Genomic DNA, 46873 nt, shown 5'->3' on the forward strand with positions numbered 1-46873 from the left:
GCGCTCGTCATCGGCCCAGCCGCTCTTGACCTTGACCCACACCTCGAGAAACACCTTGCCATCGAACAGTTGCTCGAGTTCGGCCCGGGCCTCGCTCGCAATCCGTTTGAGCTGCTCTCCACCCTTGCCGATCACAATTCCCTTGTGACTTGCACGATCCACCACGACCGCAGCGAAAATGCGTCGCAAATTCCCTTCGGTCTCGAATTTCTCGATCTCTACCGCAATGCCGTATGGCAACTCGTCGCCGAGAAGGCGGAACAGCTTCTCGCGCAGGAATTCCGCGGCAAGGAAACGCTCGCTGCGATCGGTGACCTCATCGGCGCCATACATTGGCGCCCCCTCGGGCAGCAGGGGCGTGACCGCCTTCAGCAACTCGTCAACGTTCGTCCCGCGTTCCGCACTCAGAGGCACGATCTCGGTAAAGGGGAAAACCTCGTTCATCCGGGCAATGAAGGGCAGCAAGGCGCTCTTGTCCGCCAAGCGGTCGACTTTGTTGATGATGAGCACGACCTTCGCGCCCTGCGGCAAGACGTCGACGACCTTACGGTCATCCTCGCCAAAACGCCCCGCTTCGATTACGAAGAAGACGAGGTCGACATCCCCAAGCACCTGCGAAACCGTCCGATTCATCGAACGATTCAAGGCGTTGCGGTGTTTCGTCTGAAATCCCGGTGTATCGACGAACACGAACTGAGCGTCGTCGTTCGTCAGGATTCCCGTCACGCGGTGCCGGGTCGTCTGCGCCTTGCGCGATACGATGCTGATCTTTTGCCCGATCAGACGATTCAGAAGCGTCGACTTACCGACGTTCGGACGCCCGACGATCGCGACGAAGCCAGTCCGAAAACCGTTCGAAGACTCTTCGCTTGGGGAAATATTGTCCGGATTCATGCCTTTCTCAATTGTGCCAACGCCCCTTCCGCTGCCTGCTGCTCCGCAGCCCGACGACTCGGCCCTCGGCCGGTAGTCTGCAGTTTCAATGCGTTGACCTGACAAACCACTTCGAATTCCTGTGCATGGGCTTCGCCGTGCACTTTCACTGTCGTATAAGTCGGAACCGGCAGCTTCCGCCCCTGCAGCAACTCTTGCAAGGCGGTCTTCGGATCCTTCGACGCCCGTTGTGGATCGATCTCCGCAATTCCCGGTGCATAGAGGCAATCGATCACCGACTTCGCGGCGTCGAAACCCTTGTCGAGATACACCGCGGCAAACACCGCCTCCAGCGCGTCGGCAAGGATGGACGGCCTCCGGTGCCCTCCGCTCTTGAGTTCCCCTTCGCCTAGACGAAGGTATTCCCCGAGTTCGAGTTCCCGAGCGATCCGATGCAATCCATCCTGACAAACGAGCGAAGCCCGAAGACGCGACAACTCCCCTTCGCGCAGGTCGCCAAACCGTTCGAACAGCGCAATTGCTACGACGCAATTGAGGACGCTGTCCCCGAGAAACTCGAAACGCTCGTTGTTGGGCTGACCGTAGCTACGATGCGTCAGTGCTCGCTGAAGCAGCGCAAGATCCTGGAACTGATGTCCGATGGCCCGCTGAAGGCGCGCTAGATCGCCATTCACCCTATTTTCCGAGCGATGTCGCGTGGAAGTCGATCAGCAAGCTGACGTTCGCAACGATGGGCACTTTACGGGCATATTGCGCATCGATTACAACTTTCCCGGCATCCTTCCTGATGTCGAGGTCAGTCCCATTTATTGTCGAAACGTCATCGATCTGTGCTCGGCGATCAAAACTCCGGCGCAAATCGTTGATGGATGCACCGCTGTCGCCCTCACTTGCCACGACCTTGATGATCTTCTGAATCGCAAAGTATTCGTTGACCGCCGGAACCGTCCGAAAGCCGATCAGCAGCACGGACGCCAGCAACGCCCCGACAATCAATACACCGACCGGGCTCAAACCTTGTTGTTTTTTCTTCAGCCGCATGACTTCTCCCTTCACCGGAAACTGCCAATCCGCTTCATATCACTGAAATTGAACCAGATGAAGAACGCCTTGCCGACGATGTTGGCATCGGGCACGAATCCCCAGACCCGGCTGTCGCTGCTCGAATCGCGATTGTCGCCCATGACGAAGTAATGTCCCTGCGGAACCACGCAGCTGACGCCCGAGCTAGTATAGGTGCAGTTTTCGCGAAACGGATAATCGAGCACTTGAGGAACATAGGCCGGGGCCTCACGCTCGATCAGGATCGAATGATCCACGCCCCCCAGCTTCTCCGAGAAGCGCGGGGAATAGTAGAGCCGATCCGGATGCAGGTAATCGTCCTGCGGGCTCACAGCCACGACTTCCCCGTTGATTCGCAGCCGCTTGTCGATGTACTCGACGCGATCTCCCGGCAACCCCACGACGCGCTTGATGTAGTCCATCGACGGGTCCGCCGGATAGCGGAACACCATCACGTCGCCCCGCGCCGGGTCGTTGACGGAAAGCACTTTCTTATTGATGACCGGCAAGCGAATCCCATAGGTCCACTTGTTGACAAGGATGAAATCACCGACGAGTAGCGTCGGGATCATCGATCCGGACGGAATTTTGAACGGCTCGACGATGAACGAGCGCAGCCCGAAGACGATCAGGATGACCGGAAAGAAGCTGGCACCATATTCGACCCACCAGGGCGAAGGGCTGCCGGGGGCGCGACGTTTGCGCGCAAAGAAACGGTCAGCAGCCCAAAGCACTCCCGTCGCTACCAGCAGCAGGAACAATACCAACGCAAAATTCACGAAATCTCCCAATCCACGCAGTCGTCTTCGTAGAACACGAGGACTTACTTGCCGTCATCGACCCGCAAGACCGACAGGAATGCCTCCTGCGGAATCTCGACGTTCCCGACCTGCTTCATTCGCTTCTTGCCTTCCTTCTGCTTTTCGAGCAGTTTCTTCTTCCGCGTGATGTCACCGCCGTAGCACTTCGCCAGCACGTTCTTGCGCAAAGCCTTGATGGTCTCGCGGGCAATGATGTGCGACCCGATCGCGGCCTGGACCGCCACGTCGAACATCTGCCGCGGAATCAGGCCGCGGAGCTTTGCCGCAACCTCGCGTCCCCGATACTGAGCCGAAGCGCGGTGCACGATCACGGACAACGCGTCGACTTTTTCGCCACCGACCAGCAAATCCAGCTTCACGAGGTCAGCGGCACGGTATTCCTTGAACTCGTAGTCGAGCGACGCATAGCCGCGCGACACCGACTTCAGCTTGTCAAAGAAGTCCATCACGACTTCGTTCATCGGCAGTTCGTAGATCAACTGCACTTGGCGGCCGTGGTAGCGCATATCCACTTGCACGCCGCGCTTCTGGTTGCAGAGCGTGATGACCGGACCGACGTAATCCTGCGGCAGGAAGATCGTCGCGGTGATGATCGGTTCGCGGATTTCCGCCATCTTCGAAGCATCCGGCAACTTTGCCGGGTTTTCCACGTGGATCACTTCGCCGCTATTCATCATCACCTCATACACGACCGTCGGAGCAGTCGTGATGAGGTTCATGTCGAACTCGCGCTCGAGACGCTCTTGGACGATGTCCATGTGGAGCAGACCGAGGAAACCGCAGCGGAAGCCGAAACCTAGGGCCTGAGAAACCTCAGGTTCAAACTGTAGCGACGCGTCGTTCAGGCGCAGCTTTTCAAGCGAATCGCGAAGCTGATCGTATTCGCTCGACTCGACGGGATAGAGCCCGGCAAACACCTGCGGTTTGATCTCCTTGAATCCCGGGAGCGGTTCCACAGCGGGGCGCGTGGCGGAAGTCACCGTATCGCCGACCTTTGCCGCCTGCAGTTCCTTGATGCCCGCGATGATGAAACCGACCTGCCCTGCAGAGAGTTCTTCACGCGGCAACGAGCGCGGAGTGAATACCCCCACCTGGTCGCAAAGGTATTGCGCGCCGGTCGCCATCAACTGCACGCGGTCCCGCGGACGCAGCACGCCGTCGACCACACGGACCAGCATGACCACGCCGACGTAGTTATCGAACCAGGAGTCGATGATCAACGCTTTGAGCGGCGCATCAGGATTGCCTTTAGGCGCCGGGACGCGCCGCACGACCATCTCGAGCACCTCTTCGATGCCGAGTCCGGTTTTCGCCGAGCACAGCACCGCATCGGACGCATCGACGCCAATCACGTCCTCGATTTCCGTGCGCGCGTTGTCCGGATCCGCCGCCGGCAGATCGATCTTGTTCAAGACGGGAACGACTTCGACGTTCTGCTCGATCGCCGTGTAGCAGTTTGCCACGGTCTGCGCCTCGACCCCTTGCGACGCGTCGACGACGAGCAGCGCGCCTTCGCAGGCGGACAGGGAACGGCTGACTTCGTACGAGAAGTCCACGTGCCCTGGCGTGTCGATCAGGTTCAAGTTGTAGACTTGCCCGTCCTTTGCCCGATATTGCAGCGCGGCGGTCTGAGCCTTGATGGTGATGCCGCGCTCCCGCTCCAAGTCCATGGAGTCGAGCACCTGCTCTTCCATTTCACGTTCGGACAGGCCCCCACAATACTGGATCAGCCGGTCCGCCAAGGTGGACTTGCCGTGATCGATGTGGGCAATGATGGAGAAATTTCGAATATGTTGCATGCGACAACAAAAGAAAGGTGCCATACGGCACCTTGAATGGATCGATTGAATCAGCTAAGCGGCGGATTCTAGCGGAAAACCGCCGCAATAGGCGCGAATGGCCGCTTCATCCAGGTGGTAATGACAAAGAACCTTATCGCCCGCCACCACTACCGGAACCAACTCGTCCCAGCGAGCCTCGAGTTCTGGATCGGCATCGACGTCGAGTATTCGTACCGACCAGCCCAACTCAGCAGCGAGCGGCCCCAGCCTGTCCAGCAGGTCATGACAGAGATGACACCACTCGCGGCTCATCACCGTGAATTCCCGAACGACGGTCACTCGCCCGCCCGCAAACTCACGTAGCTCGCCCCCTCGCTACGTTGCACCAGCAAGGTGACGGTCTGGCCATCCTTCAGATCGGCCACCTGCCGGTTGTACGCTTCGAGCGTCTTCAACGGAATCTGCCGCCCGCCGACCACCATCGCAAGAATCAGATCCCCCACCTGGAGATCGGCACGCGCGGCTGCACCTTGGACTCGCTCGACCAATAGACCGTGATCGACGTTACGCTCGCGACGCTGAGTCGTGTTCGGAACAGCAAGTGCAAGTCCGAGCTTGTTTGGCGTCGGAGAAGCGCGCTCAGCACGTCGCGCCCGACGCGCGGCGTCATCCTGCCATTCGCCGACGACAACCTGCATCTCGCGCAAGGAACCCGCACGATAAAGGCTCAACATCGCCGACGCGCCCGGACGGCTTGCGGACACGATTCTAGGCAAGTCACTGGAGTTCTCCACCGCCTTGCCGCCGAAACGAACGATCACATCGCCCTGCTCGATACCGGCTTTCGCTGCCGGTCCATTCTGTTCGACCGCACTGACCAACGCGCCCTCTGGACGCGGCAAGCTGAAGCTGTCAGCAAGCGAACGTGTCACTTCCTGGATCGCAATGCCGATCCTGCCGCGCTGAACTCGGCCGGTCGCACGCAACTGGGCCTGCACATCCATGGCAAGATCGATGGGAATTGCGAACGACAACCCCATGAAACCGCCCGTCTGGCTGAATATCTGTGAATTGATCCCGACTACCTCACCCTTCAGGTTGAAAAGGGGACCGCCGGAATTTCCGGGATTGATGGCGACGTCAGTCTGAATGAACGAGACGAAATTTTCATCCGGAAGGCTACGCCCCTTGGCACTGACGATGCCTGCCGTGACGGAATGGTCGAAGCCGAAAGGCGACCCGATCGCGACGACCCATTCGCCGACCTGCAACTTCGCCGGGTCACCGATGGTCAGTCGCGGTAGCTCGGTCGCATCGATTTTTATCAGTGCTACGTCACTGCGCGCGTCGGCCCCGATGACGCGTGCTCTGAACTCGCGCTTATCGACCAAACGCACAAGGATCTCGTCCGCATCCTCGACGACATGCGCGTTCGTCAGAATGTAGCCGTCGCCGCTGACGATGAAACCGGAGCCAAGGGAACGATTGTCGGGGTCGGATCGAGGATGACCAGGCTTCTTCGGGATAAACCGACGAAAGAAGTCGAACATCGGATCGTCATGATCCAGCCCGGGAAACGCTTGCCCGCCCGACTTCCCGGACTGCGCCGCGCTGATGTTCACCACCGCCGCTCCGTGCCGTTGCACGAGCTGAGTAAAATCGGGTAGTACCGCGGCGCCTCCTGCGCCGTGCGCGAGCGGCATCAGAGCCAACAGCGAGACCAGGAACACTCGCCGAACCCAACCAAAAACCATCATCCGAACCTGCTCCGCTGCTCTTCTGCGCATTCACTCGCCGTCGTCATCTCGACACCGAGCCCCCCCCAAACACCCGGCCGCTGCACCAGCCAGCGACTCAACCCGAATCCGGGCAACAACCCAATCATCGCCCCGACCGATGCAGCGAAATCTTCATTCCCCGCGGGAGCGAACAAGGTCCCGAGGGCTGCACCGACAAGTAAAAACACCACCGGAAGGGCATATCCCAATAGTGCACCGCGCAAGGGCGCGCGTCCGTCCACGCGGAGACTGACGACTTCTCCGACTTTGGCCCCCAGGCCGTTACGCGTCCGAAACAGATCGGTTGGCGCTTTGAAAGGATAGGCGATTCCCGAAGATCGACACCCGCCGGGTTCATCGCAGCGACCGCAGCCGCCCGTCCGATTGCCCACCCTCACCCAAGCATCGTCTCCGTCGACAGATTCGACCATCGCTGCGATTTCAATCATCGTGCGACGGGTTCCATCGCGTCTGCGAGACGCTGCACAGTTCGCAAGGGAACCTCGCCGAGAGCGGTGACGAGATGCGGACCGACCATCCGCTTGTAGATATTGATCGCGCCGGTCGACAACTGACCCGCCGCCAATCGTCCATTCGCCTGGCTAGCGGGCTCGATGAAAACCGAGATGGCCGCAAGGCCGTCGCTATATACCAGATGCAGGGCATCGCCGTGATCGCGCCCCAAGGGCCGACGGACTATGGACATCAGCGAGAAGCCGGCGATCGGTGCCTGCACGCCCCACCCACTCTCCTCGCGACGAATCTCGACACCATTGGTGTGGACAACCTTCCAGTCCCCCTCCCGCGCTAGGCGAGGCCGCACCGCCTCCATCGCGATGTCGCCGCCGATCTTGACATCGCTGAATGCGAATTGTTCGATGATCTCGCCACGGTCATCCAGGGTACGCGACTTGAGCAGAAGCCCTGACTGGATTTCAGCCCACAACTGGTAGCCGAATCGATATTCGTCCTTCGGCTCCAGGATGATCTGCTGCGCCTCCATTCCAGCAATTCGCCCGACCTCTCCTTTTCGAATCCGATAATTCTCGGCAATCCCGCCGAAGGACGACGGCAGGCGCGCCGGGAAAGCCCGGCGACCACCGGCTCGATCGATAATCACGGTGCGCTGGTCCGGCAATATGCAGCGAACCTCGCTGCTGCTCCTGACGACCTCCCGCGGACTTCCGTCGAGCACCTCGACGCGCTCATGCTCACCGGCTGCGTCCATCATATGGACCACCCGCGAGGTCTCGAAGCTCTTGCCCGACTGGTAGATAAAAGTGCCCGAGTAATTCAGGCGCTGGCCGGCGGCGGCCATGCGCCCCAGCCACGACAGCGCATCTCCCGGGGTCTGCGCCATCGCCTGCGGCTGAATAAGCGTGAAGCAGAACCCCAGCGCGACGAGAAGCCACTTCATCGGACGCCGTCCTGACCGACTTCGGATATCGACCTGACGTGTTGGATCGCCCCGGAGATCGGCCCACCTCCGGTCATCGATTGATGAGCAAAAACGTATTCTTGATGCGGATCGACGGCGGTCGACGTAACGGAGACAGGACGAACGCCTGACGCCTGCGATTCGACCAACTGCAATCGCGGCGAAACCTCAGCGACGTGACTCGCCCCGGCAGGCTCGGCGTACAGCGTGTGGGCCACCCAGCCCACTGCCGCGACGCCCATCACCGAAGCCGCCAGCGGCATCAGCGAACGCCAGCCTGCGGATGCCGCGGATTCCGCGCGTTTCGCGATTGGCGCCAGCAATGTCGGCGCGGTGTCGATTTCCGCCATCACTCGGTCAACGAAGTCATGCGACACACATTCGTCGCCGCGCAACACATCGCCTATCAGGCAATATGTCTCCCACTCGTTGCGCAGAATCGGCTCGCACCGGATCTCTTCGAGAACCGTCCGTACACACTGATCGTCCAGTTCGCCGTCAAGAAATGCCGACAGTTTGTCCTTCATGAATACCACCTACCAACGTTTGTCAGGAGCCGTATCCAGCAGCGGCCTCAACTTTTCAGCAATTGCTTCGCGTGCCCGAAAGATCCGCGAACGCACCGTCCCGATAGGACAATCCATGATGCTAGCAATCTCCTCATAGCTCAGACCTTCGAGCTCCCTGAGCATGATTGCGGTCCGCAACTCCTCCGGCAGCGCCTCCATCGCCTTGTTCACCGTGTCACCTATCTGCTGCGTCATTAGCAGCCGTTCCGGCGTGTTGATATCCCGCAACTGATCGCCTTCCTCGAAGGTTTCAGCCTCCTCAGAGTCGAAGCCGGTGGACGTCGGGGCGCGCCGGCCCTGTGACACCAGATAGTTTTTTGCCGTGTTGATTCCGATCCGATAAAGCCAAGTGTAAAAAGCGCTATCTCCCCGGAACGACCCCAAAGCCCGATAGGCTTTGATGAACGTCTCCTGGGCCACATCCTCCACTTCGGCGGAATCGCGGATCAGCCGCGAAAGCAGCCTATGCAGCTTCCGCTGGTACTTCGCAACCAGCAAGCCAAAAGCCTGCTTGTCGCCGCGCTGTACGCGTTCGACAAGTTGCTGATCTATCTCGCGATCGCTCATGAGCGGGCCGTTTCCCTACGTTGGGCAAAATCCGCGCCAGTATAGCGACCCCCTATGAGTACAGCAAAGCCGGAGTTATCCAACAGACACGGACCGTTTCAAATAGTTCATACGTGGGTGTGGTCTTGCACTTGATACAGGGTGCGGCGGTCCGCGATCTGGGGAAGATCGCGCTCAGACGTGCTATATTGCCGCGCGCCCGTCCTTTGGTTTTCACGACCTTGTCAAAACAATACGACGTACTCATCATTGGCAGCGGCACCGCTGGCCAGTCACTCGCCCTCAGACTTGCTGATCATCTGCGAGTCGGGATTGTCACGAAGCGTTCGGTGGCCGACAGCGCCAGCGCGTGGGCGCAGGGCGGCATCGCCGCCGTGCTCGACAACACGGACAGCATCGCCGCCCACATTCAAGACACCTTCACTGCCGGGGCGGGGCTGTGCGACGCGGACGCAACGCGCTTCGTCGTAGAGCACGGCAAACAGGCGATCGAGTGGCTGATCGGACGAGGAGTGCCCTTCACCCGGGAGGACGAATCCACCGTCGGCTACCATCTCACGCGCGAGGGTGGCCATTCGCACCGCCGGATCATCCACGCCGCCGACGCGACCGGAGCCGCCGTACAGGAAACGCTGAGCCAACAGGTTTGCTCGCATCCGAACATCGAAATTCTCGAAAATCACATCGCTGTCGATCTGATTCTGGGAAACAAGATCGGCCTTCCGGCGGAAGGCTGCCTCGGCGCATACGTCCTCGACATTGCAAAAGATCGAGTCGTCACGGTTGGAGCCCGCAGCACGGTGCTCGCGACAGGAGGGGCCGGCAAGGTCTACCTGTACACCACGAACCCGGACGTGGCCACCGGAGACGGGATTGCCATGGCTTGGCGTGCCGGCTGCCGCGTCGCAAACATGGAATTCATCCAGTTCCACCCGACCTGCCTCTACCATCCGCAAGCCAAGTCCTTCCTGATTTCGGAAGCCGTCCGAGGTGAAGGGGGCCTGCTGAAACTGCCGGACGGGACGCGTTTCATGCCAGAGCACGACGAACGTGCCGAATTGGCCCCGCGCGACGTGGTAGCGAGGGCTATCGACTTCGAAATGAAGAAGCACGGCCTCGACTGCGTGTTTCTCGATATCAGCCACAAACCCGCAGACTGGCTGCGCAGCCATTTTCCGAATATTTACGCGCGATGCCTCGAACTCGGGATCGACATCACCCGTGAAGGCATTCCTGTCGTTCCGGCGGCTCACTATACTTGCGGCGGCATCGTCACCGACCTGGCGGCACGAACCGACGTCGGCGACCTCTACTCAGTTGGTGAATCGGCGTGTACGGGCCTTCATGGAGCGAACCGGCTGGCGAGTAATTCGCTGCTCGAGTGCCTGGTCTTCGGCGAAGCCGCAGCACGCGACATTCTCGCCCGCTCGCGCAGTCCGCTGCCGCCCCTGCCCGACTGGGATGAAAGCCGAGTCACGGATGCGGACGAAGAGGTTGTGATCTCGCACAACTGGGCCGAATTGCGCCGCTTCATGTGGGACTATGTCGGCATCGTCCGCACCACTAAGCGACTGCAGCGCGCGCAGCACCGCATTCGCCTCCTCGCCCGCGAGATTGACGAGTTCTATTCGAACTTCCGAGTCAGCAACGACCTGATCGAACTACGAAATCTCGTCGTCACCGCAGACCTGATCGTGCGTTGCGCCCTGCGCCGCAAGGAAAGCCGCGGCCTTCATTTTTCCCGCGATTTTCCCGACATGCTACCCAATCCTAAGGATACGGTCTTGCGGCCGGGCAAGGATTGATCACCGCAGGCCGGGGTGAGCCCTCGGCATTTTGGTTTAGCCTCTTTCCTCTTCCTCTTTCGCGACTTCGGCCTTCGCGCTGAGCGCAGGTTTCGCCACGTGCCGGAACCAGATTCGAAGCTCGCGCCACGCGTCCGCATCCACGCCATCCGGCATGAGCATCATGGCGCCCCGGAGTACCTGCTGGCGCGCAGCACGATGCTGACTCCCTTCCCAGTGCAGCCACAATCCCCACCCGAAGTCAGTACTCGCTGCCTGCGGCAGGGCGTGAAGTTCTCCACCAGGAACCGTCAGCTTCAGGCTCCCATCGGGCTGCAGCGTCAGAGCCATGCCCTGCTTGCGGCGTTCAGCCGCCATCACGAACCGCTGCGACAGCGCCGCGATCACGACAACGACAACCACTGCAAACGAAGGGAACGAGGAGCGCAGAAATGCAAACGCCGCGATCATGTGGATCGCGGCGCTCAGTCCGAGCGATAGCCTGGAAGGCTTCAGCCGGATTTCGTACGGGAAGCGCACAGAGCGGCGCTCCCGCAGCATCATCAAACGCGTCGGAAGGCCAACGTGCCGTTCGTGCCGCCGAATCCGAACGAGTTCGACAACGCAGCGCGGATTTCCATCGGCCGTGCCTTATTGGCCACGTAATCCAGATCGCACTGCTCGTCCTGCTCGAAGATATTGATCGTCGGCGGGGCGATCTGATTGTGAAGCGCGAGCGTGGTGAAGACAGCCTCGACCCCGCCCGCGGCGCCGAGCAAGTGGCCCGTCATCGACTTGGTCGAATTCACTGCGATCGACTTCGCCCGGTCGCCGAAACAACGCTTGACCGCCGTCGTCTCAGCCAGGTCTCCCAACGGAGTGGACGTGCCGTGCGCGTTGATGTAGTCGACTTCATCGAGCGACATACCGGCGTCGCGCATGGCGTTTGTCATGCAGCGCGCCGCTCCGCTACCGTCTTCGCATGGAGCGGTCATGTGATAAGCATCCGCACTCATGCCGTAACCGACGACCTCGGCGTAGATCTTCGCACCGCGCGCCTTGGCATGCTCGTACTCTTCGAGGACCAGAACACCGGCACCTTCGCCAAGTACGAAGCCGTCGCGCCCCTTATCCCAGGGACGGCTGGCGGTCGCCGGGTCTTCGTTGCGAGTCGACAAGGCACGCGCCGAAGCGAAACCGCCGACGGCAAGCGGAGTGACCGTGGATTCGGCGCCTCCGGCGACCATCACGTCCACGTCGCCATACTGAATCAGCCGCGCGGCCTCGCCGATGCAATGGGTGGCCGTGGTGCACGCCGTGACCATCGCGAGACACGGCCCCTTGAGACCGAACATGATCGACAGGTGACCCGCGATCATGTTGATGATCGTGCCCGGGATGAAGAACGGAGAAATCTTCCTCGCGCCGCCTTTCAAGTAATCGTCGTGAGTCGACTCGATCATCGGCAGACCGCCGATGCCCGAACCGATATTCACGCCGATCCGTTCGGCGTTGCCTTCGTTAACCTCGATTCCGGCATCCTTGAACGCCTGGATGCCTGCCGCCAGGCCGTAATGGATGAACACATCCATGCGGCGGGCGTCCTTGGGTGAGAGATAGGCACCGATATCGAAGCCTTTCACCTCGCCGGCGATTTTGACCGGGAAGTTGGAGGTATCGAAACGGGTGATCTCACCGATACCGGAGCGGCCGTTGACAATGTTGTCCCAAGCCTCCGGAACGGTATTCCCGACCGGGGAGATAATGCCCAGACCGGTAATGACGACTCTACGACGGGTCAATGTTCGCTCCGGTGATCAGGTATTACTTCTTCAGATGAGCGTTGACGTAGTCAATCGCTTGCTGAACCGTGGTGATTTTCTCGGCTTCTTCGTCCGGAATTTCGCACTCGAATTCTTCTTCGAGCGCCATGACCAGTTCCACGGTATCCAGCGAATCCGCGCCCAGATCGTCGACGAACGAGGATTCGGTCTTGATTTCCGACTCGTTAACACCAAGTTGCTCGGCGACAATCTTCTTGACGCGCTGTTCGATGTTATCCATGAACTAACTCCTTCCCTGAAATGATCCAGATATAAAAAAAGCCGGCGTATTCTACCAAAAAGGATGGCAACCGCTATCGCAGCCGGCGATTACGACATGTACATACCACCGTTCACATGCAAAGTGGTCCCCGTGACGTAGGCGGCAGCAGGCGACGCAAGGAATACCACCGCACCGGCAACCTCTTCCGGCCGACCCAGTCGGCCGAGCGCGATATTACCGAGCAACGCATCCCGAGCGGATTCGGGCAGTGCCCGAGTCATATCGGTATCGATGAATCCGGGCGCAACGCAATTGACGGTGATATTGCGGCTTCCGAGCTCGCGCGCAAGCGCACGGCTCATACCCGCAACGCCGGCCTTGGCGGCCGCATAGTTTGCCTGCCCGGGGTTGCCGGCACTGCCGACAACGGAGGTCACGTTGATGATGCGTCCGCCCCGCGCCTTCATCATGCCTCGCATGACGAGGCGGGACATCCGGAAGACGGCCTTGAGGTTGGTATCAAGCACCGCATCCCACTCTTCGTCCTTCATCCGCATCGCGAGGTTATCGCGGGTGATGCCGGCGTTATTGACGAGGATGCCGACAGCACCGAAACGCTTTTCCACTTCTGCCACGAGAGCTTCGCAGGCGCCCGCATCAGTGACGTTCAACGCCAGCCCGCAGCCTTTGACACCCGCTTCTTGAAGCCCTTTCTCGATATCGGCTGCACCGCCCTCGGACGTTGCCGTGCCGACGACGGTCGCCCCGAGCTTGCCGAGCTCCAGCGCGATCGCGCGCCCGATACCCCGCGACGCGCCCGTGACGAGCGCAACCTGTCCTTCCAGCGAAAAACTCATCCTGCTTACCTCACCGCCGCAATCGACTGTTCCAGACTGGCGGCGTCGTGAAGCGAGCCACCCTGCACTTCACCGGCAATGCGCTTGGTCATACCCGCAAGCACTTTACCCGGACCGCATTCCAGAACGTGGCTCATGCCACGTCGGGCAAGTTCCTGCACGAGTTCAATCCAACGAACCGGCGAAAAAGCCTGCCGGACCAAGGCATCGCGGATCCGATCAGGATCATCGTAAGCCGCGACGTCCACGTTATTGATGACGGCGATTTCCGGTCGGCGCATCTCGACGGACGCAAGACGCTCCGCAAGACGCTCGGCGGCCGGCCGCATGAGCGCACAATGGAATGGTGCACTCACCGGCAGCATCACCGCGCGTTTGGCACCACGCGCCTTCGCAGCCTCGATCGCACGTTCGACAGCGGCGCGGGCGCCGGCAATCACGATTTGGCCTGGGGCGTTGAGGTTCGCCGCTTCGACCACTTGGCCTTGAGCTGCCTCGGCACACGCCTCGCGAACAGCATCGACCTCGAGTCCGAGCAGCGCAGCCATCCCGCCTTCGCCCTCAGGCACCGCCTCCTGCATTGCCTGCGCGCGGAAACGCACCAGCGGCACCGCGTCGGCGAAGCTCAGCGCGCCGGCGGCCACCAGGGCCGAATATTCGCCGAGGCTGTGACCGGCAACGACCGCCGGTCGCGGGCCGCCCGCGGCGAGCCATGCGCGATACGCCGCAACCCCCGCGGTGAGCATCAGCGGCTGCGTATTGACCGTGAGCGCGAGCCGTTCGGCCGGTCCTTCACAGACCATCTGCCAGAGATCCTCGCCCAGGGCCTCCGAAGCTTCGGCGAACGTGTCACGAATTTCGGCGCGATCGCCGTAGGCGCCCATCATACCGACAGACTGGGACCCCTGTCCGGGAAAAACCAGTGCAAATGCCATTTGATTGATCTGCCTTGTTTCAGAATTGGAGCAAAACGGCGCCCCACGTGAAGCCGCCGCCCACACCTTCAACGATCAGCCGCTGCCCCGCCCGAATACGCCCGTCCCGCACGGCGAGATCGAGGGCGAGCGGGATAGACGCCGCCGAGGTATTGCCGTGACGATCGACGGTCGTGATCACTTTCTCCATCGGCACGCCAAGGCGCTTGGCTGTCGCTTGAATGATGCGTACGTTTGCCTGATGGGGGATCAGCCAGTCGACAGCGTCGGCACGCAAGCCGGCCTGCGCGAGAACCTCGAGTGCGACATCACCCAGAACCTTCACAGCAAACTTGAAGACTGCTTGTCCGTCCATGCGCAGGAAAGGATCGCCGATCACTTGGCCCGCGGAGACATTACCTGGCACGCACAGGATCGGATGGTGGCTGCCATCTGCATGCAATGCACCTGCCAGGATGCCCGGGGTATCGGAAGCCTCCAGCACCACCGCACCCGCTCCGTCGCCGAAAAGAACGCAAGTGCCGCGATCCGTCCAATCGAGAATGCGGGAAAACACTTCCGCACCGACGACGAGCGCGCGCTTGTGGCTACCAGAACGGATGAATTTTTCCGCAATGGTGAGTCCGTACACGAAGCCCGAGCACACGGCCTGAACGTCGAACGCCGCAGCACCGTTGCGAATCCCGAGCTTGGACTGCAGCAATGCAGCCGTGCTGGGGAAAATGCAGTCGGGCGTGGAGGTCGCAACGATGATCAGATCGATGTCATCGGGCGCGAGACCCGCGGCCTCGATCGCGCGTACGCTCGCCTCGCAAGCCAGATCGCTCGACGCCATCTCCGGCGGAGCCAGGTAGCGCGTGCGAATCCCGGTTCGGTCGACGATCCACTGGTCTGAGGTTTCGATTCCGCGAGCCACCAGATCGTCGTTGGTCACCGGCTCGCCGGGCAGAAAACTGCCGGTACCCGCAATGCGTGCGTAAATCATGCTGCAGCCACTCCCGTCGACGCCATGCGATCGGAAATGCGCTCGATCAGACGGTTCGATGCCGCCTCCGCAGCGCGGCATATCGCCTGCTCGAATGCAAAGGCGTCAGCCGATCCATGGCTCTTTACCACTACCCCACGCAACCCGAGCAGCGCCGCGCCGTTGTAGCGGCGATGGTCGACGCGCTGCTTGAAGCGCTTGAGTGCAGGCATCGCAATCACAGCCATCACTTTCGTGAGAAGGCTGCGGCCGAATTCCTCGCGCAGGAACGCCGAAAGCATCTGGGCCAGCCCTTCGGACGTCTTGAGAGCGACGTTGCCTACAAAGCCGTCACAGACCACGACATCGGTCGTTCCCTTGTAGATGTCGTCACCCTCGACGTTTCCGTAAAAATTGAGCCCGCTGCCCTTCAGCAGCTCGCCTGCGCGCTTGACAACCTCATTCCCCTTGATCGCCTCCTCGCCGATGTTGAGCAGACCGACCAGGGGACGTTCGACGTGCTCGACCGCGGATACCAGCATCGCCCCCATGATTCCAAACTGGAGGAGGTGCTCGGGCGTGCAGTCCACATTGGCGCCGAGGTCGAGGACATATACCTGCCCCTTTCGCGTCGGCAACACACTGGCGATTGCCGGTCTGTCGATCCCCTCGAGCGTCTTCAGGACGAAGCGGGAGATGGCCATGAGAGCACCGGTATTACCGGCCGACACGGCAGCATGCGCCCGCCCCGCCTTGACCAGGTCGACCGCGACCCGCATCGAGGAGTCCTTCTTGGACCGCATCGCGATCGCGGGCGGATCGTCCATCTCTACAACCTCGGACGCAGCCTGTATGGACAGTCGATCGCCGAAAGCATCGCCGATGGCACGCAGCGCCTGGTCGAGCGCCTCGGGGCGCCCGACCAGGATCACTTTGCCATCCGGATGATTCTTGAGAAAAGCCTGCGCGGCAGGCACCGTCACAGACGGGCCATGATCGCCACCCATGCAATCTATCGCAACGGTGACACCCATCGGGCTCTCGCGTAGCTCAAAAGAAAGGAAACGGGGATGAAAAAACGGCGCAGACGCAGCATGCGTCGCGCCGTCTTCGGAAGGGAAGATTACTCGCCCTTGGTCTTGACGACTTTCTTGCCGCGATACACGCCGCTCGGGCTAATGTGGTGGCGCAGATGGACCTCACCGGTCGTGGCTTCGACAGCCAGCGACGGAGCGGTCAGAAAATCGTGAGCGCGATGCATGCCACGCTTGGACGGGGATTTTTTGTTCTGCTGAACGGCCATGAAACACTCCTAAAACAAATATCGCGCCTAGCTCGCGCTGTCCTTCTTTCGAAGACCTGCCAGCGCCGAAAAAGGCGATTCCTTTACGCCCCCACCCTCAGGGCGCGGCGCATCACAACTTTCGTGTCGCGGAGCGATCGGCACCGCAAGCACAATCTCATCTTCAACCAGCGCCAGGACATCCATATCCGGCACCGCCTCGATCGCATCGTAGGCATCCTCTTCGAGCTCTTCATCCGGAATTTTCTGCCCCGGGCGAACCAGGTCGAACAGCATTTCCAGCCTAAGCGGCCACTCCATTGCTCCCAGACAACGCTGGCATTGCAGCATCAAGTTTCCGGAAACCGAGAGCCTCAGACGCGACTTGCGATCAGCACTTACCTCGCCGTCGAGACGATATTCCAACTCCCCCGCGCGTTCGACGAGCAGATCGGCCAGTCGAGGAAGGTCCGCAAGTGCAACCTTGCCGGCAAGGCTACGCCCTTCGGCTGCGAACTTGAAGGAATCCGGAATAACGCGTCGTTGCGGCATAAGAGGCGCATGATATTATTTCTGGCTGACCCTGTCAAAACCATTCACGCGCTTGTATTCAAGGGCTTGCGATCAGAGCGCTCAAAACGGCTGATAATCGACAGGCGGCCGCATCTTACAACTTCGAATGCCGCACATGAAACTCGTTCTCGCCTCCACCTCCGCATACCGCCGCATGCTGCTCGAACGCCTCACGGTTCCGTTCGAAACGGCTAAGCCCGAGGTCGATGAAACCCCGCTAAAGGGCGAAGCGCCACCGGCGACCGCAAATCGACTGGCGATCGAAAAGGCAAAGGCGGTGGCACGACACCACACGGACGCCTTGGTTATAGGAAGCGACCAAGTCGCTCACCTTGGCGACGAAGTGTTCGGCAAGCCCGGCACCGTAGAACGGGCGATCGCGCAATTGCGTAGAATGCGGGGCGAAACGGTTATTTTCCACACGGCGCTCGCCGTAGTGAATGCCCGCACGGGGCACGTGCAATGCGAAAGCGTGGCGACCCACGTGCGCTTCCGGAACCTGTCGGACGCCGAAATCACCCGCTACGTGGAGAAGGAGCGCCCGCTCGACTGCGCCGGGAGCGCGAAATCCGAAGGGTTGGGGATCACGCTGCTCGAATCGCTGTCGGGCGACGATCCGACCGCACTGATCGGTCTGCCGCTGATCGCACTCTCCAGAATGCTGCGCACCGAGGGCCTCGAGCTGCCATGAAGACGGCTTGCGGTACGCTTTACCTCCTCCCGGTCAGCTTAGGGGACACTGCCTGGTCACAATTTCTGCCGCTTGAAGTTCAGCAGACCGCGGCGCGCATCCGAACCTTCGTCGTCGAAAACGCGAAGACCGCGCGAGCCGAACTGAAGCGCCTCGAACATCCGGTTCCACTGCGCGAACTACATATCACCCAACTGCCTGAGCAGGATGACGCGGCGACGCTGGACAGCCTGCTTGCGCCGGCCCTTGAGGGCGTGGACGTCGGCCTAATGTCGGAGGCAGGCTGCCCTGCCGTTGCGGATCCGGGAGCGCGACTCGTCGCCAGGGCCCACGCCCTCGGAATCCCGGTGCGGCCAATGGTCGGGCCATCTTCAATCCTCCTTGCCTTGATGGCCTCGGGACTGAATGGCCAAAGTTTCGCCTTCAACGGTTACCTTCCGGTCGCCGACGCCGAACGCGATACTCGTTTGCGCAAGCTCGAGGAGGAGTCGCGACGATTCAAGCGGACTCAGATGTTTATCGAGACACCCTATCGCAACGATCGCCTCTACGATGCGCTGCTGTCGGTTTGCCAACCGTCGACACGGCTATGTATCGCGCGCGACCTGACGACAAGCGCCGAGTGGATACGCAGTTGCACGATCGATGAGTGGCGAAAGGGCGCACGCCCGGATCTCAACAAACGGCCGACCCTTTTTCTGATCCTGTCGGCGTAGCCCCTCCTCCGACGCGGCAGATCCGACAGCATCAGTGCCGTCGACTGGACCGAGTCAAGAATGCGTACGCAGCCAGTCCGCCAAGGCGGACGGCGTGTCGACTAAGGCCACTGACCTCTCGGCCTCGAGCACGAGTCGCGGATGCGCGCCGAAAGTGACCGCCAAGCCATCGACGCCCGCGTTCGCAGCCATCTGCATATCGTGAGTCGTATCCCCCACCATGAGCGTGCGCTGCCGCCCCACGCCCAGCTCATCCATGAGCTGCTCAAGCATCTCCGGATGCGGCTTCGAAAAACACTCGTCGGCGCAACGCGTACTATGGAAGAACGGCTCGAGCCCGCATTGCGTCATCGCGCGATTCAGTCCCGGTCGGCTCTTGCCAGTCGCGACGGCCAGCATTCGTCCCAGAGAAGCGAGTTCCTGAACCATCTCGTACGCACCCGAAAATAAGGTGAGCCGATGGTCCTGGGCAAGATAATGATAGCGATAGCGCTCCACCATCCGGGGGTAATCGCTTTCGGGAAGATCGGGCATGGCATGGCGGAGCGCGTCTGCGAGCCCCAGGCCAATGACGTGACGGGCGCGGGACTCAGACGGTTCTTCCAGACCGAGATCTCGAGCCGCGCCCATGATGGCCTGGACAATCGCGGCCGCTGAATCCATCAGCGTGCCGTCCCAGTCGAAAACGATAAGATCGTAACGTTCAGCCATTTTTGCGCGCATCGCTTGCGTCCAGATGGTCGATGAATGACTGCAACTCATCGGGCAATGCCGCCTCCAGTGCGATCGACTCGCCCGTCAACGGATGGACGAAGGAGAGCCGCGCCGCATGCAGAAACATCCGTTTGAGCCCTTCCTGTTCCAGTGCTTTGTTCAAGCTAAAGTCGCCGTACTTGTCGTCGCCGCATAGCGGAAACCCGAGATGTGCGAGATGAACACGAATCTGATGGGTACGTCCCGTTTTCAGTTCCACCTCGAGCAGACTGAAACGTTGCCAGCGCCGCACCAGCCGCACGATGCTGTGCGCCGGCTTTCCCTCGTCGCTGACACGCACACGCCGCTCCCCTTCCGGTGTCAGATACTTGTACAGCGGAACCTTCACATGCTGCAAGGGATTCGCCCAGCGCCCGGGCACCAGCGTGAGGTAGCGCTTCTCGACGCTGCCGTCGCGCATCATGTCGTGCAATGCAGTCAGCGCGGAACGCTTCTTAGCAATGATCAGCAAACCGGACGTTTCGCGATCGATCCGATGTGCAAGCTCGAGCATACGAGCCTCCGGGCGCTGACTCCGAAGCTGCTCGATCACGCCGAAGCTCACGCCGCTACCGCCATGCACGGCCTTCCCCGAAGGCTTGTCGATGACGATCAAGGCGTCGTCTTCGTAAACCACCGGAAGCGGCTTGCCCGCGGGGGCGGCCTTGCCCGCCGACGGGGCCGCCACCCTGACCGGCGGAATGCGGATTTCGTCCCCCTCGGCGAGCCGATAGGTCGGGCCGACTCGCCCTCCATTCACCCTGACCTCGCCACTGCGCAGAATGCGATAGACGTGACTCTTCGGCACCCCCTTGCAGATCCGCATGAGGTAGTTGTCTATCCGCTGACCGGCGACCAATTCATCCGCCCGCTCGCGCCGGACTGCATTCGCTTTGCCTTGTGCCATCATCCTGAAATATACTTGCCGCCGGTTGGTCCCGGTCTTCTGTCGTCGTCCCTCGCGCACTGATGCGGAGTACGACTAACGACAATGAGCCCCAAAGAGCTCCCGGGCAGCCAAGTCGTGCCGTCGTTGCCAAAAGGCAAGGATGGTACCGCAATCGACAATCTTCGATCCATTTGATTGAATTTGGACGCGTAACACGCACGCAGGATCAAGCGTTCCGGCCCCCGGCGGGAACGCATGAAATTCGACAGCCGACCCATCACAGCCCATAACCGACTGGAACAAAGTAGGCACAACTACCCAATCCTGATTTCGTTGCAAGCGCGATGGTGCGAGCCGATCGTCCTGCCCGTGTGTTTCGCCCGGGGGAACGACCTATATGAAGCGCATGCTTTTCAATGCGACGCAGGCGGAAGAACTGCGCGTCGCGATCGTGGATGGTCAGAAACTGATCGACCTCGATATCGAATCTGCCGCCAAAGAACAACGTAAGAGCAACATCTACAAGGCGGTCATCACCCGCATCGAGCCCAGCCTCGAAGCTGCCTTTGTCGATTACGGCTCCGAGCGCCACGGTTTCCTGCCGTTCAAGGAAATTTCGCGCTCCTACTTCGCTCCCGGCGTGGACGCAGGTAAGGCACGAATCCAGGACGCGCTGCGCGAAGGACAGGAACTCATCGTCCAGGTCGAGAAGGATGAGCGCGGCAACAAGGGCGCGGCGCTGACGACGTATATTTCGCTCGCCGGCCGCTACCTTGTGCTAATGCCGAACAATCCGCGCGGCGGCGGCGTTTCGCGTCGCGTCGAAGGTGACGAGCGCAACGAACTGCGCGAGGTCATGGACCAGCTCGAAAGTCCGTCGGGGATGAGCCTGATCGCCCGCACGGCGGCCATCGGCCGCAGCGCCGAAGAACTGCAGTGGGACCTGAACTATCTGCTGCAACTTTGGCACGCGATCGAAGGCGCAGCCCAGTCGCAGTCCGGTGCATTCCTGATCTACCAGGAAGGTAGCCTCGTGATCCGCGCGATCCGCGACTACTTCCAGCCGGACATCGGTGAGATCCTGATCGACACCGACGACATCTACGAGCAAGCGCAGCAGTTCATGGCGCACGTGATGCCGGGCAACGTCAATCGCGTCAAGCGCTACAGCGACGACGTGCCGCTGTTCTCGCGCTTCCAGATCGAGCATCAGATCGAGTCAGCCTACTCGCGTCAGGTCAGCCTGCCGAGCGGCGGCGCGGTCGTGATCGACCATACCGAAGCACTAGTGTCGATCGATGTGAACTCGGGCCGCTCGACCAAGGGCGCCGACATCGAGGAAACCGCCTTCCGCACCAACCTGGAAGCGGCCGAGGAAATCGCGCGCCAGTTACGCCTGCGCGACTTGGGTGGCCTGATCGTCATCGACTTCATCGACATGGAGTCGCAGAAGAATCAGCGTGAGGTCGAAAGCCGCTTGCGCGACGCGCTGCGCCACGATCGCGCGCGGGTGCAGACCGGCAAAATCAGCCGTTTTGGTCTTCTCGAGCTGTCGCGTCAGCGCCTGCGTCCGGCGCTAGCGGAGACGAGCTACATTCCGTGCCCCCGTTGCAACGGCACCGGCCACATCCGCAGCACCGAATCGTCGGCGCTCCACATCCTGCGCATTCTCGAAGAAGAAGCGATGAAGGAAAACACGGGCGCCGTGCATGTGCAGGTCCCGGTCGACGTCGCCACCTTCCTGCTGAACGAGAAGCGCGTCGATATCGCGCATATCGAGGTACGGCACAAGATTCTGCTGATCATCATCCCCAACCGTCACCTCGAGACGCCTCATCACGAGATCGTGCGCCTGCGACACGATCAGCTGAATCAGGAAGAGACCGCGCTGGCCAGCTACCAGATGGTCGGCAAGCCTGCCGACGTCGATCTGCGCCTGCCAGCGAAGGGTGACGCCAAACCGGCACGGCCGGAAGCGGTCGTCAAGGGGATCGCTCCCGGGCAGCCGGCTCCCATCGTCGAGCCGAAGCCGGAACCCGTGAGCGCACCGGCGCCGCAGCCCGGAATCGTGCAGCGCGTGTTCGGCTGGCTGTTCGGCAGCAAGCCGGCTGCTACACCGGCTCCGGTGGAAGCCGAACCGAAACGGGAAGCCCGCCCGCGTCCCGAGCGCGGCGATCGTCGCGGCAATGGCCGGAATCGACGTGACGGCCAACGTAGTGAACGCGGCGCCGATCGCGAAGAGACGGTGCAGGCCCAGCCGCAGCGCGGCGGCCGTCCCGAGCGTCAGGAACGTCCGGAACGTGCCGAGCAGCGCCCGGAACGGGCAGAGCGCGCCGATGCCGGCGAACGCGAAAAGCCCGCCCGCCAGGAGCGCGGCGAAGGTGCTGGCCGCAATCGTCAAGGGCGGCAGCGCAACCAGCCGAAGGCCGTTGAAGGACTCGAGGCCGTTCAGGACATTGCCGCGATCGACGCCGCAGCGGCAGTCGTAGCCGCTTCGCAGGAAGCTCCTGCCGAGACCGCAGCCGCGGGTGAGGAAGGCTCGCCGGAAAAGCGCCGGCGCCGCAGCCGTGGTCGCCGTGACCGTCGCGGAGCGGAAGATCAGGCAGTTGCCGGCGTCGCAACCGATGAAGCATCGGCCGTCGCAGAGCCGGCAGGCGAAGAGGCGGCCGCGATGGTCAGCCCCGAAGCCGCGGAAGCCGCCCAGGTCGAACAGACCGCAAGCCGCGAGCCGTCTGTGGCCCCGGTACGAGTCGAAGAGCCCGCCCCGCTACCGGTCGTCGCAAGCCCTGCCGAAGTCGTGCCGGCCGCGATGGAAGAAGCGCCCCTCCCCGTTCCGGCGATGACAGAGGCGGTGACCGCTGAATCGCAAGTGCAAGAGCACGCAGTGGTGGAGACGACGCAGCCCGAAGCGCATCCCGCGACCGAGACGCTGGCGCAGTCCGCGGAGGCCTCGGCGCAGGAAGCTTCCGAGCCGCAACCACAACTCGCCGAAGTCCCCGCTCTGGTCGCAGCATCCGCCGAAGCGGAACCGGTCGCCATTGCTCAGCCGGTGGAAGCCGAAGCGCCTGCAGCCGAAGTTGAGGCTGTGGCTGTGGCTGTGGCTGTGGCCGTCGCCGAACCCGCTATCGCGCCACAAGCTTCGTCGAGCGTGGACGATGGCGGAGCGGCTGCTGTAGCACCCGCCCTCTCGAAGGCTCCGTCCGCCCCGATCGACCTCGGTGTCGCGCTGGCTGATAGCGGCCTCGTGCTGATCGAAACCGACCGGCAGAAGGCTCAGACCTTCTCCAGCGGGGCTCCGGAAGCGCCGGCACAGCCGCTCGGTCGCCGCCCCCGTCAGGCTGCTGTGATCGTCAGTGAGCCGTTGGAGCAGGTCGAAACCCGCGGCAAGTCAAACTGACGCGGAAAGCATGACGAAACCGCGCAAGACTCCGAAAGCGGGGTCTTGCGCGAACGTCGCTCAAGCCCGCTGCCCGATGCCTCTCCCCGACCGGGCAATCAGCTCCTGAATCAACCCTTCCACTGCGTCCTCGCAGTAGTCGAGCACCGCCTCGAATCCCTTCTCCCCGCCATAGTACGGATCCGGCACCTCATCCAGACTGTAGTTTCGCGCATAGTGCATGAAGAGGGCGAGCTTCTCGCGATAGGCGTCCGGACAAGTGCGGCGCATGTATTCGAGATGAGTGGCGTCCATCGCCAGCAGCAGATCGAACTCCTGAAAATCCCTGACTTCGAGGCGGCGCGCGCGTAGAGTGCTCAAGTCGTAGCCGCGCCGCAACGCCACCTTTCGGGTGCGCGGATCGGGAGCTTCGCCGACATGGAAGTCATGCGTACCCGCGGAATCCACTTCGATCAGATCCGACAGTCCGCTTGCTTGGATCGCATGACGGGCAACCGCTTCCGCAGTCGGAGAGCGGCAGATATTCCCGGAACACACAAACAGAATTCGCGTCATCGTCATCTCGCTCAGCTGCCGCTTCCATGTTGATCGGCCCCGAACGCCTGCTGACGGAGCCGAAAGAGTTCGTCACGCACGGCCGCGGCCTTTTCGAATTCGAGATTGCGGGCGTGCTCCTGCATTTCCTTCTCCAGCTTCTTGATGCGCTTCGCAAGCGTCTTCTCGTCGAATGCGAAATACTCGGCCGGTGCGTCGGCGACGTGCAAAGCGCGGCGCTCTTCGTCGCTCGTATAGACACCGTCGATGATGTCCTTGATCCGCTTGCTGACCGTCCTGGGGATGATTCCGTTCGCCTCGTTGAAGGCCACCTGCTTGGTCCGCCGCCGGTCAGTTTCATCGATGGCCGCACGCATTGACCGCGTGATCACGTCAGCGTAGAGGATCGCCTTGCCATGGATGTGGCGAGCCGCGCGGCCGATTGTCTGGATCAGCGAGCGTTCGGACCTCAGGAAGCCTTCCTTGTCCGCATCGAGGATCGTGACGAGCGACACTTCGGGAATATCCAGTCCTTCCCGCAGCAGGTTGATGCCCACGAGGACGTCGAATTCGCCAAGTCGCAGGTCGCGGATGATTTCGACGCGCTCGACCGTATCAATGTCCGAATGCAGGTAACGAACGCGGATGCCGTTTTCGCCGAGATAGTCGGTCAGGTCTTCGGCCATGCGCTTCGTCAGTGTGGTGACGAGGACTCGCTCGCCGGCTGAAATCCGGCGCTTGGCTTCGGACAGCAGATCGTCCACTTGCGTCGTGGCCGGCCGCACTTCGACCTCGGGATCAATCAGGCCTGTGGGCCGCACCACCTGCTCGACCACCTGCCCCTGGTGCTTCGCTTCATAGTCCGCGGGCGTGGCCGACACGAAAACCGTCTGCGGCATCAACTGCTCGAACTCCTCGAACCGCAAGGGACGATTGTCGAGGGCGGACGGCAGCCGAAAGCCATACTGGACAAGATTGTCCTTACGCGAGCGGTCGCCCTTGTACATTCCGCCGACCTGAGGAATCGACACGTGAGACTCGTCGACAAAAAACAGCGCGTCAGACGGCAGATAATCGATGAGCGTCGGCGGCGGTTCGCCCGGACCACGACCCGACAGATGGCGCGAGTAGTTTTCGATGCCCTTGCAGAAGCCCATCTCGTTGAGCATTTCGAGGTCGAAGCGGGTCCGCTGCTCGATGCGCTGTGCCTCGACGAGCTTGCCCGAGCCATAGAAGTAACTGACGCGGTCGCGCAACTCCTCCTTGATGGCCTCGATGGCCTGCAGCACGGTGGCGCGCGGCGTCACGTAGTGGCTCGACGGATAGACGGTGAAGCGCATGAGTTTCTGCTTCAGGTGCCCGGTCAGCGGATCGAAGAGCGTCAGATGCTCGATCTCGTCGTCGAACATCTCGATGCGCACCGCGAGTTCCGCGTTCTCGGCCGGAAACACATCGATCACATCGCCACGAACGCGAAACGTTCCGCGCCGGAAATCGATGTCGGAGCGCGTGTACTGCATCGCGACCAGACGCTGCACGAGGTCGCGATGGGCAATGCGCTCGCCTTCACGCAGATGCAGGATCATCGCGTGATAATCGACCGGATCGCCGATACCGTAAATGCACGAGACCGTCGCCACGATCACGACGTCGCGACGCTCCATCAGACTCTTCGTCGCCGAGAGCCGCATCTGTTCGATGTGCTCGTTGATGCTCGAATCCTTCTCGATGAAGAGGTCGCGCGACGGCACGTAGGCTTCGGGCTGGTAGTAGTCGTAGTACGAGACGAAGTACTCGACGGCGTTTTCCGGGAAGAATTCGCGGAACTCCGCATACAACTGCGCCGCGAGCGTCTTGTTCGGCGCCAGCACGAGCGCCGGACGGCCGCAGCGCGCGATCACGTTGGCCATCGTGTAGGTCTTGCCCGAGCCCGTGACGCCCAGCAGGGTCTGGTACATCAGGCCATCCCCGATGCCTTCGATAAGTTGCGCGATCGCCGCCGGTTGGTCTCCGGCAGGCGGAAACGGCTGATGAAGTCGGAACGGACTCCCCTCGAAGGTGATCACCGGAATGCTGTCGCTGGGATGCGTCATGTTAGAATTTCAGGTCCTTTGAGGCCCTGTTTGCGCTTGCTGCGAAGGGCCGACTGGTCATTATTTCGCAATTCGCGGCTCAAAGCACGGCACCAAGGCACATCGCCTTAAACCCGCCGCGGGCCGCAGACGTACTTCCCGCCCACCCTGGAGTTGTTGATATGCCCGCTTCGATCTTCGCCGCCGTCGAGATGGCGCCCCGTGACCCGATTCTCGGCCTGAACGAGGCCTTCAACGCGGACGCGCGTGCCGAGAAAGTGAACCTCGGCGTCGGCGTCTACTACGACGACAACGGCAAGATCCCGCTGCTGAGCGCGGTCAGGACCGCCGAGAAGGCCCGCCTCGAAGCGATGCCGCCGCGCGGCTACCAGCCGATTGAAGGTCCCGCCACTTACAACAATGCGGTGCAGAACCTGTTGTTGGGCAAGGATTCCGCACTCATCGCAAATGGTCAGGTCGTCACCGTCCAGGCTCTCGGCGGCACCGGCGCTCTCAAGGTCGGCGCCGACTATCTCAAACGCCTGCTGCCGGGCGCAACCGTTTTCATCTCCGACCCGAGCTGGGAAAATCACCGCGCCCTGTTCGAATCGGCGGGCTTCCCGGTCGAGAACTACCCGTATTATGACGCGGCGACGCGCGGCGTGAATTTTGCGGGCATGAAGGCCAAGCTCGATCAGCTCGCTCCGGGCTCGATCGTCGTGCTGCACGCCTGCTGCCACAACCCGACCGGCGCGGACCTGAGCGAGGCTCAGTGGGGCGAAGTCGTCGAAGCCTGCCGCGAGCGCGCGCTGGTTCCCTTCCTCGACATGGCCTACCAAGGCTTTGCCGACGGGATCGAACCGGACGCGGTTGCGGTTCGCCTGTTCTCGGCCAGCGGCCTGCAGTTCTTCGTGTCGAGCTCCTTCTCGAAGTCGTTCTCGATGTACGGCGAGCGCGTCGGCGCCCTGTCGATCATCACGGCCGGCAAGGACGAATCGGCCCGCGTGCTGTCCCAGGTCAAGCGTGTCATTCGCACCAACTACTCCAATCCCCCGATCCACGGCGGCGCGGTCATCGCAGCAGTGCTGAACTCGCCCGAACTGCGCCAAATGTGGGAAGACGAACTGGCCGGCATGCGCGATCGCATCCGTGCGATGCGCGTCGGCCTTGTGGAGTCGCTCAAGGGTGCCGGCGTGGCGCAAGACTTCTCCTTTGTGATCCAGCAGCGCGGCATGTTCTCCTACACCGGCCTATCGGCCGCCCAGGTCGAGCAGCTCAAGAACGACTTCGGCATCTACGCGGTGTCCACCGGCCGTATCTGCCTGGCCGCTCTGAACTCGCGCAACATCGACTACGTCGCCAAGGCGATTGCTTCGGTCGTCAAGGGCTAAAAATCTCATTTAATTATTGACGAACAACCGCGCCGTATCTATACTGCGCGGCTTCTTTCCCCGATAGCTCAGTCGGTAGAGCAACGGACTGTTAATCCGTGTGTCCCTGGTTCGAGCCCAGGTCGGGGAGCCAAATTTGGCTCAGGCGCATTTCGCGTGGGCAGACGATACCGATCCCCGATAGCTCAGTCGGTAGAGCAACGGACTGTTAATCCGTGTGTCCCTGGTTCGAGCCCAGGTCGGGGAGCCAGTAAAGCAAACACAAAGGCCACTCTTCGGAGTGGCCTTTGTGTTTTCCGCGGCAACAGTTTCTAGCCGCGCCAGATGACCCAGTACTTCTGCGGCCACCGCAGCGACCCCCACCAGCGCTCCCCCTGTTCGTAGAGCTCGATTCCGTCCGACGACAGCGTGTAGTAATGGGACTGCAGACCCTCCTTGGCACAGGGCACGATGTAGCCGTTGCGCTCAAGGAAGCCGAAATAGTGGACGGCCATCGGGACTCCTTCGAGATACATCAGGCACGACATATCCCAGAGTCGAATGAAGGGATGCCCGGAGCGCATCGCACGCAATAACCGCAACACGTGCCAGCGATGCGGAACACGTTCCTGATGGCCAGTTTCAGTGCCGCTCGAAGTCATGAGGTTCCCCAGGCTAAAGAGTTCGAGACACGCCTTGTCGGAAGCAAAATCGTCCCTTGTTCACGATGTCCGAAACGCCGGACGGGGACTTGCCGAGGGAACGATCAGGTACCGCTGTGCACCTGTTTCGAGTCTAGGTGGGGGGATACAAGTTTCAAGGTTGCCGGGGGAGAACGATGTTTCAAAAGACACGGAGGCCGGCCCTCCCGTGTCCGAATACCCACACATACTCGACGGCCCCGTGTTGCAAACCCGACCACTGAAATAAATACTACAAAAAAATAACTATTTGATTTTTATGTTTTTTTTGAAGACATAGCGATATAGAAATGGCCTGGCACAGGTCCTGCAATAAGGCTATCGGAAGCGCTGCATACCCGGCAGCCCGAATAGCAAACGAGCGAGGACGTCATGGCCTACAAAATTGTCACTTCTTCCTGCACCGCCTGCGGCGCCTGTGAGCCCGAGTGTCCGAACGATGCCGTCAAGGAAAAGAACGGCATGTTCGCGATCAAGGCGGACCTCTGTACCGAGTGCATCGGCCACTACGACGATCCGCAGTGCATCGCACAGTGCCCGTCGGACGGGACGATCGTGATCGACAAGAGCGTGCCGCGCTACCAGGCCTGAGAGAACGGGAGCTGCCATGCACAGCGTCGTCTGTATCAAGCAGGTGCCCGACTCGGCGCAGATCCGGGTACATCCGGTCACCAACACGATCATGCGCCAGGGCGTCCCGGCGATCATCAATCCCTACGACCTTTTCGCGCTTGAAGAAGCACTGCGCCTGAAGGACAAATTCGGCGGCACGGTGACCGTCATCACGATGGGCCCGCCGATGGCTGAGGTGGCGCTGCGCAAATGTCTGTCCTTCGGCGCGGACGATGCGATCCTGGTTTCTGACCGCACGTTCGCGGGTGCCGACACGCTCGCGACCTCCTGCGCCCTGGCCTCGGCAATCAACAAGATCCGCGAGAACATGCCCGTCGATCTGATCTTCACCGGCAAGCAGACGATCGACGGTGATACGGCGCAGGTCGGCCCCGGTATCGCGAAACGTCTGGACTATCAGCTCCTCACTTACGTCTCGGCGATTCGCGAGATCGATCACGGCAATCGCGAGATCCTCGTCGAGCGGCGTGCCGAAGGCGGCGTGCAGGTGCTGCGCACGAAGCTGCCGTGTCTGATCACGATGCTGGAAGGCACGAACGAGATGCGCTATGCGGACATGGACGACATGTTCCGCGCCGCGCGCTATCCGCTGAAGCTGTGGGATCGCGTTGCGGCGGGCATCGAGAATCCGGACGTCGTAGGCCTCAAGGGCAGTCCGACCGTTGTCGGCAAGGTGTTCGCGCCCAAGCCGCGCAGCAAACGCGCCGAGATCGTCGAGACCATCGACAACGATCCGAAGAACCTCGCTGCGACACTGCTCGCCAAGGTCTTCACCCAGCATCCCAAACTCGAGCGGGAAATCGCCCGTCTGGCCAAGTAAGGACGAGATCATGAGCGAACCGGTCAAGAAGCCAGCGCGCAAGAAGGTCGAAGTCGATCCGCGCTTCGTCAATTACAAGCATGTGTGGGTGTTCATCGAGGCCGAACGCGGCGTCGTGCATCCCGTGTCGTGGGAACTGCTCGGCGAGGGGCGCAAACTGGCCGACGCGCTGGGCGTCGAGCTCGCGGGCATCGTGATGGGCCCGCCAGGCGAGCGGACGCGCGCGATCTGCAGCGAGGCTTTCCATTACGGCGCGGACCTCTGCTACCTCGTGCAGGACGAAGTCCTGCACGACTACCGCAACGAACCCTACACGAAGGCGCTCACGGAGTTGGTCAACACCTACCAGCCCGAGATCCTGATGCTCGGCGCCTCGACGCTCGGCCGCGACCTCGCCGGCTCGGTCGCAACCACGCTCGCCACCGGACTCGTCGCCGACTGCACGGAACTCGTCATCGAGGCCGAATCGCGCAACCTCGCCTCGACTCGCCCGACCTTCGGCGGGTCACTCCTCTGCACGATCATGACGCAGCGCCATCGCCCGCAAATGGCCACGGTACGTCCTCGCGTCATGGCGATGCCAGAGCCGGACACGTCACGCACAGGCCGCATCGTCGAGCACAAGGTAACGCTCATCGAATCCTCGATCATCACCAAGGTCCTGGAATACATCCCGGACAACCTGCAGGACAAGCCGCAGCTTCCCTTCGCGGACATCATCGTCGCCGGCGGCCGAGGTCTGAAGAAGCAGGAGAACTTCCAGCTCGTATGGGATCTAGCGAAAGTACTCGGCGCGGAGATTGGAGCGTCGCGCCCGATCGTCCAGGCAGGGTGGGCGGAACTCGATCGCCAGGTCGGCCAGTCCGGCAAGACGGTGAGGCCGAAGCTCTATATCGCAGCCGGCATCTCCGGCGCGATCCAGCACCGCGTAGGCATGGACGGCGCCGACGTGATCATCGCGATCAACAACGATCCGAACGCACCGATCTTCGACTTCGCGCATTACGGCATTGTCGGCAACGCAATGCAGGTCCTCCCTGCCCTCACCGACGCCTTCCGCGCGCAGATCGCGCAGGCGCGCAAAGCCGGCTGACATTCAGATCCAGGAGAAGATTCATGGCCGAAAAGTTTGATGTCATCGTCGTCGGCGCCGGCATGGCCGGCAACGCCGCCGCCTACACGGCCGCGAAGGCCGGGCTCAAGGTACTGCAGATCGAGCGCGGGGAATATCCCGGCTCGAAAAACGTGCAGGGCGCAATCCTCTATGCCGACGCAATCGAGAAGATCATTCCCGACTTCCGCGACTCGGCGCCCCTCGAACGCCACCTGATCGAGCAGCGCGTGTGGGTTCTCGACGATGCGTCGCACGTCGGTAGCAACTATCGCTCCGAGGAATTCAATCGCGAGCCCTACAACCGTTATACGATCATCCGCGCGCAGTTCGACAAGTGGTTCTCGGAGCAGGTTACGAAGGCGGGCGGCCTCGTCATCTGCGAGACGACGGTGCAGGAACTGCTGATGGACGGCAATCGCGTCGTCGGCGTGCGCACCGACCGCAAGAACGGCGACGTCTTCGCCGACTGCGTGATCCTCGCCGACGGGGTTAATTCGCTGCTCGCAAAGAAGGCCGGCTTCCACGAGGAACTCAAGCCGAAGGACATCGCGCTCGCGGTGAAGGAGATCCACTTCCTACCGCAGGAGACGATCGAGTCGCGTTTCAACATCGGCGAGGACGAAGGCGTGGTCGTCGAAATGGCGGGCAAGATCACCGCCGGCATGATGGGCACCGCCTTCCTCTACACCAACCGCGAATCGATCACGCTCGGCGTCGGCTGCATGCTGTCGGACTTTAAGAAGCAGAAGACCACGCCCTACCAGCTGCTCGAACAGATGAAAGCGCATCCGTCGATCAAGCCGCTGATTGCGGGCTCAGAAATGAAGGAATACGCCGCGCACCTGATCCCCGAGGGCGGCTACGAAGCGATTCCGCCTGTCTATGGCGAGGGCTGGATGATCGCCGGTGACGCGGGCATGTTCGTCAATGGCATCCACCGCGAAGGCTCCAACCTCGCGATGACTGCCGGGCAGATCGCCGCGGAGACGCTGATCGACCTCAAGGCCGCCGGCAAGGAATGTTCAGCGAGGAACCTCAAGGTCTATCGCCAGCGCCTGGATGCCAGCTTCGTCATGAAGGACCTTAAGAAGTACCGGAAGATGCCGGAAATCTTCCACAAGAGCCCGCAGTTCTTCACGACCTATCCCGAGCTCCTCAACCGCGCCGCCCACACGCTGGTGAAGGTCGATGGCATCGACAAGAAGACCAAGGAACGCGAGATCCGTGGCAGTTTCCTTGCCGCCCGCTCGCTGACCGGCCTCTTCGGCGACGCCTTCAAGCTGTGGCGCGCCTTCCAGGCTCGCTGAACGACCGACGCAAGGAGAAGGAAATGACACAAGTGAAGGTCGAAGAGAAACTCTTCCAGAACCGCTATCGCGTCGACGCCGGGCGGCCGCACATCCACATCAAGCAGTCGGATCTGTGCGCCAACCACTGCACCGAGCAGCAATGCACGACCTGCTGCCCGGCCGGGTGCTACATCGCCGAGGGTAACGGCAAGGTGGTCCTGATCACCGACGGCTGTCTCGAATGCGGCACCTGCCGCATCATCTGCGACGAACACCGCAACGTTGCCTGGGACTGGCCGCGCGGCGGCTTCGGCATCCTGTTCAAATTCGGCTGACGAGGGATCATGGACGACATCCACCTCTTCCTCGCGCACGCCGTCCGGCTCGAAGCGGAAGCCGCTCGACGCTTCGAAGAACTCGCCGATGCGATGCACACTTTCGGCAATGCGGAAGTTGAAGCGTTCTTCCGCCAGATGGCCACCTATTCGCGCGAGCATCTCGCCGAAGCCCAAACGCGCAGCGGCTTCCGTCCCCTGCCGGCGCTGGCTCCCGACGAATACAGCTGGCCGGACGGGACGAGCCCAGAGACCGCTGCCTGGGCAGGCGTGGACGGCCTGATGAGCGTGGCGGACGCGCTCCAACTGGCCCTTCAAAGCGAACAGGCGGGACGCGAGTTCTATGCCGTGATTGCGGCTGGCAGCAGGAATCCGCGCGTCAAATCGATGGCGAACGAGTTCGCCGCGGAGGAAGCCGAACACGTCAGTGCGCTGGAGCGCCTCATCGAGCGCTGCGCCGCGTGAATCGACGCGGCCGGTGACCCTGTCGTCGTCGGCTCACTCCTCCTCGCGCCGTCGATGGCGGGGCTTCCGGCCGCCATTTTGGTCGGCCGCGTGCTTCGCGCTCGTCATCACCGCCAAGGCCTCGGCGACTCGGTGATTCACGCTTCCGCGCGGCAGAATCCCCTTAGCGTCAGGCGCACCGGCCTCCATACCGGTCAGGAGCGCGATCGCCTCATCCACGTTCGAGACAGGAAAGACGTGAAAGCGACCGGCCCGGACCGCTTCCACCACCTCGTCCCGTAGCATCAACTGCCTGACGCTCGCCGCGGGGATCAGCACCCCCTGCTCGCCGGTCAGGCCGCGCGAACGGCACAATTGAAAGAAGCCTTCGATCTTTTCATTCACCCCGCCGATCGCCTGCACCTCGCCGAATTGATTGACCGAACCGGTTACTGCAAAGCACTGCCGGATCGGCGCCTGCGCCAAGGCGGAGAGCAAGGAGCACAATTCGGCGAGTGACGCCGAGTCGCCCTCGACCGGACCATAGGACTGCTCGAACACGAGACTCGCCGCCAGCGACAGCGGTTGATGTCGCGCATAACGCGCGGCGAGGAAGGCAGAGAGGATAAGCACACCCTTCGAGTGGATCGCACCTCCGAGTTCCGTCTCGCGCTCGATGTCGACCACGTCGCCCTCACCGAGATGCGCTGTCGCCGTTATCCTCACCGGATGTCCGAACTGCTCGCCGGCGATCTCCACGATCACGAGGCCGTTGACCTGGCCGCAACGGCTGCCCTCGGTCGAAATCAGCGTCGTTCCGTCCAGCATCGATTCGAGGACCCGTTCGGAGTAACGCCCGAAGCGCCGCGTACGTGCCGCAATTGCCGCATCGATCTGACGGGCATCCACGACCGTCAGCCCCGCCTGTCGTGCGTGGTAGTCCGCTTCCCGCAGCAAATCGGCCAGATGACGCGTCTGGAGACTGAGCCGACCAGCGTCTTCGGCCAGACGAGCACCTTCCTCAACCATCCGTGCCAACCCTTCGCGGTTCACCGGCAACAGATCCGACGCGCGAGCGAGCGTCGCGAGCAGGCGCACATACTGGATCGTCAGCGCATCGGTCCGCGGCATATCGTCATCGAAGTCCGCTGCGACCTTGAACAGCTCAGGGAAATCGGGGTCGTTCTCGGTCAAGAGGTAAAACAGTTCCCGGTCGCCGACCAGGATGACCTTGACGTCGCACGGCACCGGTTCAGGCTCAAGCATCTGGACGTTCGTCCAGCCCTGCGCCTCGGCGGGCGGTTCAATGCGGATTTCCCGCGCACGCAAGGCTCGTTTCAATCCCTCCCAAGCGAAAGGCTGCGTCAGCAGACGATCCGCGTCGACCACGAGATATCCGCCGCACGCCCGGTGCAGCGCGCCCGCACGAATCAGGTTGAAGTGGGTCATCAACACGCCCATCTGCGCGATGAACTCGACGCGCCCGATGAGATTTCCGAACGCCGGATTGTCCTCGTACACAATCGGCGCACCTTGTGTCGAAGCGTGATCGACGAGCAACTTCACCTGATAGCGATGAAATCGTTGTCCGCCGTCATCGGCCGCTTCGTCCTCGTCTTCGGCGATGTCCTGCTCCGCCGCGTTTTTCAGCACGTCGCGCCCGACGGCATCCAGAAACCGCAGCACCTCCGGAAGTTCGGCGTACGTTGCGCGCAGCGGGCGCATCAGATGCGTGATCGCGGGTCCCAGCGCGTCGCGGCTCGCTCGCTTGACCGATTCCTGCAAGGCCTTGCGCCAACCGGGGAAATCGTCGAGCAGATCGCTGAGCTGTTCGCTCCATCGCGCCACCTTCTCTTCGATCGCTTCGCGTGCCTCTGCGGACAAGGCTTCGAAGGCGTCCGGCGACATGGCCTCGCCGTTTGCCGTCGGCGCAAACACGAATCCCTCGGGAGTCTGCAGAAGCGATATCCCTTCTGCGGCGCACGCCTCGCCGATCTCCCGCAAGGCCTTCTCTTCCCGAGACTTGTGCGCCTCCTGAAGGGCATCGACGCGTTCGCGATGCGGATCGGCCTCCAAGGCCGCCTCAATCGCCGGACCGAGGTCGGTGATGAAGGTCTGCATCTGCGAACGCAGCACGCTACCTCGTCCGGCAGGAAGCTTCAGAAGACGCGGCCGCTGCGGGTTATCAAAGTCGTGGAGGTAGCAGAGATCCGGCGGAATCTCGCGCTGTTGGGCGAACTCGCGCAGCAAGCGCAACGCCACCGCATGCCGGCCTGTCCCTGCCTCACCGAGGACAAACACGTGATAGCCCGGCTGACGCATCGCCAAGGCAAAACGCAGCGCCTCTTCCGCCCGCGCCTGCCCCAAACCGCCTGGCAGGTCCGTCAGGTCGTCCGTCGTCTCGAAATCCGGCCAATCGGCCGCGCTGCGCCTACACAGATTCTCAGCCGAAAGCGACCCGGGGCGAGCCATGCAGTCGTTCTCCTGATGCCGGAAAACAAAACGGGAGACTCCGTGTTGCACCGAACCGCTGTCGTCAAGACACCCAAACGGTTCAAGTCGGGAAATCGTGTCTCCTATCGGATCCCCCGGCGCGAGACATCGCCCCATCGGGAATCTTCCTGCAATGCAATGACATGCTCAAACTGCGGAAACTTACGGTCATGCTCCATCATCAGGCGCATCAACGTCAGGGCATGCTCCTTCGGAAACCCTTGACGGGTCCCGCCCCGCGTATCGGTCATGAGCTGGAAAAGAAGCTTCCGGCACTCAGCCGATCCCCACATCGTCTCGATCCGGCGGAGATGTGGGAACTTCGCAAAGAATTCAGCAACAGGGATTTCGATTGCGCTTGAAGACATAGGGAATGCGGCATCCAGCCGAGGTCAATTCACGCAAAATTTGATACTTTAGTCTTATATCCGACAAAACGGTTCCTTGCCGGCCGAGACAAATGCGTACGCGGTCTCGCGAATCCGGCAGGGCACCAAGGGCCGATTCACATCTCACCCTTGCAGTGGAACACAACGCTGCCGATAATCGTCAAAAGAGGTGTCGGCCCAGACGGCTCCCTTCCACTTTCGTCCCTTGCATTGTGGCGCCCGCATCCAAAAATGCAATGAAATTCATTCCAATCCACCTCGCTAACACCCAGCCCGCCACGCCCAACGGCATCATCATACCCAATCCGGGTATGCCGCTGCTCGACCGGCGGGGCCGCGCGGTCCGTGACCTGCGGATCTCCGTGACCGATCGCTGCAATTTCCGCTGCGTCTATTGCATGCCCCGGTCCGTCTTCGGCGCCGACTACCCTTTCCTGCCACGCAAGGAACTCCTCTCCTTCGAAGAAATCACTCGCGTTGCACGGGTCTTCGCAGCGCGGGGAGTACAAAAGGTCCGCATCACCGGGGGCGAACCCTTGTTGCGGAAGCACGTCGAGAACCTGGTCGAGATGCTGACCGCTATCGAAGGCCTGGAGCTGACACTCACGACAAACGGGGTTCTCCTTCCACGCATGGCCCGCACACTGCGCGACGCGGGACTGCATCGGGTCACCGTGAGCCTCGATGCGATCGACGACGTGACCTTCCGCGCCATGAACGACGCCGACTACCCTGTCGCCGCGGTTCTACAGGGCATCGAGGCGGCCGAGCAAGCCGGGCTGGCTCCAATCAAGGTCAACATGGTGGTCAAGCGCGGTGTAAACGATCATGGAATCGTCGACATGGCGCGGCATTTCCGAGGTTCCGGCCATATTTTGCGCTTCATCGAGTTCATGGACGTCGGCAGTTCGAACGGCTGGGAAATGGGGGCCGTCGTGCCGTCGCGTGAAATCATTGCGCGCATCAATGAAGCCTTCCCGCTCGAAGCCGTAGAACCCAATTACACGGGAGAAGTGGCGGAGCGGTGGCGCTACGTCGACGGACAAGGGGAAATCGGCGTGATCTCCTCCGTCACGCAGGCCTTCTGCTCAACCTGCACGCGAATCCGGCTATCGACCGAAGGCAAGCTCTACACCTGCCTCTTCGCCCAGCAGGGACATGACCTACGGGAACTGCTGCGCGCCGGCACCAGCGACGAAGAGCTCGACCGCGCGATCGCGAGCGTCTGGACTGCTCGAGAAGATCATTACTCCGAGATCCGAACGGCGAATACGGCCGGATTGCGGAAGATCGAGATGTCGTATATCGGGGGCTGAGCGTTCCCGCTTCGCTGCCCCGCAGGCGGCCGGAGAGGTCAGGGCGTTGTCGACCAGGCAAGGGAATTGCGTGTCGCGTCGTAACATGATGCGCCAGCACCCGTCCGACCATGTCATCGTATTTGAGGCGACTGAAGTCGGGCACACATTCGTCATGTTCCATTTCCGAGCAATGATCGATCCGAGCGACGACCCTCCACCCAATGTCGACACAACTTCCCAGAACCTCACACGTATTCAAGCTTCCCGACCGATTGTTGCCGAGATTTCTCGCCGTAGCCGTCATCTCGACAATCGCAGCCTCCGTCATGACCGGGTGCTCCGTCCAGACGAGCACGTCTGAAAACGGCAAGGAAGCCAAGGCTCATATCGTATGGCCTGAACCACCGGAGCAACCCCGCTACATCTACGAAGCACAGTTGCGAAATCAGGCCGACATCCACAAGGAGACGGATGACGAAAAGATGAAGCGGATGCTTACGGGAGGGACTGCAAATTTCGGAGAACCGCTATTTCGCAAACCTTCCGCCGTAGCGGCAAGAAATGGCAGGGTCTATGTTGCCGACCCGCCCACGAACTCTATTTTTGTCTTCGATATTCCTCGTGGCCACGTCTTCCAGATCGGCATGCGCGAACCAAATCGAACGACCAATCCAGTTGGACTGGCAGTCGATCGGCAAAACAACGTGTATGTGCTCGATGGAAAACAGAAACGGGTACTAGTGTTCGACTCGCTTGGTCTCTTTCTCTATGCCGTCGGCGATCCGAAGGCACTCACAAAACCCGCCGGCGTGGCCGTAAGCAGTGACGGACAAAGAATCTTTGTTGTCGATCGCGGAAGCGTCGAAGGAGATGACCACAAGGTGATCGGCTACTCTCCGGACGGGGCAGAACTATTCCGTATAGGACCGCGCGGCTCCGGTCCGGGGCAACTAAATATTCCGCTTGCTGCGACGGTAACCGCGGATGGGAAGCTGCTCGTTCTCGATTCCGGGAATTTCAGAATTCAAGGATACGACTTAAACGGAACTTACAAATTTACCTTTGGCAGCCTTGGCAACGGTCTCGGTCAGTTCTCGCGCGCCCGCAGCATAGCCGTGGACCAGGAAGGGAAGATCTTCGTGTCTGACGCGTCCTTCAACAACGTCCAAGTCTTCAACCCGGCAGGAAATTTGCTTATGTGGATTGGCTCCGCTGGAATAACCAATTTACCGGGAAACTTCGGTTTAATTGGCGGCGTGGCCGCCGACGAAACCGGTCGGCTGTATGTTGCAGATCAGTACCACCGCAAAATCGAAGTATACCGTCCGGCGGATGGTACGGGGCAAGGCAATAATTGAGTCGGACGATGACAAGAACGTGGCTGGAGCCATCGCCAGCCAAGGGAAAGCACGTTCTTCCGGCATGCTTATTGCATTAAAACAAGCAGAATAACTTGTGGACGCGAACACACCATGCAGAAGAAAAAACTTGCGGCAATCATGGCCGTCGTGGGTCTCGTTTCATCCGGGATGGCCCTGTCAGGTACTGATCTTCCGACCAAATTTTCGAATCAGGGAACCATCGGCAATACGCGACATAACCTGACGCAGCGTCAAGCAAGCGGTGGCGGTCCGAACGGTGGGGTCATGGACCCATACCGCAATGACTATCAGCAGGTGTGCGTGTATTGTCACACTCCCCATGCCGCCAACCAAAGCGGTCAAATTGCAGCTGCACCGCTATGGAACCGGACTTTCCGGACTCCCAGTTATACCCTCTACAACCAGCAAACCCTGACTGGCACGGCGACGCAACCCGGTCCTAATTCGCTGACCTGTCTATCCTGTCACGACGGTCAGACTGCTGTTGACTCGATCGTGAATATGCCGGGCTCCGGGGGCTACAACGCAGGATTAGCGCTGGATCCAAGCAGCGCCACCGCTGACAGCCTGCTGAATACCTGGCGCAGTCCGTCAGGGAGTCACATGGGCCTGAAAGACGGCGAGTGCCTCGCCTGTCACTCGTCCGGCGCCGGGGCCCTCGGCGCTACGGCAACGGACTTCACGGTCTTTGCAATCGGCACCGATCTGACCAACGACCACCCGGTCGGGGTTCAGTTCCCAACCGGGGCCGATTGGAACTCCACCGCAGTTACCAAAGGAAAGATCAAGTTCTTCGACCTCAACGGCAACGGCCGCCCGGACAAGAATGAATTGCGTTTCTACGATTCGGGACAGGGTTTTGAAGTTGAATGCGCCTCCTGCCATGATCCCCATGGCGTGCAAGGAGCGGGCGCGACGTTCCTTCCGACCTTCCTTCGAGTAACGCCGGAAGGTAGTGCGATTTGCCTGACTTGCCATGTGAAGTAACAGTTGTTTTACCTTGAGAAGAGCCCGTAGCGAAACGGGCTCTTCTCATTTTCAGCAAAGCTTCATATGCGCGCGTCCCTTTTTTGAGAATAGCAGCCGCCGGCATACAGCGAAGGACCGCCGATTGCTCCGCCGAATACGCAGCGCGGCGTCATAGATTGCGCAAAACCGCCATGGGTACGCGCCCGAACAGCTTTCTCATGCCTATCCAGCCTCCAAGGACAACGGCCACTGTCCCGGCTGCAATAACGAGCATCGACCCGAGTGGGTCCGGCGTATAGGCAATCTTGAACACCTGCCGCCCCAGCCCCCAACCGATCGCCGAAGCGCCCCCCACCGCCATCAGTGTCGCCACCACGCCCAGCACACTGAACTCTGCAATGATCGCCTGGCGCATCTGCCGGTTACGGGCACCAAGCGTACGCAGCATCGCCAGTTCGAATTCGCGCTCGTCGTGGGTCGACTCCAGTGCCGCAAACAGCACGATGAAGCCGGCCACGAGGGCGAAAATGAAGACGAACTGGACGACCAGGACCAACTGATCGGTCAAGGCACGCAGTTGTCCGATCACGGCGTCCACGTCGATTACCGAGAAGTTCGGGAAGCGACGGACCAGATCCTGGGTCAGTCCCTTGTCGGCTTCCGGTTGGCGGAAACTTATGATCAGGCTGGCGGGGTCGTTTTCGAGCATGCCGACGCTGGCGATAAAGAAAAAATTGACCCGCATCGAGTCCCAGTCGAGTTTGCGCACGCTCGTAATTGGCGCCTCGACCGCACGGCCGGCCACCGTGAAACGCACGCGGTCGCCCACCTTGAGGTGGAAGGTTTCGGCAAGCCCTTGCTCGACCGAGAACTGAGGGGCCGTATCATTGCCGTGCCAGGTGCCAGCGACAACGGAGTTTCCCTCGGGTGGCGAAGTGCCGTAGCTCAGGTTGAATTCGCGCTCGGCCAAGCGACGGGTCCGATCTTCCGCATAATCCTCCGGCCGTACCTCGCGGCCGTTGATGGCCGTCAGACGCCCCCGAATCATCGGTAGGATCGCTGGAGCGGTCATTCGACGCTCTGTGAAGAACCGGGCGAGCGGCTCGCGTTGGTCCGGCTGGATGTTGATGACGAAGCGGTTGGGAGCATCCGGCGGGGACATCCGCCGCCAGGAGTCGAGCAAGTCTCCGCGCACGAGCGTCAGGAGCACGAGCGCCGTCATGCCGACCCCGATTGCGCTGACCTGGACGATCGTCGAACCCTTGCGGCGAACCAACGCCGCCAGGCCATAGCGCCAGCCGCTGCCCCGTAGAGTTCCCGCGCCCCTCATCCGGCCGAGCAGCAGGAGCAGGCCCCACGCGATCGCGGAGAAAAGGCCTAGAGCCACTGCGAAACTTCCGGAAACCATCGCCCCCAACCGGAACTCCCCGGCCACCCAGAAGATGACTGCAACCAGCGCGGCCCCACCGACGAGCCAGGCCGCTGCGCTGCGGGCCTCGATCGGGACGATTTCGCGACGCAGGACGCGCAGCGCGGGGACGTGACGAAGACGCAGGACTTGCGGGAAGACGAACCCGGTCAACAATACGAGACCGATCGAAAGTCCGTAGAAGAGCGGCTGAAACGACGGAGCTGGGAGCTCTCCGACGATTGACTTCAGCACGAGGCTGACCAGTCCCTGATGGACGGCCCAGCCAATCAGGGTTCCCAGGACGGCTGCAGCCAGGCCGAACAGCACGAACTCGCCCAGGACGATGGCCATGACCTGCCGCTGCCGGGCACCCAAGCAGCGCATGACGGCGCAGGCATCCAGGTGTCGGCGCATGAATCGACGGGCCGACAAGCCCACCGCGACGGCCGCGAGGATCACGGCGAGAAGCGCAGCGAGACGGAGAAAGCGCTGCGCCTGGTCGAGCGCCGTACGCACTTCGGGGCGGGCGTTCTCGATCGTCTCGATTGCCTCACCGCGGCCAAGATGCCCCTTTGTCCAGGCCTCGAATCCCGCGATGGCATCGGGACTGCCGGCGAGGTGGAGGCGCCACGTAGCACGGCTGCCTTGGACCAGCAGGCCAGAGGCAGGAAGGTCGGCTGCATTGAACATCGCGCGGGGCAGCAGGCTGAAGAAGTTCGCGCCCCGGTCGGACTCGAAGGTGACCATCCCACCGACCCGAAACTCGAGTTCTCCGAGCCCGACCCGTTCGCCGACCGACACGCCCAGTCCCGAGAGGAGACGCTCGTCGAGCCACACTTCGCCGCGTTCAGGAACCCGGCCGGCCACGACATCAGGCTGGTTCGGCCCCTTGGCGATGCGGACGCTTCCGCGCAAGGGGTAACCGCTGTCGACGACCTTCACGGCGGCCAGTTGGGCGCCCGATTCGCTGCTCACCATGCTGGTGAAGAGGATGCTGCCGACCACTCCCAGATCGCGCCGCCGCGCTTCGGCTGTAATCTCGCCGCTCCATGGATGATCCGCACGGAGCAAGAGGTCGCCACCCAACAGCTGGTTTGCTTCGCGATCGAGGGCACGGGAGACACGGTCGCCAAGAAAGCCGACGCTGGTCAGCGCTGCGACCGCGACGACGATCGCCAGTCCGAGCAGATGGAGTTCTCCGGCGCGCAGGTCGCGCAACACCATCCGCAAGGCAAGCCGCAGTGTATTCATGAGTCCATCGACGCCCTGCGACGGAGAAGGTTCAGTCCGCCCGCGTCAGCCGCGTTGCAGGATCCGGCGCGCGAGTTCGACCCAATAGGCGACGCCAACCGGCATCACTTCGTCGTTGAAGTCGTAATGCGGGTTGTGCAAGGTGCATCCGCCCTCGCCGGGACCGTTGCCGAGCCATACGTAGCAGCCGGGCTTGTGCCGCAGATAGTAGGCGAAATCCTCGGCGCCCATGCTAGGCCGCGCGTTGGTGATGACGCCCGGAGCGCCGCCCGCGACAGCTGCCGCCGCTTCGGCACACACGGCCGCTTCGTCTGCCGTGTTGATCGTCGGAGGGTAGCCGCGGCGATAGGCAAGGTCGATCTCGACACCCTGCGCGGCAGCCACGCCATCACACAGGCGCTGGAGCGAGGCTTCGACGCGCTCCTGGACCGCCTCGCTGAAGGCGCGCACGGTCCCGCAGAGTTGCGCGCGATCGGGGATCACATTGTAGGCTTCGCCAGCGTGGAACTGGGTGACCGAGACGACAGCCGAGTCCGTGGGGTCGAGCGTGCGGCTGACGATGGACTGGATCGCCTGTACGAGCGCTGCGCCTGCGACGATGGAATCGGTCCCGAGATGCGGCATGGCGGCATGGGCGCCGTGGCCGCGGATCTCGATGTCGAAACGGTCTGCGCTCGCCATGACGGGGCCCGGATGCACGGCAAACTGCCCGGCGGGCAGTCCGGGCCAGTTGTGCAGGCCGAAGATCGATTCCATGGGAAAACGATCGAAGAGGCCGTCATTGACCATCGCATCGGCACCGCCCTCGCCTTCCTCGGCCGGCTGGAAAACGAAATGCACGGTGCCGTCGAAGTCGGGGTGAGCAGCGAGCACTTCGGCGGCACCGAGCAGCATGGTCGTGTGTCCGTCGTGGCCGCAGGCGTGCATGCATCCCTGGTGACGCGACTTGTGCAGGAATTCGTTGCGTTCCTGGATCGGCAAGGCATCCATGTCGGCGCGCAAGCCGATGGCGCGCAGGCCGCGTCCGGAGCGCAACGTTCCGACAACGCCGGTACCGCCGACGTTGCGATGCACTTCGAGGCCGAGCCTTTCGAGGTGGGCAGCGACGAGTTCGGCCGTGCGATGCTCGGCAAACGCGAGTTCGGGATGCGCGTGGATGTCGCGGCGGATTTCGACGAGTCGGGGCTGACACCGGCGGATCGTGTCGTTGATGCTCATGGGTTTCACCTGTTCCAGCAGATTCTTCGTGCGCGGGACGTTTCAGTTTAATCGGCGCCACGGCGGCCGTCGAATCCGACGTCTCCGGTTCTTGCCGCGACAGGGGGATTCGTGGAGCATTCCGCCATTGCATGCACAGGGCGCCTTGCAGTGAAACTCTTCTATGCCGACCATTTCGTGCTGCCGCTGCCTCCGGGGCATCGGTTCCCGATGGAGAAATATTCGCGCCTGCGCGCTCGCCTGGCCGCTTCGGGGCATTTCGGCGAATCGGATTTCATTGTTCCTGTCGCTGCCAGCGATGCCGAAATCCTGCGCGCGCATGATGCGGGCTACCTGTCGCGTGTCACGAGCGGCACCCTCGAACCGGCCGAGCAGAGGCGCATCGGGTTTCCCTGGACCCCGCAGATGGTCGAGCGCTCGCGCCGGTCCGCGGGCGCGACGCTGGCTGCCTGCCGGCGCGCCCTCGTCGACGGATGCTCGGCGAATCTCGCCGGCGGTACGCATCACGCACATCGCGACTTCGGTTCGGGCTTCTGCGTGTTCAACGATGCGGCGATCGCCGCACTGGCGATGCAGGCGGAGGGACTTGCGCGCAAGGTGGCGGTCGTCGACTGCGACGTCCATCAGGGGGACGGCACGGCGACGATCCTGGCGGACCGCACCGATCTGTTCACCTTGAGCCTGCATGGAGCCAAGAATTTTCCCTTCCGCAAGGCGGTCTCGAATCTCGATGTGGAACTGCCGGACGGAACGGGGGACAGCGCGTATCTCGCAGTCTTGGACGATGCCCTTTCGCGGCTCTTTTCGCGCTTCGAGCCCGATCTCGTGATCTATCTCGCCGGTGCGGACCCCTTCGAAGGCGATCGACTGGGCCGCCTCGCCTTGACCTTCGACGGCCTCGCGGCGCGTGACGAACTGGTACTCGGGCAGTGCTTCGGCCGTGGCATCCCGGTGGCGGTCGCGATGGCTGGAGGCTACGCGAACGATATCGACGATACAGTATCGGTGCATTTCACGACGGTCGTGACTGCGGCGCGGATGTCACGGGACTTCGCGCGTCCCCCTGTGCCGTGAGGGACGACGAGCCGGAGCGCGGCGCTTACTGCCCGGCGCGGCGCTTGCGTTCGGCGCGGATCAGGTCGGCGATGTCGGTGTTCGCGTTTGCCATGGCCCAGCTTTCGGCCGTGAAGCCCGCGTCGTTTTCCTGATCGAGATTCACGTCGGTCTTCAGCAGACGCCGCACGACGTCGATGTGACCGTTCCGGGCGGCGAGCATCAGCGCGTTCGACTTGTTCGGCGCGAGCAGATTGACATCGGCCCCGCGTGCCAGCAGGCGCTCCACAATCTCCAAGCGGCCTTCGAAGGCGGCATACATCAGAGGATTCCACCCTTCGTTATTGACCGCGGCGCCGGCGTCGAGCAGGAGGTCGACGACGGGCGTCTCGCCCTTCAACACCGCGAGCATCAACGCGGAATCGCCGGCTCCATTGCGCAGCGAGACCTTGGGCCGATATTTCAGCAAGGCCGCGACGGTCTTCGCCTGGCCCTCGCGGGCGGCAAGCATCAACAGCGAATTGCCCTGGGGGTCGACTGTGTCGGGATCCAGACCGCGGTTGAGGAGTTCCACGAGCTGTGACGTGTCGCCCACGCGGGCAGCGCTGAGGCCGTCTTCGTAGCTGCCTGCGTGGGCCGCAGAGGCGCCGAGCACCGTCGCGAACACAGTGGAAAGCAGGACGCGGTGCAGCCGATCAGTGAGCTTGGGCATGGCGGAAAAGCCGGAAGAAGTTTTCGGTGGTGACGGTCTCGATACGTTCGAGCGGTTCGTTGCGCAAGCGGGAGATTTCCTCGGCGACGTGGACAACCCAGGCGGGCTCGTTGGTCTTGCCGCGGTGCGGGACGGGGGCGAGATACGGCGAGTCCGTCTCGATCAGCAGGCGATCCAGCGGCACGAAGCGGGCGACCTCCTTCAGGTCCCGCGCGCTCTTGAACGTGACGATGCCCGAGAAGGAGATGTAGAAACCGAGGTCCAGTGCCGCTTCGGCGACTTCCCGCGACTCGGTGAAGCAGTGCATGACGCCGCCCGCCTCGCTGGCGCCTTCCTCACGCATCACGCGCAGCGTGTCCTCGGCGGCCGAGCGCGTGTGGACGATCAGGGGCTTGCCGCAGGCACGCGCGGCGCGAATATGCGTGCGGAAGCGTTCGCGCTGCCATTCCGGCGCGTCCTTCTGCCAGTAGTAGTCGAGCCCTGTCTCGCCGATCGCGACGATCTTCGGGTGCTCCGCGAGGGCCAGCAGGCGCGCGACGTCGGGCTCCTCGACGCCGTCGTTGTCGGGGTGTACGCCGACGGATGCCGAGAGATTTGGGTGCCGTTCGGCGAGCGCGAGCACACGCGGAAAGTCTTCGAGTTTCACGGCCACGCATAAGGCGTGACCGACGCGCTCGGCCGCCATCTCGGCGAGAACGGCGTCCTCGCGCGCGGCGAGATCCGGAAAGTCCAGATGGCAGTGCGAATCAACGAACATCGGTTAATCAGAGGGTATGCGTGGGACGATTGGAGCCGAGATGGCCGGCGAGGATCTGTTCGATACGGTTCCGCAACGCCTTGCCGGATTCATCGGAGCTGAAATGAACGCCGATCCCTTGCGTCCGCCCGCCCTGCGCACCGTGCGGAGTCACCCACACGACGGTCGCGGCGACGGGATGCTTGGTCGGGTCGTCCATCAACTGTAGCAGCATAAAGACTTCGTCGCCGAGCGTATGGACGCGGGGCGTGGGCACGAAAATGCCGCCGTTGGCGAGGAAGGGCATGTAAGCCGCATAGAGTGCGGACTTCGAGTTGATGTTCAGCGACAGCACGCTCGGGCGTGCGACGCTCGGCTTGGGAGCTTCGCTCATCGGCGGGATCCGGTCAGGGCGCGCGCGTAGCGCAACAGCATGTCCTCGAGCATCAGTCTGGCATTGAGCGGATGCTGCGATACCCGGCGAATCCGGGAGACTTCATTGTAACAGTTCGTCGCAGCGGCGATGCTGGTGCGCTGAGCGAGCGCAGCGAGCGTCCCTTCCTCGCCCGGGAAATAACGCACCCGCCCCCCGAGCCGCAGGGTCGCGAGATCGGTCACCCAGCGCTGCAGCCACTCCACGAGCTGCACCATGCCGAATCCGGCGGCCAGCGCTTCCTTCGACTTGAGCCAGCTTTCCCACTGGCCGGCCAGCTTGAGCGGATCGGTCGCCGGGATCTGAGCGATTTCCTTGACGAAGCGCTTGTGCATCGCGCCCGCCCCGTTCTGTACCAAGCGCTGGGCCGCGAGCGGCATGCCGCCGACCAGCGCCAGCAGTTCGCCGTCGATGGCTTC

At 61.8% G+C, this 46873-nt stretch carries 47 protein-coding genes and 2 tRNA genes; 17 read left to right on the plus strand and 32 right to left on the minus strand.

Annotation, left to right across the window (positions count from 1 at the left end; all coding sequences use genetic code 11):
- The 11 genes from era to rpoE all read right to left on the minus strand — a co-directional run.
- Positions 1-894, minus strand: an 894-nt coding sequence (gene era / locus VJ673_RS10480; RefSeq protein WP_324126087.1) for a GTPase Era, incomplete at its 3' end; no start/stop codon positions are given.
- On the minus strand, positions 891-1568 hold the full coding sequence (gene rnc, locus VJ673_RS10485) for a ribonuclease III (RefSeq protein WP_324126046.1): 678 nt from the start codon (positions 1566-1568) through the stop codon (positions 891-893). The genes era and rnc, both read right to left, overlap by 4 nt.
- Before the next feature lies 1 nt (position 1569).
- Entirely contained in the window at positions 1570-1935 is a 366-nt protein-coding gene (locus tag VJ673_RS10490; protein ID WP_324126047.1) for a DUF4845 domain-containing protein, read from the minus strand.
- Positions 1936-1946: 11 nt separating this feature from the next.
- Positions 1947-2735, minus strand: a complete 789-nt coding sequence (gene lepB / locus VJ673_RS10495; RefSeq protein ID WP_324126048.1) for a signal peptidase I — start codon at positions 2733-2735, stop codon at positions 1947-1949.
- 44 nt (positions 2736-2779) lie between these two features.
- Positions 2780-4576: a translation elongation factor 4 gene (gene lepA, locus VJ673_RS10500; RefSeq protein ID WP_324126049.1), complete on the minus strand. Its 1797-nt coding sequence runs from the start codon at positions 4574-4576 to the stop codon at positions 2780-2782.
- A gap of 54 nt (positions 4577-4630) precedes the next feature.
- Positions 4631-4870 (minus strand): glutaredoxin family protein, encoded by a 240-nt coding sequence (locus tag VJ673_RS10505; protein WP_324126050.1) that lies wholly within the window; start codon positions 4868-4870, stop codon positions 4631-4633.
- Between the two features lie 23 nt (positions 4871-4893).
- Positions 4894-6312: a Do family serine endopeptidase gene (locus VJ673_RS10510; RefSeq protein ID WP_324126088.1), complete on the minus strand. Its 1419-nt coding sequence runs from the start codon at positions 6310-6312 to the stop codon at positions 4894-4896.
- Positions 6312-6785, minus strand: coding sequence for a SoxR reducing system RseC family protein (locus tag VJ673_RS24635; RefSeq protein WP_414635648.1), 474 nt, complete (start codon positions 6783-6785; stop codon positions 6312-6314). Before VJ673_RS24635 ends, VJ673_RS10510 begins: the two co-directional genes overlap by 1 nt.
- On the minus strand, positions 6782-7753 hold the full coding sequence (locus tag VJ673_RS10515; RefSeq protein ID WP_324126051.1) for a MucB/RseB C-terminal domain-containing protein: 972 nt from the start codon (positions 7751-7753) through the stop codon (positions 6782-6784). Before VJ673_RS10515 ends, VJ673_RS24635 begins: the two co-directional genes overlap by 4 nt.
- The gene (locus VJ673_RS10520) at positions 7750-8301 is read right to left on the minus strand and encodes a sigma-E factor negative regulatory protein (RefSeq protein WP_324126052.1); all 552 of its coding nucleotides are present in this window, start codon (positions 8299-8301) and stop codon (positions 7750-7752) included. Before VJ673_RS10520 ends, VJ673_RS10515 begins: the two co-directional genes overlap by 4 nt.
- A 9-nt stretch (positions 8302-8310) precedes the next feature.
- Entirely contained in the window at positions 8311-8910 is a 600-nt protein-coding gene (gene rpoE, locus VJ673_RS10525; RefSeq protein WP_324126053.1) for an RNA polymerase sigma factor RpoE, read from the minus strand.
- A 221-nt stretch (positions 8911-9131) separates the two neighbouring features.
- On the opposite strand from rpoE, the gene nadB reads away from it, so the two are divergent.
- The gene (nadB, locus tag VJ673_RS10530; protein WP_324126089.1) at positions 9132-10715 is read left to right on the plus strand and encodes an L-aspartate oxidase; all 1584 of its coding nucleotides are present in this window, start codon (positions 9132-9134) and stop codon (positions 10713-10715) included.
- Between the two features lie 36 nt (positions 10716-10751).
- Here the strand turns inward: nadB and VJ673_RS10535 are convergent, their stop codons facing one another.
- The 9 genes from VJ673_RS10535 to VJ673_RS10575 all read right to left on the minus strand — a co-directional run bounded on the left by VJ673_RS10535 (position 10752) and on the right by VJ673_RS10575 (position 17330).
- Positions 10752-11258, minus strand: coding sequence for a protein YgfX (locus tag VJ673_RS10535; RefSeq protein WP_324126054.1), 507 nt, complete (start codon positions 11256-11258; stop codon positions 10752-10754).
- Complete coding sequence (gene fabF / locus VJ673_RS10540; RefSeq protein ID WP_324126055.1) at positions 11258-12496, minus strand: beta-ketoacyl-ACP synthase II; 1239 nt, start codon at positions 12494-12496, stop codon at positions 11258-11260. Before fabF ends, VJ673_RS10535 begins: the two co-directional genes overlap by 1 nt.
- A 22-nt stretch (positions 12497-12518) precedes the next feature.
- Positions 12519-12758: an acyl carrier protein gene (acpP, locus tag VJ673_RS10545; RefSeq protein ID WP_015436455.1), complete on the minus strand. Its 240-nt coding sequence runs from the start codon at positions 12756-12758 to the stop codon at positions 12519-12521.
- A gap of 89 nt (positions 12759-12847) precedes the next feature.
- Positions 12848-13597, minus strand: coding sequence for a 3-oxoacyl-ACP reductase FabG (fabG, locus tag VJ673_RS10550; RefSeq protein ID WP_324126056.1), 750 nt, complete (start codon positions 13595-13597; stop codon positions 12848-12850).
- A gap of 5 nt (positions 13598-13602) precedes the next feature.
- On the minus strand, positions 13603-14532 hold the full coding sequence (gene fabD, locus VJ673_RS10555; protein ID WP_324126057.1) for an ACP S-malonyltransferase: 930 nt from the start codon (positions 14530-14532) through the stop codon (positions 13603-13605).
- A 19-nt stretch (positions 14533-14551) separates the two neighbouring features.
- Positions 14552-15517, minus strand: a complete 966-nt coding sequence (locus VJ673_RS10560) for a beta-ketoacyl-ACP synthase III (RefSeq protein WP_324126058.1) — start codon at positions 15515-15517, stop codon at positions 14552-14554.
- Complete coding sequence (gene plsX, locus VJ673_RS10565; protein WP_324126059.1) at positions 15514-16530, minus strand: phosphate acyltransferase PlsX; 1017 nt, start codon at positions 16528-16530, stop codon at positions 15514-15516. The genes VJ673_RS10560 and plsX overlap by 4 nt, the downstream gene beginning before the upstream one ends.
- Positions 16531-16619: 89 nt before the next feature.
- Positions 16620-16799 (minus strand): 50S ribosomal protein L32, encoded by a 180-nt coding sequence (rpmF, locus tag VJ673_RS10570; RefSeq protein WP_324126060.1) that lies wholly within the window; start codon positions 16797-16799, stop codon positions 16620-16622.
- Positions 16800-16826: 27 nt separating this feature from the next.
- Entirely contained in the window at positions 16827-17330 is a 504-nt protein-coding gene (locus VJ673_RS10575) for a YceD family protein (protein WP_324126061.1), read from the minus strand.
- A 136-nt stretch (positions 17331-17466) separates the two neighbouring features.
- On the opposite strand from VJ673_RS10575, the gene VJ673_RS10580 reads away from it, so the two are divergent.
- Positions 17467-18042, plus strand: coding sequence for a Maf family protein (locus tag VJ673_RS10580; protein ID WP_324126062.1), 576 nt, complete (start codon positions 17467-17469; stop codon positions 18040-18042).
- A complete protein-coding gene (locus tag VJ673_RS10585) occupies positions 18039-18758 on the plus strand; it encodes an SAM-dependent methyltransferase (RefSeq protein ID WP_324126063.1) in 720 nt (239 codons plus the stop codon). The genes VJ673_RS10580 and VJ673_RS10585 overlap by 4 nt, the downstream gene beginning before the upstream one ends.
- 54 nt (positions 18759-18812) lie before the next feature.
- Here the strand turns inward: VJ673_RS10585 and VJ673_RS10590 are convergent, their stop codons facing one another.
- Positions 18813-19469 (minus strand): HAD-IA family hydrolase, encoded by a 657-nt coding sequence (locus VJ673_RS10590; protein WP_324126064.1) that lies wholly within the window; start codon positions 19467-19469, stop codon positions 18813-18815.
- Positions 19462-20421: an RluA family pseudouridine synthase gene (locus VJ673_RS10595; RefSeq protein WP_324126065.1), complete on the minus strand. Its 960-nt coding sequence runs from the start codon at positions 20419-20421 to the stop codon at positions 19462-19464. Before VJ673_RS10595 ends, VJ673_RS10590 begins: the two co-directional genes overlap by 8 nt.
- Positions 20422-20797: 376 nt before the next feature.
- Here VJ673_RS10595 and VJ673_RS10600 point away from each other — a divergent pair, with 376 nt between their 5' ends.
- Positions 20798-23797, plus strand: coding sequence for an Rne/Rng family ribonuclease (locus tag VJ673_RS10600; protein WP_324126066.1), 3000 nt, complete (start codon positions 20798-20800; stop codon positions 23795-23797).
- A gap of 60 nt (positions 23798-23857) precedes the next feature.
- On the opposite strand, the gene VJ673_RS10605 is transcribed toward VJ673_RS10600, so the two are convergent.
- Both VJ673_RS10605 and uvrB read right to left on the minus strand, forming a co-directional pair.
- Positions 23858-24352, minus strand: coding sequence for a low molecular weight protein-tyrosine-phosphatase (locus VJ673_RS10605; RefSeq protein ID WP_324126067.1), 495 nt, complete (start codon positions 24350-24352; stop codon positions 23858-23860).
- A gap of 11 nt (positions 24353-24363) precedes the next feature.
- A complete protein-coding gene (gene uvrB, locus VJ673_RS10610) occupies positions 24364-26424 on the minus strand; it encodes an excinuclease ABC subunit UvrB (RefSeq protein WP_324126068.1) in 2061 nt (686 codons plus the stop codon).
- A gap of 161 nt (positions 26425-26585) precedes the next feature.
- Between uvrB and VJ673_RS10615 the strand changes: the two genes are divergently transcribed.
- The 3 genes from VJ673_RS10615 (at position 26586) to VJ673_RS10625 (ending at position 28044) form a co-directional block, all read left to right on the plus strand.
- The gene (locus VJ673_RS10615; protein ID WP_324126069.1) at positions 26586-27794 is read left to right on the plus strand and encodes an amino acid aminotransferase; all 1209 of its coding nucleotides are present in this window, start codon (positions 26586-26588) and stop codon (positions 27792-27794) included.
- A gap of 57 nt (positions 27795-27851) precedes the next feature.
- A tRNA-Asn gene (locus VJ673_RS10620) sits at positions 27852-27927 on the plus strand.
- Positions 27928-27968: 41 nt separating this feature from the next.
- A tRNA-Asn gene (locus tag VJ673_RS10625) sits at positions 27969-28044 on the plus strand.
- Positions 28045-28105: 61 nt separating this feature from the next.
- Here VJ673_RS10625 and VJ673_RS10630 read toward each other — a convergent pair.
- Positions 28106-28288, minus strand: a complete 183-nt coding sequence (locus tag VJ673_RS10630) for a hypothetical protein (protein ID WP_324126070.1) — start codon at positions 28286-28288, stop codon at positions 28106-28108.
- A gap of 558 nt (positions 28289-28846) precedes the next feature.
- Between VJ673_RS10630 and VJ673_RS10635 the strand changes: the two genes are divergently transcribed.
- From VJ673_RS10635 to VJ673_RS10660, 6 genes are read left to right on the plus strand one after another with little or no spacing between them, the layout of a single operon-like run.
- Entirely contained in the window at positions 28847-29065 is a 219-nt protein-coding gene (locus VJ673_RS10635) for a 4Fe-4S binding protein (RefSeq protein WP_324126071.1), read from the plus strand.
- Between the two features lie 16 nt (positions 29066-29081).
- Positions 29082-29927 (plus strand): electron transfer flavoprotein subunit beta/FixA family protein, encoded by an 846-nt coding sequence (locus tag VJ673_RS10640; RefSeq protein WP_324126072.1) that lies wholly within the window; start codon positions 29082-29084, stop codon positions 29925-29927.
- A gap of 10 nt (positions 29928-29937) precedes the next feature.
- A complete protein-coding gene (locus VJ673_RS10645) occupies positions 29938-31020 on the plus strand; it encodes an electron transfer flavoprotein subunit alpha/FixB family protein (RefSeq protein WP_324126073.1) in 1083 nt (360 codons plus the stop codon).
- 23 nt (positions 31021-31043) lie between these two features.
- Complete coding sequence (locus tag VJ673_RS10650) at positions 31044-32348, plus strand: FAD-dependent oxidoreductase (protein WP_324126074.1); 1305 nt, start codon at positions 31044-31046, stop codon at positions 32346-32348.
- A 23-nt stretch (positions 32349-32371) separates the two neighbouring features.
- Positions 32372-32665 carry a ferredoxin family protein gene (locus tag VJ673_RS10655; protein WP_324126075.1) on the plus strand — a complete coding sequence of 98 codons (294 nt, stop codon included), beginning with the start codon at positions 32372-32374 and terminating at the stop codon, positions 32663-32665.
- Positions 32666-32674: 9 nt separating this feature from the next.
- Complete coding sequence (locus VJ673_RS10660; RefSeq protein ID WP_324126076.1) at positions 32675-33130, plus strand: ferritin-like domain-containing protein; 456 nt, start codon at positions 32675-32677, stop codon at positions 33128-33130.
- 33 nt (positions 33131-33163) lie between these two features.
- On the opposite strand, the gene VJ673_RS10665 is transcribed toward VJ673_RS10660, so the two are convergent.
- Positions 33164-35581, minus strand: coding sequence for a Lon protease family protein (locus tag VJ673_RS10665; protein WP_324126077.1), 2418 nt, complete (start codon positions 35579-35581; stop codon positions 33164-33166).
- Positions 35582-36227: 646 nt separating this feature from the next.
- Between VJ673_RS10665 and moaA the strand changes: the two genes are divergently transcribed.
- From moaA to VJ673_RS10680, 3 genes are all read left to right on the plus strand, one after another.
- Entirely contained in the window at positions 36228-37307 is a 1080-nt protein-coding gene (moaA, locus tag VJ673_RS10670) for a GTP 3',8-cyclase MoaA (protein ID WP_324126090.1), read from the plus strand.
- Positions 37308-37615: 308 nt separating this feature from the next.
- A complete protein-coding gene (locus VJ673_RS10675; RefSeq protein ID WP_324126078.1) occupies positions 37616-38647 on the plus strand; it encodes an NHL repeat-containing protein in 1032 nt (343 codons plus the stop codon).
- Positions 38648-38761: 114 nt separating this feature from the next.
- Complete coding sequence (locus VJ673_RS10680; RefSeq protein ID WP_324126079.1) at positions 38762-39658, plus strand: cytochrome c3 family protein; 897 nt, start codon at positions 38762-38764, stop codon at positions 39656-39658.
- A 151-nt stretch (positions 39659-39809) separates the two neighbouring features.
- On the opposite strand, the gene VJ673_RS10685 is transcribed toward VJ673_RS10680, so the two are convergent.
- Positions 39810-42302, minus strand: coding sequence for an ABC transporter permease (locus VJ673_RS10685; RefSeq protein WP_324126080.1), 2493 nt, complete (start codon positions 42300-42302; stop codon positions 39810-39812).
- A gap of 45 nt (positions 42303-42347) precedes the next feature.
- Complete coding sequence (locus VJ673_RS10690) at positions 42348-43520, minus strand: M20 aminoacylase family protein (RefSeq protein WP_324126081.1); 1173 nt, start codon at positions 43518-43520, stop codon at positions 42348-42350.
- Positions 43521-43670: 150 nt separating this feature from the next.
- On the opposite strand from VJ673_RS10690, the gene VJ673_RS10695 reads away from it, so the two are divergent.
- A complete protein-coding gene (locus VJ673_RS10695) occupies positions 43671-44594 on the plus strand; it encodes a histone deacetylase family protein (protein ID WP_324126082.1) in 924 nt (307 codons plus the stop codon).
- 25 nt (positions 44595-44619) lie between these two features.
- On the opposite strand, the gene VJ673_RS10700 is transcribed toward VJ673_RS10695, so the two are convergent.
- From VJ673_RS10700 to VJ673_RS10715, 4 genes are all read right to left on the minus strand, one after another.
- A complete protein-coding gene (locus VJ673_RS10700) occupies positions 44620-45285 on the minus strand; it encodes an ankyrin repeat domain-containing protein (RefSeq protein ID WP_324126083.1) in 666 nt (221 codons plus the stop codon).
- A complete protein-coding gene (locus VJ673_RS10705; protein WP_324126084.1) occupies positions 45269-46042 on the minus strand; it encodes a TatD family hydrolase in 774 nt (257 codons plus the stop codon). Before VJ673_RS10705 ends, VJ673_RS10700 begins: the two co-directional genes overlap by 17 nt.
- A gap of 7 nt (positions 46043-46049) precedes the next feature.
- Entirely contained in the window at positions 46050-46415 is a 366-nt protein-coding gene (locus tag VJ673_RS10710; protein WP_324126085.1) for a PilZ domain-containing protein, read from the minus strand.
- A partial coding sequence (locus VJ673_RS10715) for a DNA polymerase III subunit delta' C-terminal domain-containing protein (protein ID WP_324126086.1) occupies positions 46412-46873 on the minus strand: 462 nt, incomplete at its 5' end. The genes VJ673_RS10710 and VJ673_RS10715, both read right to left, overlap by 4 nt.

This window comes from Aromatoleum sp. (assembly GCF_035254505.1).
GTDB lineage: Bacteria > Pseudomonadota > Gammaproteobacteria > Burkholderiales > Rhodocyclaceae > Aromatoleum.

Bases quoted from the DNA above. Each gene is read 5' to 3' on its own strand.
- VJ673_RS10490 (WP_324126047.1), bottom strand. From the start codon at position 1,935: ATGCGGCTGAAGAAAAAACAACAAGGTTTGAGCCCGGTCGGTGTATTG.
- lepA (WP_324126049.1), bottom strand. From the start codon at position 4,576: ATGCAACATATTCGAAATTTCTCCATCATTGCCCACATCGATCACGGC.
- VJ673_RS10505 (WP_324126050.1), bottom strand. From the start codon at position 4,870: ATGAGCCGCGAGTGGTGTCATCTCTGTCATGACCTGCTGGACAGGCTG.
- VJ673_RS10510 (WP_324126088.1), bottom strand. From the start codon at position 6,312: ATGGTTTTTGGTTGGGTTCGGCGAGTGTTCCTGGTCTCGCTGTTGGCT.
- VJ673_RS24635 (WP_414635648.1), bottom strand. From the start codon at position 6,785: ATGATTGAAATCGCAGCGATGGTCGAATCTGTCGACGGAGACGATGCT.
- VJ673_RS10515 (WP_324126051.1), bottom strand. From the start codon at position 7,753: ATGAAGTGGCTTCTCGTCGCGCTGGGGTTCTGCTTCACGCTTATTCAG.
- VJ673_RS10520 (WP_324126052.1), bottom strand. From the start codon at position 8,301: ATGAAGGACAAACTGTCGGCATTTCTTGACGGCGAACTGGACGATCAG.
- rpoE (WP_324126053.1), bottom strand. From the start codon at position 8,910: ATGAGCGATCGCGAGATAGATCAGCAACTTGTCGAACGCGTACAGCGC.
- VJ673_RS10535 (WP_324126054.1), bottom strand. From the start codon at position 11,258: ATGATGCTGCGGGAGCGCCGCTCTGTGCGCTTCCCGTACGAAATCCGG.
- acpP (WP_015436455.1), bottom strand. From the start codon at position 12,758: ATGGATAACATCGAACAGCGCGTCAAGAAGATTGTCGCCGAGCAACTT.
- fabG (WP_324126056.1), bottom strand. From the start codon at position 13,597: ATGAGTTTTTCGCTGGAAGGACAGGTTGCGCTCGTCACGGGCGCGTCG.
- fabD (WP_324126057.1), bottom strand. From the start codon at position 14,532: ATGGCATTTGCACTGGTTTTTCCCGGACAGGGGTCCCAGTCTGTCGGT.
- VJ673_RS10560 (WP_324126058.1), bottom strand. From the start codon at position 15,517: ATGATTTACGCACGCATTGCGGGTACCGGCAGTTTTCTGCCCGGCGAG.
- plsX (WP_324126059.1), bottom strand. From the start codon at position 16,530: ATGGGTGTCACCGTTGCGATAGATTGCATGGGTGGCGATCATGGCCCG.
- rpmF (WP_324126060.1), bottom strand. From the start codon at position 16,799: ATGGCCGTTCAGCAGAACAAAAAATCCCCGTCCAAGCGTGGCATGCAT.
- VJ673_RS10575 (WP_324126061.1), bottom strand. From the start codon at position 17,330: ATGCCGCAACGACGCGTTATTCCGGATTCCTTCAAGTTCGCAGCCGAA.
- VJ673_RS10580 (WP_324126062.1), top strand. From the start codon at position 17,467: ATGAAACTCGTTCTCGCCTCCACCTCCGCATACCGCCGCATGCTGCTC.
- VJ673_RS10585 (WP_324126063.1), top strand. From the start codon at position 18,039: ATGAAGACGGCTTGCGGTACGCTTTACCTCCTCCCGGTCAGCTTAGGG.
- VJ673_RS10590 (WP_324126064.1), bottom strand. From the start codon at position 19,469: ATGGCTGAACGTTACGATCTTATCGTTTTCGACTGGGACGGCACGCTG.
- VJ673_RS10595 (WP_324126065.1), bottom strand. From the start codon at position 20,421: ATGATGGCACAAGGCAAAGCGAATGCAGTCCGGCGCGAGCGGGCGGAT.
- VJ673_RS10600 (WP_324126066.1), top strand. From the start codon at position 20,798: ATGAAGCGCATGCTTTTCAATGCGACGCAGGCGGAAGAACTGCGCGTC.
- VJ673_RS10605 (WP_324126067.1), bottom strand. From the start codon at position 24,352: ATGACGCGAATTCTGTTTGTGTGTTCCGGGAATATCTGCCGCTCTCCG.
- uvrB (WP_324126068.1), bottom strand. From the start codon at position 26,424: ATGACGCATCCCAGCGACAGCATTCCGGTGATCACCTTCGAGGGGAGT.
- VJ673_RS10615 (WP_324126069.1), top strand. From the start codon at position 26,586: ATGCCCGCTTCGATCTTCGCCGCCGTCGAGATGGCGCCCCGTGACCCG.
- VJ673_RS10630 (WP_324126070.1), bottom strand. From the start codon at position 28,288: ATGGCCGTCCACTATTTCGGCTTCCTTGAGCGCAACGGCTACATCGTG.
- VJ673_RS10635 (WP_324126071.1), top strand. From the start codon at position 28,847: ATGGCCTACAAAATTGTCACTTCTTCCTGCACCGCCTGCGGCGCCTGT.
- VJ673_RS10640 (WP_324126072.1), top strand. From the start codon at position 29,082: ATGCACAGCGTCGTCTGTATCAAGCAGGTGCCCGACTCGGCGCAGATC.
- VJ673_RS10645 (WP_324126073.1), top strand. From the start codon at position 29,938: ATGAGCGAACCGGTCAAGAAGCCAGCGCGCAAGAAGGTCGAAGTCGAT.
- VJ673_RS10650 (WP_324126074.1), top strand. From the start codon at position 31,044: ATGGCCGAAAAGTTTGATGTCATCGTCGTCGGCGCCGGCATGGCCGGC.
- VJ673_RS10655 (WP_324126075.1), top strand. From the start codon at position 32,372: ATGACACAAGTGAAGGTCGAAGAGAAACTCTTCCAGAACCGCTATCGC.
- VJ673_RS10660 (WP_324126076.1), top strand. From the start codon at position 32,675: ATGGACGACATCCACCTCTTCCTCGCGCACGCCGTCCGGCTCGAAGCG.
- VJ673_RS10665 (WP_324126077.1), bottom strand. From the start codon at position 35,581: ATGGCTCGCCCCGGGTCGCTTTCGGCTGAGAATCTGTGTAGGCGCAGC.
- moaA (WP_324126090.1), top strand. From the start codon at position 36,228: ATGAAATTCATTCCAATCCACCTCGCTAACACCCAGCCCGCCACGCCC.
- VJ673_RS10675 (WP_324126078.1), top strand. From the start codon at position 37,616: ATGACCGGGTGCTCCGTCCAGACGAGCACGTCTGAAAACGGCAAGGAA.
- VJ673_RS10680 (WP_324126079.1), top strand. From the start codon at position 38,762: ATGCAGAAGAAAAAACTTGCGGCAATCATGGCCGTCGTGGGTCTCGTT.
- VJ673_RS10685 (WP_324126080.1), bottom strand. From the start codon at position 42,302: ATGAATACACTGCGGCTTGCCTTGCGGATGGTGTTGCGCGACCTGCGC.
- VJ673_RS10690 (WP_324126081.1), bottom strand. From the start codon at position 43,520: ATGAGCATCAACGACACGATCCGCCGGTGTCAGCCCCGACTCGTCGAA.
- VJ673_RS10700 (WP_324126083.1), bottom strand. From the start codon at position 45,285: ATGCCCAAGCTCACTGATCGGCTGCACCGCGTCCTGCTTTCCACTGTG.
- VJ673_RS10705 (WP_324126084.1), bottom strand. From the start codon at position 46,042: ATGTTCGTTGATTCGCACTGCCATCTGGACTTTCCGGATCTCGCCGCG.
- VJ673_RS10710 (WP_324126085.1), bottom strand. From the start codon at position 46,415: ATGAGCGAAGCTCCCAAGCCGAGCGTCGCACGCCCGAGCGTGCTGTCG.